The 57,158-nt window shown below is 61.3% G+C and carries 53 protein-coding genes and 2 tRNA genes (2 of these 55 only partly in view); 36 read left to right on the top strand and 19 right to left on the bottom strand.

Translation table 11 applies throughout. The annotated features are described in order from the left end of the window. A protein-coding gene (gene aroA, locus ACR0NT_RS12485; protein ID WP_170672363.1) for a 3-phosphoshikimate 1-carboxyvinyltransferase crosses the window boundary here: on the top strand, positions 1-1,296 show its 3' portion. 51 nt of this gene lie to the left of the window's left edge; only the last 1,296 of its 1,347 coding nucleotides appear in the window; its start codon lies beyond the left edge, outside the window; its stop codon occupies positions 1,294-1,296. Next, on the top strand, positions 1,293-1,910 hold the full coding sequence (gene cmk / locus ACR0NT_RS12480; RefSeq protein WP_170672361.1) for a (d)CMP kinase: 618 nt from the start codon (positions 1,293-1,295) through the stop codon (positions 1,908-1,910). Before aroA ends, cmk begins: the two co-directional genes overlap by 4 nt. 18 nt (positions 1,911-1,928) lie before the next feature. On the opposite strand, the gene ACR0NT_RS12475 is transcribed toward cmk, so the two are convergent. Further along, positions 1,929-2,408: a YHS domain-containing (seleno)protein gene (locus ACR0NT_RS12475; protein ID WP_170672359.1), complete on the bottom strand. Its 480-nt coding sequence runs from the start codon at positions 2,406-2,408 to the stop codon at positions 1,929-1,931. A gap of 218 nt (positions 2,409-2,626) precedes the next feature. On the opposite strand from ACR0NT_RS12475, the gene ACR0NT_RS12470 reads away from it, so the two are divergent. The 10 genes from ACR0NT_RS12470 (at position 2,627) to ACR0NT_RS12425 (ending at position 10,320) form a co-directional block, all read left to right on the top strand. After that, positions 2,627-3,142 (top strand): hypothetical protein, encoded by a 516-nt coding sequence (locus ACR0NT_RS12470; protein WP_170445581.1) that lies wholly within the window; start codon positions 2,627-2,629, stop codon positions 3,140-3,142. Between the two features lie 256 nt (positions 3,143-3,398). Continuing rightward, positions 3,399-5,075: a 30S ribosomal protein S1 gene (gene rpsA / locus ACR0NT_RS12465; protein WP_170445578.1), complete on the top strand. Its 1,677-nt coding sequence runs from the start codon at positions 3,399-3,401 to the stop codon at positions 5,073-5,075. A gap of 271 nt (positions 5,076-5,346) precedes the next feature. Continuing rightward, positions 5,347-5,631 carry an integration host factor subunit beta gene (gene ihfB, locus ACR0NT_RS12460; protein WP_037310872.1) on the top strand — a complete coding sequence of 95 codons (285 nt, stop codon included), beginning with the start codon at positions 5,347-5,349 and terminating at the stop codon, positions 5,629-5,631. A gap of 6 nt (positions 5,632-5,637) precedes the next feature. Next, positions 5,638-5,988, top strand: a complete 351-nt coding sequence (locus ACR0NT_RS12455; protein WP_170327045.1) for a lipopolysaccharide assembly protein LapA domain-containing protein — start codon at positions 5,638-5,640, stop codon at positions 5,986-5,988. A gap of 9 nt (positions 5,989-5,997) precedes the next feature. Continuing rightward, a complete protein-coding gene (locus ACR0NT_RS12450; RefSeq protein WP_170672358.1) occupies positions 5,998-6,642 on the top strand; it encodes a phosphoribosylanthranilate isomerase in 645 nt (214 codons plus the stop codon). Between the two features lie 47 nt (positions 6,643-6,689). After that, the gene (locus ACR0NT_RS12445) at positions 6,690-7,025 is read left to right on the top strand and encodes a hypothetical protein (RefSeq protein ID WP_170445574.1); all 336 of its coding nucleotides are present in this window, start codon (positions 6,690-6,692) and stop codon (positions 7,023-7,025) included. Between the two features lie 67 nt (positions 7,026-7,092). Then, on the top strand, positions 7,093-8,340 hold the full coding sequence (gene trpB / locus ACR0NT_RS12440) for a tryptophan synthase subunit beta (protein ID WP_170445570.1): 1,248 nt from the start codon (positions 7,093-7,095) through the stop codon (positions 8,338-8,340). 293 nt (positions 8,341-8,633) lie between these two features. Beyond that, positions 8,634-8,706, top strand: a tRNA-Gly gene (locus tag ACR0NT_RS12435). Continuing rightward, a tRNA-Arg gene (locus ACR0NT_RS12430) sits at positions 8,706-8,777 on the top strand. Before ACR0NT_RS12435 ends, ACR0NT_RS12430 begins: the two co-directional genes overlap by 1 nt. 397 nt (positions 8,778-9,174) lie before the next feature. Then, positions 9,175-10,320: a slipin family protein gene (locus ACR0NT_RS12425; RefSeq protein WP_170672356.1), complete on the top strand. Its 1,146-nt coding sequence runs from the start codon at positions 9,175-9,177 to the stop codon at positions 10,318-10,320. Positions 10,321-10,362: 42 nt separating this feature from the next. On the opposite strand, the gene ACR0NT_RS12420 is transcribed toward ACR0NT_RS12425, so the two are convergent. The 7 genes from ACR0NT_RS12420 to ACR0NT_RS12390 form a co-directional block, all read right to left on the bottom strand. Further along, positions 10,363-10,737, bottom strand: a complete 375-nt coding sequence (locus tag ACR0NT_RS12420) for a DUF2237 domain-containing protein (protein WP_170445566.1) — start codon at positions 10,735-10,737, stop codon at positions 10,363-10,365. A gap of 9 nt (positions 10,738-10,746) precedes the next feature. Next, the gene (locus tag ACR0NT_RS12415) at positions 10,747-11,910 is read right to left on the bottom strand and encodes a serine hydrolase domain-containing protein (protein ID WP_170672354.1); all 1,164 of its coding nucleotides are present in this window, start codon (positions 11,908-11,910) and stop codon (positions 10,747-10,749) included. Between the two features lie 82 nt (positions 11,911-11,992). Then, complete coding sequence (pth, locus tag ACR0NT_RS12410; RefSeq protein WP_170672352.1) at positions 11,993-12,673, bottom strand: aminoacyl-tRNA hydrolase; 681 nt, start codon at positions 12,671-12,673, stop codon at positions 11,993-11,995. Positions 12,674-12,800: 127 nt separating this feature from the next. Beyond that, entirely contained in the window at positions 12,801-13,457 is a 657-nt protein-coding gene (locus ACR0NT_RS12405) for a 50S ribosomal protein L25/general stress protein Ctc (RefSeq protein ID WP_170445558.1), read from the bottom strand. Between the two features lie 122 nt (positions 13,458-13,579). Beyond that, positions 13,580-14,746, bottom strand: a complete 1,167-nt coding sequence (locus ACR0NT_RS12400) for an alpha-hydroxy acid oxidase (protein WP_170672350.1) — start codon at positions 14,744-14,746, stop codon at positions 13,580-13,582. A 136-nt stretch (positions 14,747-14,882) separates the two neighbouring features. Beyond that, positions 14,883-15,674: a tryptophan synthase subunit alpha gene (trpA, locus tag ACR0NT_RS12395; RefSeq protein ID WP_170445551.1), complete on the bottom strand. Its 792-nt coding sequence runs from the start codon at positions 15,672-15,674 to the stop codon at positions 14,883-14,885. 78 nt (positions 15,675-15,752) lie between these two features. Continuing rightward, positions 15,753-16,238: an acyloxyacyl hydrolase gene (locus ACR0NT_RS12390; protein ID WP_170672348.1), complete on the bottom strand. Its 486-nt coding sequence runs from the start codon at positions 16,236-16,238 to the stop codon at positions 15,753-15,755. A gap of 198 nt (positions 16,239-16,436) precedes the next feature. Here ACR0NT_RS12390 and ychF point away from each other — a divergent pair, with 198 nt between their 5' ends. From ychF to ACR0NT_RS12355, 7 genes are all read left to right on the top strand, one after another. Next, on the top strand, positions 16,437-17,534 hold the full coding sequence (gene ychF, locus ACR0NT_RS12385) for a redox-regulated ATPase YchF (RefSeq protein WP_170445544.1): 1,098 nt from the start codon (positions 16,437-16,439) through the stop codon (positions 17,532-17,534). Positions 17,535-17,541: 7 nt separating this feature from the next. Beyond that, entirely contained in the window at positions 17,542-18,051 is a 510-nt protein-coding gene (locus ACR0NT_RS12380; RefSeq protein ID WP_170672346.1) for a GNAT family N-acetyltransferase, read from the top strand. A 73-nt stretch (positions 18,052-18,124) separates the two neighbouring features. After that, a complete protein-coding gene (locus ACR0NT_RS12375) occupies positions 18,125-19,006 on the top strand; it encodes a LysR family transcriptional regulator (RefSeq protein ID WP_170445538.1) in 882 nt (293 codons plus the stop codon). 85 nt (positions 19,007-19,091) lie between these two features. After that, positions 19,092-20,795, top strand: coding sequence for an NAD(P)H-dependent oxidoreductase subunit E (locus ACR0NT_RS12370; RefSeq protein WP_170672344.1), 1,704 nt, complete (start codon positions 19,092-19,094; stop codon positions 20,793-20,795). Between the two features lie 13 nt (positions 20,796-20,808). Next, positions 20,809-23,592: a formate dehydrogenase subunit alpha gene (fdhF, locus tag ACR0NT_RS12365; protein WP_170672342.1), complete on the top strand. Its 2,784-nt coding sequence runs from the start codon at positions 20,809-20,811 to the stop codon at positions 23,590-23,592. Between the two features lie 112 nt (positions 23,593-23,704). Continuing rightward, positions 23,705-24,493 (top strand): cyclase family protein, encoded by a 789-nt coding sequence (locus ACR0NT_RS12360; protein WP_170672340.1) that lies wholly within the window; start codon positions 23,705-23,707, stop codon positions 24,491-24,493. Further along, complete coding sequence (locus ACR0NT_RS12355) at positions 24,486-24,998, top strand: thioesterase family protein (RefSeq protein WP_480443152.1); 513 nt, start codon at positions 24,486-24,488, stop codon at positions 24,996-24,998. The genes ACR0NT_RS12360 and ACR0NT_RS12355 overlap by 8 nt, the downstream gene beginning before the upstream one ends. Before the next feature lie 5 nt (positions 24,999-25,003). Here ACR0NT_RS12355 and ACR0NT_RS12350 read toward each other — a convergent pair whose 3' ends face one another. The 3 genes from ACR0NT_RS12350 to ACR0NT_RS12340 form a co-directional block, all read right to left on the bottom strand. Next, a complete protein-coding gene (locus ACR0NT_RS12350; RefSeq protein WP_480443151.1) occupies positions 25,004-29,041 on the bottom strand; it encodes a translocation/assembly module TamB domain-containing protein in 4,038 nt (1,345 codons plus the stop codon). 41 nt (positions 29,042-29,082) lie between these two features. Continuing rightward, positions 29,083-30,885 (bottom strand): BamA/TamA family outer membrane protein, encoded by a 1,803-nt coding sequence (locus ACR0NT_RS12345; protein ID WP_170672336.1) that lies wholly within the window; start codon positions 30,883-30,885, stop codon positions 29,083-29,085. Positions 30,886-31,029: 144 nt separating this feature from the next. Further along, positions 31,030-32,253: a urate hydroxylase PuuD gene (locus tag ACR0NT_RS12340; RefSeq protein ID WP_170445520.1), complete on the bottom strand. Its 1,224-nt coding sequence runs from the start codon at positions 32,251-32,253 to the stop codon at positions 31,030-31,032. 96 nt (positions 32,254-32,349) lie between these two features. Between ACR0NT_RS12340 and ACR0NT_RS12335 the strand changes: the two genes are divergently transcribed. Then, entirely contained in the window at positions 32,350-33,270 is a 921-nt protein-coding gene (locus tag ACR0NT_RS12335; protein WP_170445517.1) for a LysR family transcriptional regulator, read from the top strand. A 207-nt stretch (positions 33,271-33,477) separates the two neighbouring features. Here ACR0NT_RS12335 and uraH read toward each other — a convergent pair whose 3' ends face one another. Beyond that, the gene (gene uraH / locus ACR0NT_RS12330; protein ID WP_170672334.1) at positions 33,478-33,834 is read right to left on the bottom strand and encodes a hydroxyisourate hydrolase; all 357 of its coding nucleotides are present in this window, start codon (positions 33,832-33,834) and stop codon (positions 33,478-33,480) included. A gap of 161 nt (positions 33,835-33,995) precedes the next feature. Between uraH and puuE the strand changes: the two genes are divergently transcribed. Then, entirely contained in the window at positions 33,996-35,414 is a 1,419-nt protein-coding gene (gene puuE, locus ACR0NT_RS12325; RefSeq protein ID WP_170672332.1) for an allantoinase PuuE, read from the top strand. Further along, entirely contained in the window at positions 35,411-35,899 is a 489-nt protein-coding gene (locus ACR0NT_RS12320) for an ureidoglycolate lyase (protein ID WP_170672330.1), read from the top strand. Before puuE ends, ACR0NT_RS12320 begins: the two co-directional genes overlap by 4 nt. 101 nt (positions 35,900-36,000) lie before the next feature. Here ACR0NT_RS12320 and ACR0NT_RS12315 read toward each other — a convergent pair whose 3' ends face one another. The 3 genes from ACR0NT_RS12315 to ACR0NT_RS12305 form a co-directional block, all read right to left on the bottom strand. Further along, entirely contained in the window at positions 36,001-36,987 is a 987-nt protein-coding gene (locus ACR0NT_RS12315; protein WP_170672328.1) for a glyceraldehyde 3-phosphate dehydrogenase NAD-binding domain-containing protein, read from the bottom strand. 54 nt (positions 36,988-37,041) lie between these two features. After that, on the bottom strand, positions 37,042-37,365 hold the full coding sequence (locus tag ACR0NT_RS12310; protein WP_170672326.1) for a hypothetical protein: 324 nt from the start codon (positions 37,363-37,365) through the stop codon (positions 37,042-37,044). Positions 37,366-37,454: 89 nt separating this feature from the next. Next, entirely contained in the window at positions 37,455-38,288 is an 834-nt protein-coding gene (locus ACR0NT_RS12305; protein ID WP_170672324.1) for a bifunctional allantoicase/(S)-ureidoglycine aminohydrolase, read from the bottom strand. Between the two features lie 139 nt (positions 38,289-38,427). Between ACR0NT_RS12305 and ACR0NT_RS12300 the strand changes: the two genes are divergently transcribed. Beyond that, entirely contained in the window at positions 38,428-38,820 is a 393-nt protein-coding gene (locus ACR0NT_RS12300) for a hypothetical protein (protein ID WP_480443146.1), read from the top strand. A 7-nt stretch (positions 38,821-38,827) separates the two neighbouring features. Here the strand turns inward: ACR0NT_RS12300 and ACR0NT_RS12295 are convergent, their stop codons facing one another. Then, a complete protein-coding gene (locus ACR0NT_RS12295) occupies positions 38,828-39,763 on the bottom strand; it encodes a 2-hydroxyacid dehydrogenase (RefSeq protein ID WP_170672322.1) in 936 nt (311 codons plus the stop codon). A 136-nt stretch (positions 39,764-39,899) separates the two neighbouring features. Here ACR0NT_RS12295 and ACR0NT_RS12290 point away from each other — a divergent pair, with 136 nt between their 5' ends. The 3 genes from ACR0NT_RS12290 to ACR0NT_RS12280 are packed head-to-tail and all read left to right on the top strand — an operon-like array spanning position 39,900 to position 42,332. Continuing rightward, positions 39,900-40,706, top strand: a complete 807-nt coding sequence (locus ACR0NT_RS12290; protein ID WP_170672320.1) for a thioesterase family protein — start codon at positions 39,900-39,902, stop codon at positions 40,704-40,706. A gap of 28 nt (positions 40,707-40,734) precedes the next feature. Then, positions 40,735-41,427, top strand: coding sequence for a DUF1007 family protein (locus ACR0NT_RS12285; RefSeq protein ID WP_480443144.1), 693 nt, complete (start codon positions 40,735-40,737; stop codon positions 41,425-41,427). Next, on the top strand, positions 41,412-42,332 hold the full coding sequence (locus ACR0NT_RS12280; RefSeq protein ID WP_170672318.1) for a HoxN/HupN/NixA family nickel/cobalt transporter: 921 nt from the start codon (positions 41,412-41,414) through the stop codon (positions 42,330-42,332). Before ACR0NT_RS12285 ends, ACR0NT_RS12280 begins: the two co-directional genes overlap by 16 nt. On the opposite strand, the gene truA is transcribed toward ACR0NT_RS12280, so the two are convergent. Next, on the bottom strand, positions 42,329-43,096 hold the full coding sequence (gene truA, locus ACR0NT_RS12275) for a tRNA pseudouridine(38-40) synthase TruA (RefSeq protein ID WP_170445486.1): 768 nt from the start codon (positions 43,094-43,096) through the stop codon (positions 42,329-42,331). The genes ACR0NT_RS12280 and truA overlap by 4 nt on opposite strands. 107 nt (positions 43,097-43,203) lie before the next feature. Here truA and ACR0NT_RS12270 point away from each other — a divergent pair, with 107 nt between their 5' ends. From ACR0NT_RS12270 to ACR0NT_RS12225, 10 genes are all read left to right on the top strand, one after another. After that, entirely contained in the window at positions 43,204-44,616 is a 1,413-nt protein-coding gene (locus ACR0NT_RS12270) for a YcjX family GTP-binding protein (protein WP_170672316.1), read from the top strand. Beyond that, complete coding sequence (locus ACR0NT_RS12265; protein ID WP_170672314.1) at positions 44,613-45,068, top strand: GNAT family N-acetyltransferase; 456 nt, start codon at positions 44,613-44,615, stop codon at positions 45,066-45,068. Before ACR0NT_RS12270 ends, ACR0NT_RS12265 begins: the two co-directional genes overlap by 4 nt. After that, positions 45,061-46,050, top strand: a complete 990-nt coding sequence (locus tag ACR0NT_RS12260; RefSeq protein ID WP_170672312.1) for a YcjF family protein — start codon at positions 45,061-45,063, stop codon at positions 46,048-46,050. Before ACR0NT_RS12265 ends, ACR0NT_RS12260 begins: the two co-directional genes overlap by 8 nt. 54 nt (positions 46,051-46,104) lie before the next feature. Then, positions 46,105-46,815, top strand: coding sequence for a VIT1/CCC1 transporter family protein (locus ACR0NT_RS12255; RefSeq protein WP_170672310.1), 711 nt, complete (start codon positions 46,105-46,107; stop codon positions 46,813-46,815). A gap of 93 nt (positions 46,816-46,908) precedes the next feature. Further along, a complete protein-coding gene (locus tag ACR0NT_RS12250) occupies positions 46,909-48,216 on the top strand; it encodes an SDR family oxidoreductase (protein ID WP_480443141.1) in 1,308 nt (435 codons plus the stop codon). Further along, on the top strand, positions 48,216-48,695 hold the full coding sequence (locus tag ACR0NT_RS12245) for a DUF2269 domain-containing protein (protein ID WP_170672308.1): 480 nt from the start codon (positions 48,216-48,218) through the stop codon (positions 48,693-48,695). Before ACR0NT_RS12250 ends, ACR0NT_RS12245 begins: the two co-directional genes overlap by 1 nt. 92 nt (positions 48,696-48,787) lie before the next feature. Then, positions 48,788-51,481 carry a DUF2339 domain-containing protein gene (locus ACR0NT_RS12240; RefSeq protein ID WP_170445468.1) on the top strand — a complete coding sequence of 898 codons (2,694 nt, stop codon included), beginning with the start codon at positions 48,788-48,790 and terminating at the stop codon, positions 51,479-51,481. Between the two features lie 165 nt (positions 51,482-51,646). Beyond that, a complete protein-coding gene (gene ileS / locus ACR0NT_RS12235; protein WP_170672306.1) occupies positions 51,647-54,559 on the top strand; it encodes an isoleucine--tRNA ligase in 2,913 nt (970 codons plus the stop codon). A gap of 70 nt (positions 54,560-54,629) precedes the next feature. Beyond that, positions 54,630-55,085, top strand: a complete 456-nt coding sequence (locus ACR0NT_RS12230; RefSeq protein ID WP_170672304.1) for a methylated-DNA--[protein]-cysteine S-methyltransferase — start codon at positions 54,630-54,632, stop codon at positions 55,083-55,085. A 76-nt stretch (positions 55,086-55,161) separates the two neighbouring features. Further along, complete coding sequence (locus ACR0NT_RS12225; RefSeq protein WP_170672302.1) at positions 55,162-55,629, top strand: hypothetical protein; 468 nt, start codon at positions 55,162-55,164, stop codon at positions 55,627-55,629. Here ACR0NT_RS12225 and ACR0NT_RS12220 read toward each other — a convergent pair. Together ACR0NT_RS12220 and ACR0NT_RS12215 are read right to left on the bottom strand one after the other, a co-directional pair. Continuing rightward, on the bottom strand, positions 55,614-56,327 hold the full coding sequence (locus ACR0NT_RS12220) for a CDP-alcohol phosphatidyltransferase family protein (RefSeq protein WP_170672300.1): 714 nt from the start codon (positions 56,325-56,327) through the stop codon (positions 55,614-55,616). The two genes, ACR0NT_RS12225 and ACR0NT_RS12220, sit on opposite strands and share 16 nt — an antisense overlap. 83 nt (positions 56,328-56,410) lie before the next feature. Next, positions 56,411-57,158 carry the 3' portion of a tyrosine recombinase XerC gene (locus tag ACR0NT_RS12215; protein WP_170672298.1) on the bottom strand. Its footprint extends 173 nt past the window's final position, so 748 of the gene's 921 nt are visible here — the last part of the coding sequence; its start codon lies off the right edge, out of view; the stop codon is at positions 56,411-56,413.

Below are 57,158 nucleotides of genomic sequence, written 5' to 3'. Positions count from 1 at the left end.
CTGACCGGCACGGCAGAGGTGCCCGGGGATAAGTCGATCTCGCACCGGTCGCTGATCCTGGGCGCCATGGCGGTGGGTGAGACAAAGATTTCGGGCCTGCTTGAGGGCGAAGACGTTCTGGATACCGCCAAGGCGATGCGCGCTTTTGGGGCCGAGGTGACAGACCACGGTGGCGGTGAATGGTCTGTGCATGGTGTCGGCGTTGGCGGTTTTGCCGAGCCCGATCAAGTGATTGATTGCGGCAACTCGGGTACCGGGGTGCGGCTGATCATGGGCGCGATGGCGACCTCGCCCATTACCGCGACCTTTACTGGCGATGCGAGCCTGAACAAACGCCCGATGGCGCGGGTGACCGATCCGCTGGCGCTGTTTGGTACGCAATCGGTTGGCCGTTCAGGTGGACGGTTGCCGATGACCATCGTCGGCGCGGCGGAACCTGTTCCGGTGCGCTATGAGGTTCCAGTGCCGTCGGCGCAGGTGAAATCCGCTGTATTGCTGGCCGGTCTGAACGCGCCGGGCAAAACCGTCGTGATCGAGAAAGAGGCCACCCGTGACCATTCGGAGCGGATGCTGGCCGGGTTTGGCGCAGAAATCACCGTTGAAGATACCGATGAGGGCCGGGTGATTACCCTGACCGGTCGCCCCGAGCTGAAACCGCAGGTCATCGCCGTGCCGCGCGATCCGTCCAGCGCGGCCTTCCCGGTTTGTGCCGCGTTGATCACCCCCGGTTCGGACGTTCTGGTGCCCGGCATCGGTCTGAACCCGACCCGCGCGGGGCTGTTCACCACGCTACGCGAGATGGGGGCCGATCTGACCTATGAAAACGAACGCGAAGAAGGTGGCGAGCCGGTTGCCGATCTGCGCGCGAAATACTCGCCCAACATGAAGGGCATCAACGTGCCGCCGGAACGTGCGGCCTCGATGATCGACGAATATCCGGTTCTGTCCGTGGTCGCGGCCAATGCCACCGGCACCACGATGATGGGCGGCGTGAAAGAGCTGCGTGTCAAGGAAAGCGACCGGATTGACGCGATGGCCAAGGGTCTGCGCGCCAACGGCGTGACCGTGGAAGAGGGCGAGGAATGGTGGTCGGTCGACGGGCTGGGCATCGGCAACGTCCCCGGCGGCGGCACGTGCGAGAGCTTTCTGGACCACCGCATCGCCATGTCGTTCATGGTGATGGGCATGGGTGCGAAGACCCCGGTTTCAGTGGATGACGGCGGCCCGATCGCGACCTCGTTCCCGATTTTCGAACCGCTGATGGCATCCCTGGGTGCAAAGGTCGAACGCTCGTGAGCTTTACGGTCGCCATTGATGGCCCTGCGGCGGCGGGCAAGGGCACGATCTCGAAAGGTGTTGCCGCACATTTTGGGTTCGCGCATCTGGATACCGGGTTGCTCTACCGTGCGGTTGGGCGTCGGACGCTGGACGGCGCCGACCCGATCGAGGCCGCGCAGGCTTTGACCGCTGAGGAACTGGAACAGGGTGATCTGCGCACGGCCGAAATCGCACAGGCGGCGTCGAAAGTGGCCGTGATCCCCGAGGTCCGCGCGGCCTTGGTGGATTTCCAGCGTGCCTTTGCCCGCCGTGCCGGGGGCGCTGTGCTGGATGGGCGCGATATCGGGACGGTGATCTGCCCCGAGGCCGAAGTGAAATTGTTCGTCACTGCCAGCGCCGAGGTCCGGGCCGAGCGGCGTTTTCTGGAGCTGAGCGCCAAGGGCTCGGACGTTACCCGCGAACAGGTGCTGGCCGATGTGCGCGAACGCGATGCGCGGGATGCCGACCGCAGCACCGCGCCGATGAAACCCGCCGGGGATGCTGTTCTGCTCGATACCTCCGATCTGAGCATCGACGCGGCGCTGACCCAGGCCGTGGCCTTCATCGAACGGAAAAAACCCGCGACACCCTGATGCCGCGGGCTTGCTGGATTACAACTCGCCAACGGCGATGCTTTTGATATTCGCCCACTGATCGTCAGCGGTTTTTGCCGTGGCTGCCACGTCCTTCAGGAAGGCCGCACGGGTTTCGGCGTTCAGGAACAGATACAGCTTGCCATCTGCGACCAGATACTGATCCGGGTCGCCGTCGAACTTCTTGCCCACCGACACGCCGAACGAACAGAACCCGCCATGCTGCGGCAGATAGGCAGCGGGGTTGGCCTCGAACGCTTCGCGGTTTGCGGCGCTGGTGAAGTAGTAGGACGCGCCGTCAAAGGTGGCGGAATGGGTGGCGAAGCCATCGACAGGGTTGCCGTCATTCACCAGCGCAACCAGATCGACGCCATGCGCCGCCAGCGGTGCGCCGGCGGCCGAGATACCGTTTGAGACATTGATCTCATCCGCGGCAAAGGCGGGTGCCGCGACCAAGGGCAGAGCGGCGATGAGGGTGGTCAGAACCAGAGACTTCATTGGAATATCCTTTCCTGTTCAGGTTTGGATCAGCCGGGTGGCCAACCGCTGAAACATAGGTAGAGGGGCGGTTCTGAACGGGCTATCGCAGGAAGCCCGTCAAACCTTGCAGATCGTTCAAACCTGCGGCCGGACGGAAAATCCACTTCACCAAGCTTTGTTTGGTCAGCCTGTCAGTCGGTCCCTATGGTTGGGGCATAGCCTGCAGGAGAGATGCGATGATCCGACTAGCCCTAACCCTGATTTTTCTGGCCGGAAGTCTGGCGGCTCAGGAAGCCGAGCCGCCGATGGACTACGAACGTCTGGGCAAGATCATCTTTGCACTCGACCCCGAGGCGCAGCCGCGCGGGCCGGGGTTCCAACTGACCGTGTCGGACGTTCCGGTTCTGGTCATCACCGACAGCAATGCCGACCGGATGCGCGCGATGGTCCCGATCCGCAGCGCCGAAGGCCTGACCACAGAGGATATGCATCGCATGATGCAGGCCAATTTCGACAGCGCCCTGGATGCGCGCTATGCGATCGCCAACGGGATGCTGTGGGCGGCGTTCATCCATCCGCTGTCACCGCTGGAAAAGGATCAGCTGATCTCGGGGCTGGCGCAGACGGTGAACATCGCCAAGACCTACGGCTCGCTCTATTCCGGCGGAGCGCAGCAATTCGGCGGCGGTGACAGCCGCAACCTTCAGCGAGACCTGATCGATGAACTGCTGAAAAAGGGCGAGGAGATCTGATCCCAAGTCGTTGGCCGCGGCGACTTGCACGTTATTTCGTGATTTGCCCGGTATGACTTGCGGCGACTTGGCGAACCCGCTATAGAGCGCCGGTCGACAAGGCGATTTGAGCCATAAAACAATGAGACGAGCAGGGTCGGAACCAACCGGCCCTCTTTGTTTTGCGGCATATGTCAGGTCGTCTGACCAATCCACTAAGACCGGCGGAGACAACCGCTCGGCCAGAAAAAACGTATGTAAAGGAAAACAACGCCACATGGCTAACGCATCCATGGAGGAATTCGAAGCCCTCCTGAATGAAAGCTTCGAAATGGACACGCCCGAAGAGGGTTCTGTTGTCAAAGGCAAGGTTCTGGCGATCGAAGCCGGCCAGGCCATCATCGACGTCGGCTACAAAATGGAAGGCCGCGTTGATCTGAAAGAATTCGCAAACCCCGGCGAAGCCCCCGAAATCACTGTTGGTGACGAGGTCGAAGTCTACCTGCGCGCCGCAGAAAACGCCCGTGGCGAAGCTGTCATCTCGCGCGAGATGGCCCGCCGTGAAGAGGCATGGGACCGTCTGGAAAAAGCATATGCCGACGACCAGCGCGTCGAAGGTGCTATCTTTGGCCGCGTCAAAGGTGGCTTCACCGTCGATCTGGGTGGCGCAGTTGCGTTCCTGCCCGGCTCGCAGGTTGATGTGCGCCCCGTGCGCGACGCTGGCCCGCTGATGGGTCTGAAGCAGCCGTTCCAGATTCTGAAAATGGACCGCCGCCGTGGCAATATCGTTGTTTCGCGCCGCGCAATCCTGGAAGAATCGCGTGCCGAACAGCGTGCCGAAGTTATCGGCAACCTGTCCGAAGGTCAGACCGTCGAGGGTGTTGTCAAGAACATCACCGAATACGGTGCATTCGTTGACCTGGGCGGCGTTGACGGCCTGCTGCACGTCACCGACATGGCATGGCGCCGTGTGAACCACCCGTCCGAGATCCTGACGATCGGCGAAACCATCAAGGTTCAGGTCATCAAGATCAACAAAGAGACCCACCGCATCAGCCTGGGCATGAAGCAGCTGCAGGAAGATCCGTGGGATCTGGTTGCTGCCAAGTACCCGCTGGGCTCGGTCCATCAGGGTCGCGTCACCAACATCACCGACTACGGCGCGTTCGTCGAGCTGGAAGCCGGTGTCGAAGGTCTGGTGCACGTATCCGAGATGTCCTGGACCAAGAAAAACGTCCACCCCGGCAAGATCGTTTCGACCAGCCAGGAAGTCGACGTCATGGTTCTGGAAATCGACGGCGCCAAGCGTCGCGTGTCTCTGGGCCTGAAGCAGACTCAGCGCAACCCGTGGGAAGTGTTTGCAGAAACCCACCCCGAGGGAACGCAGGTCGAAGGCGAAGTCAAGAACATCACCGAATTCGGTCTGTTCATCGGCCTCGAAGGCGACATCGACGGCATGGTTCACCTGTCGGACCTGTCGTGGGACGAGCGTGGCGAGGATGCCATCCAGAACTACCGCAAAGGCGACATGGTTTCGGCCGTCGTTTCGGAAGTTGACGTTGAGAAAGAGCGTATCTCGCTGTCGATCAAAGCCCTGGGCGGTGACAAGTTCGCCGAAGCCGTGGGCGGCGTGAAGCGTGGCTCGGTCATCACCGTCGAAGTGACCGCGATCGAAGATGGCGGCATCGAAGTGGAATACGAAGGCATGAAGTCCTTCATCCGCCGCTCCGACCTGTCGCGTGACCGTGCCGAACAGCGCCCCGAGCGTTTCTCGGTCGGTGACAAGGTCGACGTCCGCGTCACCAATGTCGACAGCAAGACTCGCCGTCTGGGCCTGTCGATCAAGGCACGCGAAATCGCCGAAGAGAAAGAGGCCGTGGAACAGTACGGTTCCTCCGACTCGGGCGCATCGCTGGGCGATATCCTGGGTGCAGCGCTGAAATCGGGCGACTAAGCCAGGGCCTCAGCCTTAGCCGAATTTACGGCCCCGCGTATCCGCGCGGGGCCGTTTTTGTTGCGAATCAATATGTTCCGATTTCCGGGCTTATTCCGGGTGTCGTCCGCGCTTTAGAAGTGGAATTTGTGCGAACAAGCGAAAAATCGCGCGGTTTAGCAGCAAAATGAAGGCTTTGCACACAGAGTTTACATTCCCCCGATCCGACTTTTTTCCTATACTGTTCAGAACAATAGAGATGGTTAACCGGTCGCCTGGGAGGGTAGCGCTCATGATCCGTTCAGAACTGATTCAGAAAATAGCCGACGAGAACCCGCATCTGTATCAACGCGACGTCGAGCGGATCGTGAATACTGTGTTCGAAGAGGTGACGGATGCCATGGCGCGCGGTGACCGCGTGGAACTGCGTGGTTTCGGCGCTTTTTCGGTCAAACAGCGCGACGCGCGGGTCGGTCGCAACCCCCGCACCGGCGAGACCGTTCAGGTCGAAGAAAAATGTGTGCCGTTTTTCAAAACTGGCAAGTTGCTTAGGGACCGGTTGAACGGTAAAGCCTAAGCCATGATGCGTTACCTTCGATATGCTTTTCTGGCGATCCTCGGGATCGTGCTTATTTCCGTTTCGCTGGCCAATCGGGAATCGGTTCAACTGTCGCTGATGCCGGAACCCTTCGCCGAACTTGTAGGCTTTAACTTCAGCACGTCGCTGCCGCTGTTCGTGGTGGTGCTGGGCGGTGTGGTTGCGGGCCTGATCATCGGTTTCCTGTGGGAATGGCTGCGCGAACACAAGCACCGCCGGGATGCGTCGGTGAAGAAGAACGAAGTGCGCAAGCTTGAGCGTGAGGTCAAAAAGCTCAAGAAAAAGCAGAACGAAGGTCAGGACGAAGTTCTGGCCCTGCTGGACGAAGCCAGCTGAGGCAAGCCAATGCCCCAAGATGCAAGTGTCAAAATCTGCGGTCTGACCGCCCCTGATCACGTGCGCGCGGCTGCCGAGGCTGGCGCGCGCTATGTTGGTTTCGTGTTCTTTCCCAAGTCGCCGCGGCATCTGGACATTGAGGCTGCCGCCGAACTGGCCCATCTGGTACCCGCCGGCGTCGCCAAGGTCGCCCTAACCGTGAACGCCTCGGATGAGGAACTGGACCGGATCGTGGCCAGCGTGCCGCTGGACATGTTGCAGCTGCACGGCAAGGAAAGCCCGGATCGCGTGGCCGAGGTCCAGCAGCGGTTTGGCCTGCCGGTGATGAAAGCCATTGGTGTAGCCGAAGCCGAGGATCTTGCGGCGATCGACCTCTATTCGGAAGTGGCGGACCAGCTGCTGATCGACGCCAAGCCACCGCGCAACGCCGAACTGCCGGGTGGCAATGGGCTGGCCTTTGACTGGCGTCTGCTGGCCGGGCGTAAATACTGGCGGCGTCCGTGGATGCTGGCCGGTGGGCTGACGCCGGAAAACGTTGCCGAGGCCATGCGCATGACCGGCGCGCGGCAGGTCGATGTCTCTTCGGGCGTGGAAAGCGCGCCCGGCGTAAAAGATGCGACTCTGATCCGCGCCTTTATCGACGCCTGCCGGTGATCTGATCGCCCGATGCCTGCGTATCTCCGTTAGAGGAGGGCGCGGCAATGCTGGCAGCCATTGGCGGAGTTTCATTGAAACGGTGGTATTACGGGCCAGAGTTTTTCTGGCGCGCCCGTCAGGCAATTCTGCAAGCGCGCGGTGATCCGCTGTGCCTGAAAGTAGACGTGTTTCCGCACCAAGGGCTCTATTTTTCGCTGAGTGTCTGGCACGACGCCGAGGCGATGCTGACCTTCGCCCATTCCGGTCCGCACCGCCGCGTGGTGCGGGCGGCGGCGTATCTGGCCGAGGTGAATGAGTTCCACCACTTCACTTGCATCGCCGTGCCAAGCAGGGATCAGGCGTTGCAGGTATGGGCACAGCGCGTCCAGGCGGCGAAATGATACGTTTTGCCATGGCAAATCCGCGCGCCACCTCCTATGAACGACGGGTACGACGATGGAGACACCCATGGCCAACGATCTTTTCAATTCCTTCATGTCCGGCCCCGACGAGCAGGGCCGTTTCGGCATCTTCGGCGGGCGGTTTGTCAGCGAAACGCTGATGCCTCTGATCCTGTCGCTGGAAGAGGAATACGAGAAGGCCAAGGATGATCCCACCTTCTGGGCCGAGATGGACGATCTGTGGGCGAACTACGTGGGCCGCCCCTCGCCGCTGTATTACGCGGAGCGCCTGACCGAGCATCTGGGCGGTGCCAAAATCTACCTGAAACGCGATGAGTTGAACCACACCGGTGCGCACAAGATCAACAACGTGCTGGGCCAGATCATTCTGGCACGCCGCATGGGCAAGACCCGGATCATTGCCGAAACCGGAGCGGGCCAGCACGGCGTCGCCACCGCCACGGTCTGCGCCAAGTTCGGCCTGAAATGCGTGGTCTATATGGGCGCGCATGACGTGCAGCGCCAGGCGCCCAACGTGTTCCGTATGCGGTTGCTGGGGGCCGAAGTGATCCCGGTGACCTCGGGCCGTGGTACCCTGAAAGACGCGATGAACGATGCGCTTCGCGATTGGGTCACCAACGTGCGCGACACCTTCTACTGCATCGGTACTGTAGCTGGTCCGCACCCGTACCCGGCAATGGTGCGCGACTTCCAGTCGATCATTGGCAAGGAAGCCAAGGAACAGATGATGAAGGCCGAGGGCCGTCTGCCCGACACCATCATTGCCGCCATCGGTGGTGGTTCGAACGCGATGGGCCTGTTCTACCCATTCCTCGACGACAAATCCGTCAACATCATCGGCGTTGAAGCCGGTGGCAAAGGCGTCAACGAAAAGATGGAGCACTGCGCCTCGCTGACCGGCGGGCGTCCGGGTGTGCTGCATGGCAATCGCACGTATTTGCTGCAGGATGACGACGGTCAGATTCTCGAAGGCTATTCGATTTCGGCTGGCCTGGATTATCCGGGCATCGGGCCTGAACACTCTTGGCTGAACGATATTGGCCGCGCGAACTATGTCTCGATCACCGATAAAGAGGCGCTGGAGGCGTTCCAGCTGTGCTGCGCAACCGAAGGCATCATCCCGGCGCTCGAGCCCTGCCATGCGCTGGCCCATGTGATGAAGATCGCGCCTGAGTTGCCCAAGGATCACCTGATCTGCATGAACATGTGCGGACGCGGCGACAAGGACGTGCAGACCGTGGCCAAATATCTGAACTTCGACATGTCGGATACCGAAGGCCGCACCGCCGATTGACCAAGCGGTAAAATATGAAATTTTTGACAAGAGCGGCGCGCCTGTGACGGGTGCGTCGCTTTGTTTTTGACGCGCGGCCTTTTCGAATATTGCGCGGCTGGGTAATTTTGTTGCGTGCCCGCCACAGGTGCATTTTAGGGCCGCAAAAAATTATTGAGCGAATCCAGACCCTTCGCCTAAACCCGCCGTTACCGGTCACAACGGGCCGGACCCTAGCGGGCAGAGGTGATCACTCTCCCGGTGCGGACGGCGCTGCCGAAACCGTATGCCAGGGCCGAAACCGGGGATTGGTATGCTTTGTAGCTCAGTTGGATAGAGCGGCAGGTTTCCCATCTGTAGGCGAAGGTTCGACCCCTTCCAAGGCACCAAATGTAGCTCAATGGTAGAGTAATCGACTGCGAATCGATGTGTTGCGGGTTCGAATCCCGCCATTTGACAAAGCTGTTCAGTCAGCACCGGCCTTCCACGCCGGCCCGTGAAAACGGTCCAAAACATATGGGTCCGGGTGTCCCCCAGCAGGGGCGGCACCGCGCAACGTCAGGCTTTGGCCCGGCGGGGCAGGGGCTTTCGCTGCTCTGGCCTTGGGCCGGAGGGCGGATGACGGTGCCGCCGGATCGGCGCCCCGCGTGGCCTTTGGGTCAGGCGGCGCATCGGTCCCGCGCCCCTCTCTCTGACCCTCCCGCGCAGGGGCATGGCGCGGGGGATGTCCGGATCTTTCCCGCCCTCATCCGAGGGCTTCACACCTGTCACCCGTTCGGGGTGCAACCCACTGAAAACATGAAAAGGAGTTCGCGTTTGCGACGACGATAGAGCGATACGAAAAGGAGAAATGATATGACACTGTTCCAAGATCTGATTGACCGGCTGACCGGCCACCGGCGGCTGACCCTGACCGAGACCCAGCGGATGCTGGTCCTGCGCAACGGGGTATTTGACGCAATCCTGGGTGCCGGGAAACACCGGCTGCCGCGCAAGGATGTGCTGACCGAGCTGCACGATCTGGAGAAGCTCTTTTTCGTGTCGCCCTATGAGCGGGCGCTGATGCAGAACCGGCCCGAACTGGCTGCCAGGCATCTGACCGAGTTTCGGGCCGAGCCTGATGAAGTTCTGGTTCTGCTGCGGGATGGGGTGCCCGTTCGGGTTCTGAACCCCGAAGCGCGGGCGCTGGTCTGGAAAGCTGCGGGGCCTTGGAAGGTCGAACACCACGCGCTGACCGAAACCATGGCTGTGCCCAAAGTGACGGCACAGCGGTTGGTTCGGGCCGGGCTGCGGCTGAACCTGACGCAGGTCGAGGTTGCCGAAGGGCATACCGGGCTGCTGACGGTTGAAGGGGTACTGGTGGATCAGCTGGCCCCCGGTGCGCACGCCTTCTGGAAAGTCGGCCGGAACGTCGAGGTCAAGCAGATCGACCTGCGGCAACGGACCCATGAGGTGACAGGGCAGGAGATCCTGACCAAGGACCGGGTAACCATCCGGGTCAACCTCAGCGCCGACTACCGGGTCGTTGATCCGGTCACGGCGGTGGGGGCGGTCAAGGACTTTGACCAGGCCCTGCACCGGGCGCTGCAACTGGCGTTCCGGAAGACCTTGGGCGCGATGACGCTGGACCGGCTTCTGGCCGAGAAGGTCAATGTCGACACCGAGGCTGCGGATCGGGTGCGGACACAGATGGCCGGGATCGGTATCGAAGTGGGTGAGATCGCGTTGAAAGACGTCATCCTGCCCGGGGAGATGCGGGAGATCCTGACCGCCGTGGTCGCCGCCGAGAAACAGGCCGAGGCCAACGTCATCCGGCGGCGGGAAGAAACCAACGCCACGCGGTCCCTGCTGAACACCGCGAAGGTGATGGCGGAAAACCCGGTGATGCTGCGGCTGAAAGAGCTGGAGGCGCTGGAAACCATCGCCGGGAAGGTCGAACGGCTGACGGTCCACAACGGGACCGAAGGGCTGATGTCCGACCTTGTCAAACTGCGGGAGTGATCCCGAATAAGGGCCGGTCCGGGGTATTCCGGGCCGGTCTGCCTATTCCACAATCGCGTGTTCGGTCAGCAGGCGCAGTGGCACCACGTCCAGCGCACGCTGATGGGTTGCTTCAAGATGCACCTTGGGGGCGCAGCCCTCGTCATGGGCCTGCAGAAAGCGCCCGGCGCACAGGCACCAGCGGTCACCGGGGTTCAGGCCGGGAAAGTTGAACTCGGGGCGTGGGGTGCTCAGATCGTTTCCGACATACTTGGAAAAGGCCAGAAACTCGGCTGTCATCACCGCGCAAACCGTATGACTGCCCTGATCTTCTGGGCATGTGTTACAGGCGCCATCGCGAAAGAACCCGGTCAGCGGATCACGGGAACACGGTGCAAGCACACCGCCCAAAACGTTGATACTGTCCTGTTTTTGCATGACCCCACCTTACAGGCTTTGGGCGATGCTGCGGAACATTTCTATGTTTTCTTCGTTCACGCCGTCATCGCGGAATTTTCGATCCGCCCCGGTTGTCACGATCAACACCCCGCGCGGCTGGTCGAAATATATGTACTGACCATAGACGCCACGTGCGAGGAATTCACCTTCATGCGCGCCGACGGGAATCCACCACTGATAGCCGTACCCGATCTCGCCTGCCTTGGTCGGTGCGCTGGGCAGGACGGATTCTGCAATCCAGTCTGCGGGCACCAATTGATGGCCGTCATGTTCTCCGTTCTGCAGGATCATCTGGCCAAACCGGGCAAAATCGCGGGTGGTAAAATTCAAGCCACCCAGCACAAAGGCAACCCCGGCACCGTCAGTCACATAGTAGCCGTCATGTTCAAGCCCCAGCGGCTGAATGATTTTTTCGGTCAGCAGCTCGGTCACGCTGCGCCCGGTGGCCCCACGGATCACCATGCCGATGACATGGGTGTCGATAGAGACGTATTGCCAGGTCTCGCCCGGGGTGGCGAAGGTGTCCTGTAGCGAGGCCGCGAAGTCGTCCAACTCTCCGCCCAAGGCCACGACGCGGCCCATCCGGTTGATGTCCGAGTTGGGGTCGAAATAATCCTCGTTGAACGTGACGCCGCTGGCCATGTTCAGCACATTGCGGATCGTTGCACCGTCATAGGCGGTGCCCGTCAGCTTGGGCGCGTATTTCACCACCGGGTCGTCCAACGAGTTGATGGCCCCTTCGGCCAGAAGAACGCCGAACAGAGCCGAAAGGTAGCTCTTGGCAACCGACCATGAAATTCGCCGATCTTCGGGGGTCGTGCCCAGATAGTATTCTTCGAACCGGATTTGCCCGTCCTGCATCACCAGCAGAGAGGTCACCGCCCGGTCCTCGATCCATTGGTCGGTGCCGTCGGGCAGATCAAAGCCGGGGCCGTAGGGTAGGTCCCATGTCGGACCATCGCCGCGCGGCAGGTCTACCGTCAGGAATGCTTCATCCATATGAGAGAAATTGTGGACGATCTTATCCTCGGAAAACAAAGAGTTCACGGCCATCAACCGCTGAAGCTCTTCGCGTTTCCAGACCCCTACAACAACTGCAGCCAGCACCAGCATCAGCAGGATGCGCAGCACCCACTTGAACAGAGCTTTCATCTAACGCCTCCCGTATCCCTGCCACATTGGTACCCGCCCGATGCGGTTCCGCAATTGGGACGTTACGGCAAGGTCAACAGGCCTATTTGAACTTGTCCAGCAGCTTTTGCATGGCCGAGCGTTCGTCGACCTTGGGTCCCGGCGCGGGTGTCGTGTCGGGCTTCGGCGCTTTGGCCGGAGATTTCGAAGACCGCGGCGGTGCGGTGCGCAGTGCGACCGCGTTCATGAACTTGCCGCCATCGCCGTCGGCCAGGTATCCTGCACCGTCCGACACACCGCGCAGCACATCGTCCAGCCAATCGGCATCGGCCTTGGCAAAATCGCTCAGGACATACGGCGAGACCATCTCCTTGCGCCCCGGATGTCCGATCCCCAGACGCACGCGGTCATAGGCGGGGCTGATATGTTCATGGATCGAGCGCAACCCGTTGTGCCCGGCATGTCCGCCGCCCGCCTTGACGCGCACTTTGCTGGGGGCGAGGTCCAACTCGTCATGAAAGACGGTCACATCGGTCGACTCCAACTTGTAGAAGCGCATCGCTTCGCCCACCGATTGACCCGAGCGGTTCATGAAAGTTTGCGGCTTGATCAACAGCACCTTTTCGCTGCCCAGACGCCCTTCGGCGATCTCGGCCTGAAATTTGGATTTCCATGGTCCGAAACCGTGGTCCTCGGCAATCCGGTCCACGGCCATAAAGCCGATATTATGCCGGTTGCGGGAGTATTTCGACCCCGGGTTCCCCAATCCGACAAACAGTTTCATAGTCTCGTCCTTGTGCGATGCCCGCGGTTGATGGCACAGAATACCATCCGTTTTCCAGCCCACTTACCAAAAGAAAACGGGGCCTGCTGGAGGCCCCGTCTCAAAATCCGGATCGTTGGGTCCGGGTTTATTCTTCGGCTTCTTCTTGACCGACGACTTCAACCTCGTCTGCGGCCACTTCTTCGCCTTCTTCTTCGTCGTCGCTGGACGACAGGCCGGTCGGTGCCGAGACGTTTGCGATCACGAAGTCACGGTCGATGGTCGGCTTGGTGCCTGCGGGCAGATCAACGGACGAGATGGTCACAACGTCGTTGATGTTCAGACCGGTCAGATCAACGGTGATCTTCTCGGGAATCTCACCCGCGGTGCACATCAGTTCGACTTCCGGACGGACAACGGTCAGAACGCCGCCCTTCTTGATGCCGGGCGCTTCTTCTTCGTTGATGAACTCAACGGGGATGTACAGCGCAATCTTGGTGGTCCGACGCAGACGCATCAGGTCCAGGTGGGTCGGCAGGTCCTTGACGACGTCACGCTGAACGTCGCGGCAGATGACGCGGACGTCTTCGTGGCCTTCAACCTTCAGGTTCCACAGGGTCGACTTGAACCGGCCCGCTTTCAGGCGCTTGAACAGGACGTTGAACGGGATCTGGATCGGCAGCGGCTCTTTGTCACCACCAAAAACAATGCCCGGAACCATGCCGTCGCGGCGTGCTTGACGAGCGGCGCCCTTGCCTGTCCCCGTCCGTTCCAGAGCTACGAGATCAGGAATCTCACCAGCCATGATATATCTCCAAATGTTAGGGCGGGCATCCTCCAAGGCTGTATGCCCGCGTGAAGCCGCGTCCTTAGCTTGATTCATTGGATTTGGAAAGGGCTTTTTGACCTTTTGTTTTTGAGGCCAAGTCAGTCCTGCCAGCGGCCACCGAAGTCTTCGGGGATCAGCAGGTTATGCCGCCCCAGATCGCCCACGTTGCGTTCTCCGCACAGCGCCATTGTGGTGTCCAGTTCCTTTTGGATGACGTCCAGCGCCGTTGTCACACCTTTCTGCCCCATTGCGCCCAGTCCGTATACAAAAGCGCGGCCGATAAAGGTGCCTTTGGCGCCCACGGCGACGGCTTTCAGTACGTCCTGACCAGAGCGGATGCCGCTGTCCAGATGGACCTCGATATCATTGCCGACCGCGTCCATGATCTGCGGCAGCATACGGATGGAGCTGAGCGCGCCGTCCAACTGCCGCCCGCCGTGGTTCGACACGACGATAGCGTCGGCCCCAAGCTTGGCGGCCATCTTGGCGTCGTCTGCATCCAGAATGCCCTTAAGGATTACCTTCCCGTCCCATTGCTCCATCAGCTTTTCGACCTTGCTCCAATCAAGGCTGGGGTCGAATTGCTCGGCCGTCCATGCGCCAAGTGAGGAGGCATCCGAGATACCCTCGACGTGACCGACGATATTGCCGAACTCGCGCCGTTTTGCGCCCAGCATTTCGATGCCCCATGACCATTTAGTCATCAGGTTGGCGATGGTTTTTGCGGTCAGCTTAGGCGGGGCGGACAAGCCGTTCTTCAGGTCCTTATGGCGTTGACCCAGGATTTGCAGATCCAGCGTAATCACCAAAGCCGAACATTTCGCATCCTTGGCGCGCTGGATCAGGCGGCTGACATAGTCCTGATCCTTCATCGTATATAGCTGAAACCAGAACGGTTTCGTCGTGTGCTCGGCCACATCCTCGATCGAGTTGATCGACATGGTGGACAGGGTAAAGGGCACACCAAACTCTTCGGCGGCTTTGGCGGCCTTCATCTCACCATCCGCGTGCTGCATGCCCGTCAGCCCGACCGGGGCCAGTGCGACGGGCATCGCGACGTCCTCTCCGATCATCTGCGAGGCGGTCGAGCGTCCGGCCATGTCCACCGCAACCCGCTGGCGCAGGCGGATATCCGAGAAATCCGAGCTGTTGTCGCGGAAGGTCTGCTCGGTCCAGCTGCCGCTTTCGGCGTAATCGTAAAACATCCTGGGCACGCGGCGTTCGTAGATGCGGCGGAGGTCTTCGATTGTCGTGATAACAGCCATGATTGAGCGCCTTCGATATTTTGGTCAGATTTTCACGCCAATTTCTAACATGACAGGGCCTCACGTCCAGAGACCAAAAAACCGCAGCAGGCCATTGCCGTGCTGCGGTTCAAAAAAACACTCTGATGCCCGGTGATCAGGCGGAATGCGCGCCGTCGGCCAGAGATTTCACAAAGTCCAGAACCTCGGCCACCGGCTTGCCTGCGCCGATCTGGCTGACAATGGCCGAACCGACGACGGCACCGTCGGCGACGGTGGCGATGGCCCTGGATTTTTCGGGCGTGTTGATACCAAAACCCACGATCACGGGCAGGTCGGTTGCGGATTTGATCCGGGCCACTTCGGGGCCGACATTCGTGGCCTGAGCTTCGGCCGCGCCAGTGATGCCGGTGATCGAGACGTAATACACAAAGCCCGAGGTGTTCTGCAGCACGCGGGGCAGGCGCTTGTCGTCGGTGGTTGGGGTCGCAAGACGAATGAAGTTCAGACCGGCTGCCTGCGCGGGCAGGCACAGTTCTTCGTCCTCTTCCGGCGGCAGGTCCACCACGATCAGGCCGTCGATGCCCGCAGCTTGGGCATCCGCCAGAAACTTGTCCACGCCACGGCTGTAGATCGGGTTGTAGTAGCCCATCAGAACGATGGGCGTCGTGTCGTCTGTTTCGCGGAACGCGCGCGCAAGGTCCAAAGTGCGCTGCAGTGTCATGCCGCCATCCAGCGCCCGTTGACCTGCGGCCTGAATGGTCGGGCCGTCCGCCATGGGATCGGTAAAGGGCAGCCCCAGCTCGATCACGTCGACTCCGGCACCGGGCAGACCTTTCACAATCTCAAGCGAGGTGTCGAAATCGGGGTCACCTGCCATGATATATGCGACAAAGGCCTTCTTCCCCTCGGCCTTCAGGGCGGCGAACTTAGCGTCAATACGGGTCATCTGCGGTCCTTGCATTCAGAGTTGAACCTGATGTGCAGAAACTTTGCCCGGAAATCAATCCCGCCGGGTCAGATTGCTTCAGAACTGGTAGTGGTATCGCAGCAAGGCCGAGTTGACGCCGGGGTTTTCGTTATTTGTGCTGGCATTGGATTTGTGGGTGATGGCAAACGAGATCTTGTTGCCGCTGTCCAGTGTGTAGCCAAGGCCCAACAGGCTGCGGATCTGGAACTCTCCGCCAAGATCATTCTGGTCGTCGTCCTCGGAAAAGTACCCCGGCATGACGCTGCCTTCGACAAACCAGCGATCCGCGAAGGTATAAAAGCCGATCAGTCCGATGCCGATATGGATATTGCTTGCCGTATCTACGGACAGCGCGCCGCCCCAGGTGGCGGAAAAGCGTGTGGCCTCGTGAAACGGGCGATGCTGGTATTCAAGCGCGAATACGGCTTCGTCCTCAGCTGCGCTATCGGAAAAATCCGAGTAGCCAGCGCCAAAGACAAGGGATTGAGCCTGCGCTGTCTGGGCCGCCAGCAGCATCGCAAGGGTTATGACAGTTTTCTTCATTCCGACTATTCACTTTTTGTTTGTTCTTAACGTTCTATACGTCGATCTTAGAGCGCAGATTCAGATCCGGGCAAGCCGGTAAGGGGTGAACATTTCGTGATGTTGCAGATTGGACTTGGCCGGGTTGCCTGCAGTCCGGCTTGCGCATCGACCCGGACCTGCATAGAAGCACCCCTCGAATGGCATCAGGAGACCGTCATGGGCTTTAAAATGGGAATCGTGGGTTTGCCGAATGTAGGCAAGTCGACCCTCTTCAACGCGCTGACCAAAACCGCGGCCGCACAGGCGGCGAATTTCCCGTTCTGCACGATCGAGCCCAACGTGGGTGACGTAGCCGTGCCTGATGATCGCCTGGATAAACTGGCGGCGATTGCCAGTTCGAAACAGATTATCCCAACACGGATGACCTTTGTGGATATCGCCGGTCTGGTGAAGGGGGCCTCGAAGGGCGAAGGCTTGGGCAACCAATTTCTGGCCAACATTCGCGAGACCGATGCCATCGCCCATGTGCTGCGCTGTTTCGAAGACGGTGACGTGACCCATGTGGATGGCCGCGTTGATCCGGTGGCCGATGCCGACACCATTGAGACCGAGTTGATGCTGGCTGATCTGGAAAGCATCGAAAAGCGCCGCGCCAATCTGGTGCGCAAGCTCAAGGGCAACGACAAGGAAGCGCAACAGCAGGACCGTCTTCTGGCCGAAGCGCAAGCGATGCTGGAAAACGGCAAACCCGCACGTCTGGTTGAGGTGTCGGGCGAGGACGCCAAAGCGTGGAAGATGCTGCAACTGCTGACCACCAAGCCGGTGCTCTATGTCTGCAACGTGTCCGAGGAAGAAGCCGCTGAGGGCAACGAGTATTCAGCCAAGGTTGCCGAGATGGCGGCAGCTCAGGGCAATGCCCATGTCATCATCAGCGCCAAGATCGAAGAAGAGATCAGCCTGCTGGAAGACGAAGAAGCCCAGATGTTCCTGGAAGAGATGGGGCTGGAAGAGCCCGGCCTCGACCGTCTGATCCGCGCCGGCTATGACCTGCTGAAACTGGAAACCTATTTCACCGTCGGCCCAAAAGAGGCCCGCGCGTGGACCATCCGCACCGGCACCGCCGCGCCTCAGGCCGCCGGTGTGATCCACGGTGACTTTGAGAAAGGCTTCATCCGGGCTGAGACCATCGCCTATGACGACTATGTCTCGGCCAATGGCGAGCAGGGCGCCAAAGAAGCAGGCAAGATGCGGGCCGAGGGCAAGGGCTACATCGTCAAGGACGGCGATGTAATGCACTTTTTGTTCAACACTTGAAGGCCCATTGACCCTGCGTGCGGCAGAGCTGTCGGATGCCTCCAGCATCGCGGCGATCTCGATTGAGGTGTGGGTGGGTACATACCTCAAACGTGGCGTCAGCGGTTTTTTTGCGGATTACGCTCTTTCAGAATTCACGCCGTCCAAAATCAGCGACCAGATATCCGACCCCAAAGAGTTCCTTTTGGTATCGGAAAATCATGAAGGGATAGACGGATTCATTCGCGTCTCCTCGTCATGCGATGCCCCGGTTGATGACTGGGCTGGCATGGAAATCTCCACTTTCTACGTTCAGCCGCGCCACCACGGCAAGGGTATCGGCAAGCGCCTGTTGACGGCTGCGCTGCAGCATTGCCGGGATCAACAAGAGGATGTGGTCTGGTTGACGACCAACGCCGAAAACGCGCCAGCCATTGCGTTCTACCTTGCGCAAGGGTTCAAGCAGATCGGTGAGGCCCAGTTCCGGATCGGGGATCAGGGGTATCTGAACAATGTCTACGCGTTTCGCCTGACCTGATATTTGCAAGGGGATTTTCCCTTGACCCAATAGCGGTTACAGTGATTTCCGGTGCGACCCAGAGATACCCAAAATGATCGAAATCCGCGACCTGCAACTGCTCAGCGCTTTGGCGCGGCACCGGCATTTTGCCAAGGCAGCTGAAGAGTGCGGGATTTCTCAGCCTGCGTTTTCCATGCGCATCCGTAACCTTGAGGAACGGCTGGGCGTCTCAATCGTGCGGCGCGCCAATCGGTTTCAGGGTTTGACCGAGGAAGGCGAGATGATCGTGCTGCGGGCGCGGCGCATTCTGGATGACACCAAAGCGCTGGAGCAGCAGGTGCTGGCCTCGAAGGGCGAGATCACCGGAACCCTGATTCTTGGCGTGATCCCTACGGCGATCGCCTTCACCGGGCGGTTGATCAAACGCTTGCAGCTGGCGCACCCACGCATCCTGTCGCGGATCGAGACCATGTCCGCGACGGCCATCCAGCACCGGTTGGACGAAGGCAGTCTGGATGCAGGCATCACCTATGGTGACAGTATCGGCACCGATCTGCGGCAGGTGCAGCCGTTGTATGAAGAAACCTATGTGCTGCTGGTCCCGTCGCACATGACCAGCGAGACTGGCCCGATCCCCTGGGTGCGGTTGGCCGAATTCCCGCTCAGCCTGTTGGAGCCACAGATGCAAAACCGGCGCATTCTGGACCGCATTTTTGTCGAACAGGGGCTGCACCCGCAGGTTGTTGCTGAGACCAGCGGCTTTACCGCCTCGATGGTCATGGCACGCGAGGGGTTGGCGGCCACCGTTGTCCCGCGCGTGCTGGTCCGCGCGCTGGGCGATCTGAAGGGTACGAAGGTGTTACCCCTGGTCGATCCCGTTGTCAGCAAACCGATTTGTCTGGCGACTTTGTCTCGTGACCCTGAATTGCCCACGGTCGAGGCGTTGCGGGCAGTGGTGACGTCTTTGCGGTGATAAGGTGTCGTTATCGTGCGATTGCGATAAGCGATTTGACGATATGTTATTCTGATGAGACACGGAGCCTCAATCGGAGGGCATCATGGCACCATTAGACACCAAGCCATCAGGCGCACCCAAGGGCGTCTGGAAGTCAGGTAAAGGCAAGGGGCGGCACACGCCCAAAGGCCGTCAATTCTCGGACGAGGCGCAGGCTGAAATTCATCGCCTGCTGGGCGACCGCCCGCGCCGCCGCGATCTGCTGATCGAATTTCTGCATTTGATTCAGGACGAACACGGCCATCTCAGCGCCGACCACATCGCTGCTCTGGCGGTCGAGATGCGGATCGGTCAGGCTGAGATTTATGAGACAGCGACCTTCTATGCCCATTTCGATGTGGTGAAAGAAGGCGAGACGCCTCCGCCCGCGCTGACCATCCGGGTCTGTGATTCCCTGTCCTGCGAAATGGCTGGTGCCGAGCAGCTGCAGAAGGCGCTGGAAGATGGTCTGGACCCGGCTGAGGTTCGCGTTGTCCGCGCGCCGTGCATGGGCCGTTGTGACACCGCCCCGGTGCTTGAGATCGGTCACAACCACATTGACCACGCGACCCCCGAAAAGGTGCAGGCTGCGATTGCTGCCGGTGACACCCACGCCCATCTGCCCGATTACGAAGCCTTTGCGGCCTATGAAGCAAACGGCGGCTACGCCAAGCTGAAAGAGCTGCGCGACAGCGGCGTTTGGGAGAAGGTGCAGGAAGACATCCTGTCCTCGGGCCTGCGCGGTCTGGGCGGCGCTGGCTTCCCCTCGGGCAAGAAATGGGGCTTTGTTCGCATGAACGAAGGCACCCGTTATCTGGCCGTAAACGGCGATGAGGGCGAGCCGGGTACGTTCAAGGACCGCTATTATCTGGAACGCACGCCGCATGTCTTTCTTGAGGGCATGTTGATTGCCGCCTGGGCCGTCGAGGCCGAGACCTGCTTTATCTACATGCGCGACGAGTATCCGGCGGTGCTGGAGATTTTGCGCCGTGAGATTTCGGCGCTGGAACAGGCGGGGATCGTTGAGCCCGGCTATATCGACCTGCGCCGCGGTGCCGGTGCGTATATCTGCGGAGAAGAATCCGCGATGATTGAGTCGATCGAAGGCAAAAAGGGTCTGCCGCGTCACCGTCCTCCGTTCGTGGCGCAGGTTGGGGTCTTTAACCGCCCGACCTTGGTGCACAACGTCGAGACGCTCTATTGGGTCTCGAAGATTTGCCGTGAGGGGCCTGAGTGCCTCAACAGCACCGAAAAGAATGGCCGCAAGGGTCTGCGCAGCTATTCGGTCTCGGGCCGTGTGGCGAAGCCGGGTGTTTACCTACTGCCCGCTGGTTCGACCATTCTGGATGTGATCGAAGCCGCTGGTGGCATGGCCGAGGGCCAGACTTTCAAGGCGTATCAGCCGGGTGGTCCTTCGTCGGGTTTGCTGCCCGCGTCGATGGATGACATTCCGTTGGACTTTGACACGCTGCAACCGCATGGCACTTTCATCGGGTCGGCCGCCGTGGTGGTTCTGTCCGATCAGGACACAGCCCGCGATGCGGCGCTGAACATGCTGCGCTTCTTCGAAGACGAAAGCTGCGGCCAGTGTACGCCTTGCCGGGCGGGCTGCGAAAAGGCGGTGAAGCTGATGCAGGCCGACAAGTGGGACACCGATCTGCTGGAAGATCTGTGCCAGGTCATGGGAGACGCATCGATTTGTGGTCTGGGGCAGGCGGCCCCGAACCCGATCCGCCTTGTCATGAAACATTTCGCTGACGAAATCTGAGGGAGACAGAGCCATGCTTGATGCAAGCCCGAACAAAACCGTCACCTTCAACCTGAACGGCGAAGATGTCACCGTGCCTGAAGGCTGGACCATCTGGGAAGCCGCCAAAGGGCAGGGGTTCACCATCCCGCACCTTTGCCACAAGCCGCAGCCGGGCTATCGCCCCGACGGCAACTGCCGCGCCTGTATGGTTGAGGTGGAAGGCGAGCGCACACTGGTCGCCTCGTGCATCCGCCCCGCTGCGGACGGTATGGTGGTCAAGACCGACAGCGAGCGTGCCGAGAAATCGCGCGCCATGGTTATGGAGCTGCTGGTCGCCGACCAGCCTGAGGAAGCCCACGACACCTCCAGCCACTTCTGGGACATGGCCAAGCTGAACGATGTCAGCGACAGCCGTTTTCCGGCGAAAGAGGCCGAGAAGATTCCTCTGCTGGATGACAGCCACGTTGCGATGCGCGTCAATCTGGACGCCTGCATCAATTGCAACCTCTGCGTCCGCGCCTGCCGCGAAGTGCAGGTGAACGACGTGATCGGCATGGCCGGTCGTGGCCACACTGCGCAGGTGGTGTTCGACCAGAACGACCCGATGGGTGATTCAACCTGTGTGGCCTGTGGTGAATGTGTTCAGGCCTGCCCAACCGGCGCGCTGATGCCCGCCACCGTGCTGGACCACAAACAGCAGGGCGACAGCAAAGACTACGATTCTGAGACCGAAAGCGTCTGCCCGTTCTGCGGTGTGGGCTGTAAGGTTTCGCTGAAGGTCAAGGACGGCAAGGTCAAATATGTCGAGGGTATCAACGGCCCCGCAAACGAAGGGCGCCTGTGCGTCAAAGGTCGGTTCGGCTTTGACTACATCCACCACCCACACCGTCTGACCAAGCCGCTGATCCGCCGTGAAGACGCACCTGCCAAAGGTCTGAACGTCGATCCGGGCAACCTGTCGACCCATTTCCGCGAAGCAACGTGGGAAGAGGCGATGGATCTGGCCGCGACCAAGCTGAAAACCCTGCGCGAAGAAGACCCGCGTAGCGTTGCGGGCTTTGGCTCGGCCAAGTGCACCAACGAAGAAGCGTACCTGTTCCAGAAGTTCATCCGTCAGGGCTTCAAGCATAACAACGTCGACCACTGCACCCGTCTGTGCCACGCGTCGTCCGTTGCGGCGCTGATTGAGAACGTCGGGTCCGGCGCTGTGACCGCGACCTTCAACGAGATCGAAAACGCGGATGTGGCGATCATCATCGGCTCGAACCCGATCGAGAACCACCCCGTCGCGGCGACCTACTTCAAGCAGTTCGCCAAGCGTGGCGGCAAGCTGATCGTGATGGACCCGCGCGGTGTTGGGATGCGCAAGTTTGCCGATGAGATGCTGCAGTTCCGTCCGGGTGCGGATGTCTCGATGCTCAACGCGATCATGAACGTGATCGTCGAGGAAGAGCTCTATGACAGCCAGTACATCCACCGCTGGACCGAGAACTGGGAAGCCGAGAAAGAGCATCTGCGCCAGTTCACGCCCGAGGCGATGGCGCCGATCTGCGGCATCGAACCGGATCAGCTGCGCCGTGTCGCGCGCACCTTCGCGCAGGCCAAGGCCGGTCTGATCTTCTGGGGGATGGGCGTCAGCCAGCACATCCACGGCACGGATAACTCGCGCTGTCTGATCAGCCTTGCGTTGATGACCGGCAACGTTGGTAAGCCCGGCGCGGGTCTGCACCCGCTGCGTGGTCAGAACAACGTGCAGGGTGCATCCGACGCGGGTCTGATCCCGATGTTCCTGCCGGACTACCAGACCGTGACTGACGATGGCATTCGCGCCAAGTTCAACAACGTCTGGAATTCAGACGACTTCTCGAACGAGAAAGGTCTGACCGTTACTGAGATCATCGATCAGGCCTATGCGGGCAACATCAAGGGTATGTATATCATGGGTGAAAACCCGGCCATGTCCGACCCGGATGTCAACCATGCTCGTGACGCGCTTGCCAAGCTGGATCTGATGATCGTGCAGGACATCTTCCTGACCGAAACGGCGAACTATGCCGACATCATCCTGCCCGCCTCGGCGCTTTATGAGAAGAACGGCACCGTGTCGAACACCAACCGTCAGGTCCAGCGTGTGCGCCCGGCGGTGACCCCTCCGGGTGAGGCGCGCGAGGATTGGAAAATCACCGTCGAACTGGCGCAGAGGATCGGCCTGAAATGGGATTACACCGATGTGTCTCAGGTCTTTGCCGAGATGAAGTTGACGATGAACTCGCTCAACAACATCACATGGGAGCGTCTGGAGACCGAGACCATCACCTATCCCTCGCTGTCCGAGACCGATCCGGGGCAGGCGATTGTGTTCGGTGACGGCTTCCCGCGTGCGGATGGTCGGGCGCGGTTCACCCCGGCCAGCGTCATCCCGCCGGATGAGGCCCCGGATGACGAATACCCGATGATCGCCACCACCGGCCGTCAGCTGGAACACTGGCACACCGGATCGATGACCCGCCGATCCAATGTTCTGGACGCGGTGGAACCCGAGGCGAACTGTTCGCTGAACCCCCGTACGCTCAAGGTGATGGGGATCGAACCGGGCGAGATGATCCGTTTGACCACCCGTCGCGGCTCGATCGAGATCATGGCACGGGCCGACCGGGCGATTGCCGAAGACATGGTGTTCATCCCATTCGCCTATGTCGAGGCAGCGGCGAACATCCTGACTAACTCGGCCATCGACCCTTATGGCAAAATCCCCGAGTTCAAGTTCTCGGCGATCCGGGTCGAAAAGATCGAAGACGCTGTCGCGGCGGAATAACACCACCACTCACAAATCTAGAAAAGGCGGCCCTTTGGGTCGCCTTTTTTCTTTCCTTGACAGAGTGTTGCTTGCGGCCAAACCTGTCGTCACTTTGGTGATGGAGGAGCATATGGCCCGCCGTTTCGTTGATCTGTCCGTTCCCCTGGAGACCGGGATCGTATCCGATCCGCCGATCATGTTGCCCGAGATCGAGTATCTGACGCATGACCAGACCGCCGAGCAGGTGATGGCGTTCTTTCCGGGTCTTCAGAAAGACGATCTGCCGGGCGGCGAGGGATGGGCCATCGAACGGCTTCAGATCGCAACCCATAACGGCACCCATCTGGACGCGCCGTATCACCACCACTCGACCATGAATAACGGCGAACGGGCGATCACCATCGATGAGGTTCCGCTGGAATGGTGCATGAACCCCGGCGTGAAACTGGATTTCCGCCATTTCGATGACGGCTATGTGGCCACGGCGGCCGATGTCCAGGCCGAACTGAAACGGATCGGCCACGACTTGCAGCCGCTGGACATCGTGATCGTGAATACGTCGGCGGGCACGCGATACGGCCAGCCGGACTATCTGATGAAAGGCTGTGGTATGGGGCGCGAGGCGACCTTGTACCTGACCGAACGCGGTGTGCGCGTGACCGGCACAGACGCCTGGAGCTGGGACGCGCCCTTTCCCCTGACCGCACAGGAATATGCCGAGACCAAGGATGCCTCAATCATCTGGGAGGGCCACCGCGCCTCGATGGAGATCGGCTATTGTCATATCGAAAAGCTGACCAACCTCGAAAACCTGCCGCCGACCGGATTCGAAATCTCGTGCTTTCCGTTCAAGATCAAAGGGGCGTCGGCGGGCTTTGTGCGGGCTGTCGCGATCTTTGAGGAGGATGGTGATGACTAGACCGCTCAGTGGTCATGACGGCCCTTATGATGCACCGGTCGAAATCCGGGGATTCTCGGTTCTGCCGGAATGGATCGACTATAATGGCCACATGAACGTGGGCTTTTATGGCGTGGCCTTCGACATGGCGCTGGAAAAGGTGATGGTCGATCACCTCGGGTTGGGTGAGGTGCAGGTCAAGGCGCTGGGGCAGGGGCCGTATGTCCTGCAATCCCACATGAATTTCCTGCGCGAGGTTCAGCCGGATGAGACGTTCTTTTTCCGCTTTCGGATGTTGGATTCAGACCGGAAACGCGGCCATTACTTTGCGCAGATGCTGTCAGAAAAAGACAACGCCATCTGCGCCACGCAGGAAGCGCTGTTCATGAATGTCAGCCATACTACCGGGCGGTCAGAGTCCTATCCGGATTGGGCGGCCGCACGGCTGGCCCGCATGGTCCGCGATCACGCCGGGCTGGAGGCCGCACCGCAGGTCGGGCAGGCGATTGGTATCCGGCGGAAATAGCGCCCTTAGTAGTCCCGTTCAAAAAACAGGCCCAGCCCGGTTTCGCCGCGCCCGTCGACGGTGCCGCGCACGGTGAAACTGTCGGTGACGTCCAGGTTCAGGTTCACCTCGGTGTCGCCCTCGGTGTTGACGGTGAAATCGGTATAGAGGTTGTCGCTCAGATAAGCTCCGGCCCCCAGACGACCGGCGCCGCCCTCGGTTGCCCCGATATCCACCGTGTCAACGCCGGTCGAGTCGCGCAGCCCTTTGGTCGTATCGCCCCCCGCGCCGCTGAGCTGCGCCAGAGACGCGGCCATCTGGGCAATGATAAAGGGTGAAAGCTCCGAGAAACGGTTGCCGAACAGCAGCATCGCCAGCGCCTCTTCCGCCGGGCGTTCGGGGTCGGAATAGACGTCAACCTCGGGCGCATCCAGCGGACCGGCGATTTCGATCGTGGCTGTACCCTCCGAGGTACTGGTGGACGAGGCGAACTCGATATACGGCGTCAGATCCCCCTGCAGGGTCACGATGCCTTTGGTCAGGGCCAGCCTGCGGCCCAGAATATCGAAATTGCCCCGGATCAGCTCAATCTGGCCGGAGGGGATGACCGACGCCGTCGTGCCGCCGATGAACAGGTTTCCACCCAGTTCGGCATTGACACCACGACCGCGCACGAAAACCGCTTTGGGTGCCCGCAGGCTGACATCCAGCGCAATGCGGGAGTCGCTCTTGGAGGCCCCTTCCTCGACGATCAGCCGCGCCCGTTCGCGGGTGATGTAACTGGCCCGGCTTTCGTTGAAATGTTCGATCTCGGGGATCGGTGCGGCCCCTACGGCCCCCGCTGCGGCGGCGAGGTTGATGTTTGTCTCTTCAAACGTGATCTGCCCGGAAATGGCGCTGTTGCCGGCCAACGCTCCGGTCATGGCGATCTCACCGTTCAGCGTGGTTTCATAAAGCAGCTTGTCGGTCAGCACGAGTTGGTTGAGCTTGGCGACAATGTTGGCGTTCAGCGGCGGCGTCAGGTCCAGCGGGCCCGAGATAGTGAAGTTTCCTCCGGCCCGCATCCCGCCATTCAACGAGATATTGGCCCGGCTCTGCGCCAATTCGACCGAGCCGTTGATGCCGGTGACCGTCTGCCCGATTTCAGGGATCGCCAGTGACGTCCCCGAGGTGGTGATCGTACCGCTGAGCGAACTGAGCGCGGGTTTGCCTTTCAGGCGCAGATTGTGCCGGGCGGTTCCGTCGATCTTGTTGGGCGAGATAAACAGGTTGATAACGCCCAGATTGACACCGCCCTGTGCTCTCAGATCGGCCTCGCCGCTGGTTTCATCGAAAGTGCCTGCGATCGTGCTGTTGATTTCGGCGGGACCATTGGCCGAGCCATCGATGGTCCAGACGCCGTTATTGCGTTTCGCATTGCCGGTTGCCGCGACGGTGCCGGGAAACTCGGGTGCGAAACGTTCGATCTTGTTGAGCTTGGCGTCGAAGTCCAAATCGGCTGTGCCATCCATGTCCACGGTTCCGGTCAGTGCGGCGTAAGAACTGTCCGGCCCGCTTAACCGCATGGTGCCTTCAAGCCCGGATCTGATCGGGGCGACGTTGCCGTCCAGCGTTAGCGGCCCGGACATTGTGGTCAGGATACGGGACAGATCGTCAAGCCGCGCGGTAAAGCTCAACCCGCCGGCGTCGCGGTCCAGCTGGCCCGATGCGGTGGCAGACAAAGCGGTGCCCTGCAGGCGGAAGGTGCGGATATCGACTCCTTCCTCGCCCTTTTCGGCATCGACATTCAGGGTCGTGCGGCCCTGGATCAGCTTGTCGACCAGTTCGATGCCGGTTTGTAGGTCGTCCGCATTCACATTGCCCTGAATGTTGAAAACCTTGCTGGCCAGGGTTGCGTTGCCCTCCAGATTGGCCGAGATCGACCCGGCCAGATCGCGTTGGGCCAGCCCCGAAAACAGGGATAGATCGGGGGCCTTCACCTGCGCCGTGCCGTCCACCGACAGATCGCCGGTGGGGTCGTCGACCGTTGCGGCGACCTGCGCGGCCAGGGCAGCGCCATTCACTGTCGCCTCTCGGATTTCGATCCGGTCTGTTGTCCGAGCTCCGTCCCAGGTGATAGCGGTTTTGCCGGTTAGCAAGGGATCAAGGTCGGACATGCCGGTCTTGATATCCTGTCCGGTCACGCTGGCCGTGCCATCGAATTCCAGCGTCTGCACCGTGCCCTTGCCCTCGAATTCGGCCTGCAAGGTTCCGCCCAATTCGCGCTTGGCCAGACCTGAGAAGACCGACAAGTCAGATGCGTTCACGCTGGCTTGTCCGTCGATGGTCAGGTTGCCGTCGGGTGTCGTGACCTCACCGCTGGCCTGCGCCTGCGCGGCCTCGCTGTTCAGGTCAAACTCGCGGATGGTGATGCCGTCGCTGCCACGGCTGGCATCCAGCGTGATCGTGGTCTCGCCCTTGATGACCGGGTCGATATCGTCGCGTCCGGTGACCAGATCGCGGCCCTCGACCACCACCTTGCCGTCAAAGCTGCGTTCCAGCGGCGAGCCCTTGCCTTCGACGCGCACCGAAGCCTCGCCGCCCAGATCAAGCTGTGCGAGATCCGAAAACCGCGACAGGTCCGATGCGTCGAGCGTGGCTGATCCATCTACGGTCAACCCGCTGGTCAGCCCGTCGATCAGCGCATCCAGCGCCAGCGTATAGTCGGTTCCGACCAGTTCGAACCCCGAAAGGTTCAGGGACTGATCGCTGCCATAGTCGAACTGGCCGTCCAGCGTGATGCGCTTGCCCAGAGCGGTGTTCAGCGCCTGATCGTTCAGGTCGATCCCGTCGACGATGGCCTGCAGATCACCGGTGACGGTAAACGCTTCGCCCTGTTCCAAAACGCCTTGCGCGGTGATCCGGGCGTTGTCCAGTTTCGCCTGCGGTGACTGAAACGCGTCTGCGGTCAGGCTCAGGTCCCATAGATTACCGTTCTTCTGATCGAACAGGACGGAAATCTGTGCCGCCTCGATCGATGTATCCCCGCCCGCAACCGGCAGCACCACGGAATTGCCGTCCGGCGGCGTGATCCGGCCCTGCAAGGCCGCAAGCTGCAGGGTACCGCCTTCGGCCAGCTGCAACTCACCCTTCAGGTTCAGCGCCTGGGTTGTGAGTTCCAGATCAGAGATATCCAGCGCGCCCTGGGGTTTGGTCTGGCCGTCCACGAAAAGCCGAGTCCTGGGGCCAAAGAAGGGGTCCAGATCCTCGGCCATGAAGGGGGTCAGGTCGCCGCCCAGATCGGCGGTAAAGGCGATCCCGTCTGCCGCGCCGGTTTCCGCAGCGCGCAGTTCGACCTGTCCTGTGACCTGCGGCTGCTTGTCACTGCTCAGGGCGATGTCGGCGGTGAAATCGGTCAGGGGGCCCGCGCCTTTGGCGGTAAAGCCGATCGGCGGGCTGTCGGGGATGTTCAGGGCGGTCGAGATCAGGCCACCCTCAGCCTCGTTCACGTCCAGATCCAGATTGATTTCGCGCGAGGAATTCTGGAACCCGGCGGTCAGCTTGATCCTGTCTCCGGCACGGTCCAGCCGGGTGATGTCCAGGTTGGTGTCCAGCGCGCCATCGGCAAGGGACAGGTTGCCGGTGACGGACAATGCGGCAGAGACCCCGATCAGAGGTTTGCCCAGCAACAACTCATCTACCCGGATCTCGCCAATTTCAATGGAAACCGGCAGTTCAGGCAGTTGAAAGGGTTTGGTCTCGGCCGAGGGGGGCGGGGTGTCCTTGGTGGTCGTGCCGGGTGCGCGGGCGATGTCAATCTCTTGCGCCGTCAGGGCATTGACGGAAAACCGCCCCCGGATCAGGGCCAGCCGGTTCCAGTCCAGCTCGGCATCCTTGATGGTCAGCCAGACGCCTTCATCGTCCGAGACGGTGATCTCTCGAATCGTGGCCCGCGCGCTCAGCGCGCCCTGCAGGCCCTTGACGGTGACGTTTTGATCGTCGCCCGACAGCGTGTCCTGCAGGAACCGTTCCAGCATACTGCCGCCGCCCTCATCCTCCTGCGCGATCACAGGCGGGGCGGTCACGATCAGCACCGAGGTGACAACAGGATATGCGTAGCGCCGTATCAAAATGCCTGTCCGATCCCGATATAGAATTGCAGACCGCTGCCGGTATCGCCCTGCATGGGCAAGGCCAGATCCAGACGCAGTGGGCCGAACCCGCCCAGATCATACCGGACGCCCAGCCCGGCGCCCGAATGGTACTCGGCGCCGCTGCCGATAAAGGATGACGTGTCCACGGTACCGAAATCGTAAAACCCGACAAGCGATATCGCGTCGGTGATCTTTCCGCGAACCTCTCCGGACAGCCCGACGAAGGATTTGCCCCCGGCAACGCCACCGTTTACCGGGATACCCAGGCTTTCAAAGGGTTGCCCGCGCACGGTTCCCGCACCGCCCGAGAAGAACAGGAAATCCGGTGTCACATTGCTGGGCGAAGGCCCGATCACCGAGCCGATCTGAGCGCGACCGGCCAGAACGATCCGTCCGCCCGTTCTCAGGCTGGTATAGGCGCGTGCGTCGGCGAAAAGCCGAATGCCTGTGTCCGTACCCGAAAACCCGACGAACGGCATGGCTTGCGCGTCCAGATAGAATCCACGGGTCGCGCTGACCTTGCTGTCACGCTCATCCCATTCCGATCGGAGCGGGATGATAAAATATCGGAACTTGCGGCCACTGCCATAGGCATCATCCGCATCCGACCACTGGAAACCGGCCGAGGCTTCGGCATAGAGCCGGTCGGAAAAGGTGCGCCGGGCACCATAGGCCAGCGACGCGACAGAGACGTTGTAATTCTCGGTGTTGCGCCGCTCCAGCAGGGCGCTCCAGAAGGTGTTGTCATCCGGGCCCAGCCGGTCGGGCTGATCCAGACGCAGGCCGATCCGGCCGTCTAGGTCCTCGGACCCGCCGATGTTGCGCAGCGCGGCTTCGAACCGCAGCCGTTCGGCGCGGCGGAATACGTTGCGGTGGGTCCAGGTCGCGGTTACGTCCAGCCCGGCGTTCGAGGCCAACTCGACCCCAAAGGTCAGGCGGCGCTTGGGCATGTCTTCGAACGTGGCGTCGAAATCCAGCGTACCGTCGGGGTTGGGGGTTTTGTGCTCTTCGATCGACACGACGCTAAATGTACCGGTTCGGCGCAACCGCGTGCCGACCCTCTGGATTTTCGCCGGTGAATACACTTCGCCCGAGGGGAACCCGGCGATTTTTTCAATCGACCGGTAACGCACATCCGTGTCGCCCTTGATGATCATTTTGCCAAAGACCAGACGCGGGCCGGGTTCAAGATCGATCTCGGCGTCCAGCCGTTTCTGCGCATGGCGGGCGATGACCTTTTGGCCTTCGACCTCGGCCTTGGCGTGTCCGGTGTCGCGCCAGCCCTGTACCCCGGCCGAGGCCGCCTGCTGAATGGCTCCGGTCGTGGCCAGCTTGCCGGGGGCGAACTCTTCGGGCAGGACAGTGCCCGGCGCAACCGGTTCAACGATGGCGGTGCCGAACTTGAAGGTCGGGCCGGTATTCACCGTGATGACGGCGCGGTTGATCGTATTGGGCACGGTGAGCGAGCTCATGTCCGCTGCTTCCTGCCCGTCCAGCTTGATGCTGACGACCGGGCTGAAATAGCCCTCGTCATACAGGATCTGAACGATGGTGCGGTAATCGGATAACGCGGCGGACAGGATTTCCAGCGGTGTGTCCAGCCCCCTGTCTTCGGCGGTCGCGACCGAGGACGTTTCCTCGATGCGTTCGACCAGAGCTTTCGGAGCACCGGGTGCGGACAGCGTCGTTTCAAGCGCGGCCAGAGACGAAGGCAGGGCGGTGATCACGCCAAGAAGGCAATATTTCACAAAGGCCTTTGGCCTGCTTCCCTGCATCGAATGGCTCCAACTGCCCCAAGTCGAAATCAATTTCGCCGTTTTATGCAATGCGACGGCTCATTGCATTCATGTTAGAGCATCAGTTTCCACGCAGGGAAAGAACTTATCGAAAACAACGCCGAATTTCCGGCCCTGTTGTGGTCAGGACCCGGCGTTGCGGAACCAGCGAATGATCGCTTCGCGGTCTTCGGGTTCCATATAAGTCACGTTGGCGGGCGGCATGGCGTGGCTGACGCCCGCCTGCAGGTAGATTTGTTTGGCATTACGGGCAATATCGCCTTCGGTTTCCAGCAGGACCCCTTTGGGGGCCCACTGAATACCCTCCCACACTGGTTCGCGGGCATGGCACATGGAACAGCGGCCCAGCACGACGTCATGCGTGTCTTCAAACCCGTCCGCGGCGGCAAATTTTTGTTCATAGGGCGTCAGCGGTTGCGTTTCGGCCTCTTCCAACGGTTTGTACATCGGTGCGGTGGACAGCCACATGATGGCGATGAACAGGATGGCGGTGACGGCCCAGGTCCAAGTTGGATTGCCGGCGCGGGCGTGACGGGTGTTGAAGTAGTGCCGGATGGTGACGCCCATCAGGAACACCAGCGCGGCGATGATCCAGTTGTATTCGGTTGCGAATGCCAGCGGGTAATGGTTCGACAGCATCAGGAACACGACCGGCAGCGTCAGGTAATTGTTATGGGTTGATCGCAGCTTGGCGATCTTGCCGTATTTCGGGTCCGGCGTGCGGCCGTTCTTCAGGTCATCTACCACGATCCGCTGGTTCGGCATGATGATGAAGAAAACGTTGGCGGTCATGATCGTGGCGGTGAAAGCCCCCAGATGCAGCATCATCGCACGGCCGGTGAAGATCTGGTTATAGCCCCAGCCCATCGCGACCAGCAGGATGAACAGCAGCACCATCAGCAGGGTCGGGCGTTCTCCCAGACCGGATTTGCACAGGAAATCATAGATCAGCCAGCCCACGGTCAGCGAGGCGGCTGAGATCAGAATCCCCTGCCAAAGCGCCAGATCGGCCTTTTCCGCGTCGATCAGATACAGCTCTCCTCCGACCCAATAGACGATCATCAGCAGCGCGGCACCGCTGAGCCAGGTGGCATAGCTTTCCCATTTGAACCAGGTCAGGTGGTCCGGCATCCGTTCGGGGGCGACCAGATATTTCTGGATGTGATAGAAGCCGCCGCCATGGACCTGCCATTCCTCGCCATCCGCCGGGCCGGGGATGTTGCGGTTCAGGCCAAGGTCCAGCGCGATAAAGTAAAAAGACGATCCGATCCAGGCGATCGCGGTGATGACGTGCAGCCAGCGCACGGCAAAACCCATCCAATCCCAGAACACGGCGAATTCGAACATGAGAGGTCTCTCCGGTAAGTTACCGCCACACTAGGCAAACGGGCTTTTCTTCGGTATTCCCGTATATTGTCAAACTGTATCAAAAAAAACGATAAGATGTCCTATCTCGACAATATCCGTACTTTTGTTCGTGTCTACGATCTGGGCAGCATGTCCGCTGCTGGCCGCGATTTGAGGATTTCGCCTGCTGTGACTTCGGCACGGATTTCTCAGTTGGAAGATCACCTGGGCGTGCGCCTGTTCCAGCGCACCACGCGCAACCTCAGCCCGACCGAGCAGGGCCGGGCGTTCTATCCCGGTGCGGTCGCCGTTTTGGACGCCGTGGATGATGCCGAGGCACAGGTGGTTCACCTGACCGAAGCGCCGCGTGGATCTCTGTTTGTTGCAGTGCCATTGGGTGTGGGGCGCAGGTTGTTGGCGCCGCATGTGCCTGATTTTCTGGAGGAATACCCCGAGATTGATGTGCGTTTGCGCCTGACGGATCGGTCGGTAGACTTGACGACCGAAGGGCTGGATCTCGCGTTTTTCATTGGTCAGCCGGAAGACAGCACCCTGCGCATCCGCAAGATCGCTGATTGCCAAAGAGTGCTTTGTGCGGCGCCTGACTATGTGCAGCGACGGGGAATGCCGCAAACAGGGGCAGACCTGGTCTCGGGGAAACATGAATGCCTGAACCTGCGCTTTCCGGGCGCGACAGAGTTCCAATGGCAGTTGGAGACACCCGAGGGACCCAAACGCTTTGCAGTGTCGGGTCGGTTCGAATGCGATGATGGGGACGTACTGACCGATTGGGCGTTGTCGGGGCAGGGGATCGCAATGAAGCCGGTATTCGAAGTGTCCGAACATCTAAAGGCCGGGCGACTGGTGCCTGTGGCGACGGACACACCTCCGGTTCCGGTGCAAATGGCGTGCCTATACACCCATCGTCGCCATCAGGATCCCAAGTCGCGTCTTTTCATGGATTTCATGATTGCGCGTATTGGCAAGGTCGTGCGGAGTTCTGAAACTTCGGGGTAGCAAAGGCTCCCGCCCCTGTTTGCGCCCTGCTGGCGCTACACAGCGTTGGGCCGGGCACCGCGGCAAAGCCGCGGTGCGGTCGCGCTGGAGGACGCGAAAAAGGAAATGGAACTCGGGACTGCGACACGCCTGAAAGGCGTGGCGCCCGGCCCAACGGGAGGCGCCACGGCAGGGGCAGCCGACGGGCGGGAGCCTTGCGGGTTTTCTTCAGCTGCCTCGATAGGTTGAGTAGCCGTAGGGAGACAATAACAAGGGCACGTGGTAGTGCGCATCCGCGTCAGACATGCCGAACCGGATCGGTACCTGATCCAGAAACAGAGGGTCTTCGGCGACCTGGCCTGTGGAGCGCAGGTAGTCTCCGGCAAAGAAAACCAATTCGTAGCTGCCCGTTTTGAAATCGCCTTGCGGCAGGATCGGGCTATCGGTGCGACCGTCGGAATTGGTCTCGGTTTCGGCCAGTTTGCGGCGGGTTTCCCCGGTGGTTTCATACAGGGCGATCCGCAGTCCTTGGGCCGGGCAGCCGCGTGCCGTGTCCAGAACGTGGGTTGTCAGGTAACCTGCCACGGGGGTCTCCTTTGATTTTCCTTTAGCTTTGTCGCAGTCTGGCGCAAAGTTCTAAATAGTGGAAATGCCGAAAGAACCGGAAACAGCGTTCGGATTAGTTTGATAATCAACCGCGCGTTTCTGGTCTAAGGCTGATGAAACGCACTAGAACGGAAGATGCCATGCAGCCGCCTCGATACCCTCGTGACATGATCGGTTACGGAGCCACCCCACCCGACGCCAAATGGCCCGGCGGGGCCAAGCTGGCGGTGCAGATCGTGTTGAACTACGAAGAAGGTGGCGAGAACAACATCCTGCATGGTGATGCCGCGTCCGAGGCGTTTCTGTCCGAGGTTGTCGGTGTGGCGCCTTGGCCCGGACAGCGCCACTGGAATATGGAATCGATCTATGAATACGGATCGCGGGCGGGGTTCTGGCGTCTGCATCGGTTGATGCAGGACGTGCCGATCACGGTCTATGGCGTGGCGACGGCGCTGGCTCGGTCGCCGGATCAGGTGGCCGCGATGAAGGCGGCGGGTTGGGAGGTTGCCAGCCACGGCCTGAAATGGATCGAACACAAGGACATGTCCGAGGATGAAGAGCGCGCGCAGATCGCCGAGGCCATCCGCCTGCATGCCGAGGTCGTGGGTGAGCGCCCGCGCGGTTGGTATACCGGCCGTTGTTCCGGAAACACCGTCCGGCTGGTGGCTGAAGAGGGCGGCTTTGCATATGTGGCCGACACGTATGCCGATGATCTGCCCTATTGGATGCAGACCGGCGGGCGGGATCAGTTGATCGTGCCGTATACGCTGGACTGCAATGACATGCGTTTTGCCACGGCGCAGGGGTTCAACTCGGGGGATCAGTTCTACACGTATCTCAAGGACAGCTTCGATGCGCTTTATGCCGAGGGGGAGGCGGGCGCACCCAAGATGCTGTCGATTGGATTGCATTGCCGCCTGATCGGGCGGCCCGGACGCGTGATGGCATTGAAGCGGTTCCTGGACTATGCGCGCGGGTTTTCGGATGTCTGGTTCGCAACGCGGCTCCAGATTGCGGAACACTGGGCGGCGCAACATCCCCCGATGGCGCATCCGAAACCATCGCAGATGCAGCGGGATGAGTTTGTCACGGCTTATGGGGGCATCTTCGAACACTCTGCCTGGATTGCGGAGCGTGCCTTTGATCTGGAACTTGGCCTCGCCCATGACACGGCGGGAGGGTTGCACAACGCACTGTCCCGCATGTTTCGCGCAGCCTCTGAGCAGGAGCGGCTGGGCGTGTTGACCGCGCACCCGGATCTGGCGGGCAAGCTGGCACAGGCCAAGCGGTTGACGCAGGAAAGCACATCCGAGCAGGCCTCGGCGGGGTTGGATGCTTTGACGGATGAGGAGCGCGCCGCTTTCACCGATCTGAACCAACGTTACACTGAGAAGTTTGGTTTCCCCTTCATCATTGCGGTGCGTGACCATGACAAGGCGTCGATCCTGCAGGCGTTTCAGCGGCGGATCGAACAGGACCGGGATACGGAATTCGCCGAGGCCTGCCGTCAGGCCGAACGCATCGCCGAGTTCCGTTTGCGGGACGTGTTGCCCTCATGAGCCGCCGGATCGTCGCCGCGCCGCTGACCGCCGAGGCCTTTGCGCCCTTTGGCGATGTGCTGGAAGTTGCGGGTGAGCCGGACAGGATCATCAATCAGGGGCAGTGCGGCCGATACCATGACCGCGCTGGGCTGGATTTTTCCGATGGTCGCGCAGGGATCAGCCTGTTCAATGCCAATCCGCGAAGTTTGCCGTATCGGCTGGATATGGTCGAACGGCACCCTGACGGAAGTCAGGCCTTCATCCCGATGACGCAGCACCCGTTTCTGGTCATCGTCGCGCCGGATGTGGGCGGGCGGCCGGGTGAGCCCTTGGCATTTGTCACGGCACCCGGACAGACAGTGAATTATCATCGGGGGACGTGGCACGGCGTTCTGACACCGCTGCACGCTCCGGGCCTGTTCACCGTTGTCGACCGGATTGGAGAGGGGGCCAATCTGGAAGAGGTCTGGTTCGACGAACCTTATGAGGTTGTGGCAGGTTAGAGGCGGACCCTCCCGCCCGGTCCCTGGCGCATCAAAGATGCTTGGGACCCGTTGGGCCGGGCAGCGCGCGGGCAAGCCCGCCCGCTGCGGTATCGCCCTTGTCAAGGTTGTGCCATCAGGCGCGCGACGTCGAGCATTCGCGCTGAAAAGCCCCATTCGTTGTCATACCAGCCAAAGACGCGGACCTGATTTTCGCCGACCATGCGCGTTTCCGGGCCTGCGATGACCAGTGATTCCGGTCGTGTTCGCAGGTCTGACGATACCAGCGGGTGATCGGTCCAACCCAGAACGGGCGATTGCGCAACGGCAGTTCGCAATTCGGCCTCAAAAGCAGACGCGGACATGCCGCGGTCAAGCGTCGCGACCAGGTCGACGGCTGACACACTGGCGGTTGGAACGCGCACTGCTGCGCCGGAAATGCGGCCTGCGAGGTGGGGCATGACCTCGTCAATCAGTTCCGTTGCACTGGTGGTCGTGGGGACCATGGACAGTGCCCCGGCGCGCGACCGGGCCAGATCGCCGCGCGGGGCATCCACCATGGGCTGGCTGTTGGTGTAGCAGTGGATCGTCGTCATATGGGCTGAGGCGATGCCTCCGATCCCGTCCAGTACCTTGACCAGCGGGGCCAGCCCGTTGGTGGTGCAGGACGCGTTCGATACGATCCGGGCGTTGCCCAACTGGTCTTCGTTGGCACCCAGAACGATGGTCACCTCGGTGGCGGGTGAGGGGCCGGAGATCAGCACTTTGCCCGCCCCTGCGGTCAGCCCCTGACCGGCCACGTCTGAAGTGCGCGCAACGCCGGTGCAATCCATCAGAACGTCGACCCCGGTCAGATCGACACGCGACAGGTCCGGGCTGTGGGCGACCGGGATGGATTGACCGTCAACCAGCAAGGCCTCTCCACCGGCCTCGACCGATCCGGGGTAGGGTCCAAAAGTGCTGTCGTATTTGAACAGGTAAGCACAGGTTTCGAGCGGTGCGATGTCGTTGATCAGCATCAGCTCGACATCACTATCCGGCGGCAAAGCCAGCAGCTGCCGCAGGATCGTGCGGCCAATCCGGCCGAATCCGTTGATCGCGAGTTTCATGCGCAAGCTATGGCAGCGGGTTGCGTCGACCTCAATGCCCGTTTCGACCTGAGGTCAGTTGCAGCTGACCTGCGAAAAGAACTGACCCGAGATGTTCTGATACATGCTGGCCCGGAGCGGCTTACAGCCGGTCGCCGCCTGGATGGCCGCCATGGCCTGAATGGTGCGCAGGCGCGGCGGTGGGCCAAACGGGTTCAGATTGTTGTTGTCACGGGTTGCGCGATAGACGACCGGAGCGTCCGAGACCTGTGTAACCGCCCATGTACGGCTCATGACGAATACCGATTTGGTTTCTTCTTTGGCGGCAACGGGGGTTGCCTCCAGGGCCGTCAGGCCAATTACAGCTGCCAGTGCCAGCATCAATCCGCGCAGTACCATTGAACAATCTCCAGTGCTAAAAACCGGTGTTATTTCACCAGATTAAGGCGCTTCTGTGAACCCCCGCGCCGGAAAAAGCCGGTTTGGCGTCAGCGTTTGGGCAATGACAGCGGCATGTGCCGGTTCACATCCTTGTAGAGCAGATAACGGAATCGCCCCGGACCGCCCGCGTAACAGGCCTGCGGGCAGAAGGCGCGCAGCCACATGTAGTCGCCGGCCTCGACCTCGACCCAATCCTGGTTGAGCCGGTAGACGGCTTTGCCTTCAAGCACATAGAGGCCATGCTCCATCACATGCGTTTCAGCAAAGGGGATCACGCCGCCGGGTTCGAAATTGACGATGTTCACATGCATGTCGTGGCGTAGATCCTGCGGGTCGGCGAAGCGGGTGGTGGACCAGCGGCCCTCGGTTCCCGGCATCTCAACAGGGGTGACGTCGCGTTCATTGGTGATGATCGGATCGGGGGCGGTCAGGCCGGGGATCGCCTCATAGGCCTTGCGGACCCAATGGAAGCGGGTGATCTCATTGGTGTTGTTGTGCAAGATCCATTCGCAACCGGCTGGAATATAAGCATATCCGCCTGTGTCCAGCTGGTGAACCTCACCGCCCAGCGTTAGCGTCACAGTGCCTTCGACTACGAACAGCACGCCCTGCGCCTGCGGGTCGGTCTCGGGGCGGTCGCTGCCGCCGCCGGGCTGCACCTCCATGATGTATTGCGAAAAGGTCTCGGCAAATCCGCTGAGAGGGCGGGACAGCACCCAGAGCCGGGTCTTTTCCCAAAACGGCAGCGCGCTGGTGACGATGTCGCGCATCGTACCTTTGGGGATCACCGCATAGGCCTCGGTGAACATGGCGCGGTCGGTCAAAAGCTGGTCCTGACCGGGGTGGCCGCCTGTGGGCGCGTAGTAGGTGGGGTGTGCCATCGGGTGCCTCTGCTTGGTGATTGGGGCACTATGCGGGGATTGCCCCGCCGGTCCAAGCGGCAGAGTTGCGATAGGTTTGTTCGGGATAATTTGAAGGTCGCCCAACAGGGCTTGGCCCCGGTTCACGGGCGGTATAGTCTTGAATGCAAATCTTTTTCAGCAAGGCGAGGCGATCATGAAAGCCTGGATTTCTTCTACTTTGACGGCGGCTGTTATTCTTGGCGCGGCGACGGTCGTCCAAGCCAAGCCGATTTCCCGAATTATCTCGGAAATGGGCCTTACTCCTGCGGATTTCGAAGTGGTGAGTGCGACCGCGGACGCGATGTTGACCGGATCGACACCCCGCGTCGGCGAAGAAAGCACCTGGGTAAACGACGCAACCAGGTCGAAAGGCACGATCCTTGTCCGTGATGTGCGGGATAACTGCGTTCACCTGCAGCACTTTATTCAGTCCGAAGGCGCGGAGCAGACCCGAGAGGTCAGGACACGCCGCTGCCGCGATGCGGGCGGCAACTGGATCCTGACGCCCTGATCCGCGATCAGTAGCCGCGCGCCCTGTCGACCTCGTGCAGCAAGGCTTGCCCGGTGGTCAGCCGCTGAAAGTTCTCGCCCACATCCGTCAGAGCCTCGCCCAGATGCCAGCCGGAAACGTGTGGCGTGATGGTGACGCCCGGATGCGCCCAGAGCGGGTTGTCCGAGGGTAAGGGTTCCGTTGATGTCACATCCAGTACCGCATGGCCGGGTGCGCCATTGTCCAGCGCAGAAATCAGCGCGATTTCGTCGATCAAATCGCCCCTGCCGGCGTTCAGTAGCTGACTGCCAGGTTTCATCGCAGCCAGAATCCGGGCATCGAACAGCCCGACGGTCTGAGGGGTTGAGGGCAGGATCGCGCAGACATGATCGCATTGCCCCAGCAATTCCGGCAGGGCAGCATCGCCATGCAGGCAGGTCACGCCGTCGATCTGCTTGGGGGACCGGCTCCAGCCCATGACCTGAAACCCGACTGCCCGCAGCATCCTGGCGCTGCGCGCACCGATATGGCCCAGCCCAAGAACTCCAACCACCGTTTCGGGTGCATAGAGGGGGGCTTTGGGCAGCCATTCCGCGCGGTGCTGGGCGGCTTCGTGAAAGACCATATGGCGTTGGCGGCGCAGGACATAGGCCACGAACCATTCGGCGATTTCCTGTGCGGGCGCATCTGGTTTCAAACGCGCCACCCGCACATGATCCGGCAGGTTGGGGTTGCTGACGATGGTCTCGACTCCGGCGCCCAGTTTTTGCACCAGTTGCAGGTTGGGCAGGCGTTTGGGGTGGTCGTCGCTTAACCTGACCACCGCAACCACGGTGATGTCGGCAGGATCGCCCAAAGTGTCCGGTGTCCTTACATCCGCGCCGGGGTAAAGCCGCTGGATATCGCGGGCAATATCGCGATCGCTGATCCAGTCAGACACCCCGGTTTCGATCAGCAACGCCATGATGCTCCTCCCACTGCTTCAATTTTCGCTATGCCCGGTTAGCGAACTGGACATTTTCCCCGCAGCTAAGTCATTCTCGGGCCGAAGGTAAAGCCCGGTCTTGGCACCGGGTGAGCAGAAAACGTTGAGGCAGTTCATGAGCGGGACATCAGAGCAGAGCCGTCCGGCCTATTTCCATTTGCGCGACGACGGGGCCTTTGTTGGCAACGATCCGGCGCGTGGGCCTTGGTCTGCCGATCATTGCCATGCGGGGCCGGTCAGCGGCCTGATCGTGCGGGCAGCGGAAACAGAGGTTGGCCCCGAGAAGATGCTGACCCGCCTGACGGTCGATCTGCTGCGGCCGCAACCGTTGGCGGGGCTGCGGGTGGCGGCAGAGACCACGCGCCACACCAAGACGCTGGCAACCACGCGGGTTACGGTGCACGATCTGGACGACAGGCTCTGTGCCACCGCCACGACCATGCATCTGGCGCGGCGCGATCTGGGGCCGGTTCCGAATGTGACAATGGCTCCGCCCCGGTTGCATGACGCGGTGACCGGCCCGTTTCCGATCGGTGAGGTGCGCCATTATCTGCCCGGCTTCGCCAATCACTCGGATGTGTTGTATCCGAAAGGCGGCAATCAGGGGCCGGGCCCCAAGACGGTATGGATGCGGGTCCCGGCCCTGTTGCAGGGCGAGGCTCCGTCACCGATCCAGGCGCTATGCCCGCTGGCCGATTGCGGCAATGGCATTTCGTGGAATGCACCTACGACCGAGATGGGATTCATGAACACTGATCTGACTGTCCAGATTCATCGTGAGCCGGTGTCGGACTGGCTGGCCTCGGAGTCGATCAGCCATTGGCAGCCCTCGGGGATCGGAATGTCGCAATCGGTGCTGTATGACACCGAAGGGCCGGTGGGCACCGCCCTGCAAACGATTATTCTGTTTCCACCAACCTGATCCCTTGGCCGGTTTCTGCATGCCTTCCGTGAAACGCATTGCCGGGCGTGGGCCGAACCCCTATCTTTCGCCCATGCGCTGGATCGTACCCTTTTTGACCTGCTGCCTGCCGTTTTCGGCAATGGCGCATCCGCATGTCTTCATCGACACCGGGTTGGAATTCATCGTGGACGACTCCGGCCAGCTGACCCATGTGCGCGTGACCTGGGCCTATGATGAGTTCTACTCGTTGCTGGTCCTTGAAGACATGAAGCTGGATCAGGATGCGGACGGTGTTCTGACGGACAGCGAACAGGGCTTTCTGGCCGGTTTCGATGCGCAATGGATGGAGGGGTATAACGGCGATCTGGTCCTGCTCGCGGACGGTGCTCCGGTGACCCTGTCCGGCCCGATGGAGCCGCAGGCCACCACCGAGGACGGGCGCATCGTCTCGTCCCATCTGCGCGCGGTCGAAGGCGGTGCCGTGCCGGCTTCGGCGCTGACGGCAAAAGCCTATGACGAATCCTATTATACCGCCTACGAGGTGACCCGTCCGGTGACGGTGACCGGCCCCGCGTCTTGCCAGATCAGCCGGATTGATCCCGACATCGACGGTCAGCTGGCGCAGATGCAGGCGTTTTTGTTGACGCTCGACGCGGATTACGATCTTGAGGAAAACGATATCCCGCTGGTCGGGGAGAGCTTTGCGACCGAGATTTTCGTTTCATGTCCAAATACCTGATTGTTCCGGTTGCCATCTCCATTGCCTTGCTGCTGTGGTTCTGGGGCAGCGGCGGCTTTGACAGTCTTGCGGCTTGGGCCGCAGGTGAGCAGCGCGAGTTTCAGAACCAGATTGCCCGCGCCTTGCGTGCCGCCCGCGCTGAACAGCCCGAGGCGGTCGTGACCCTGCTGACGGTCTGTTTCGCCTATGGCTTCTTTCACGCTATCGGTCCCGGCCACGGCAAGGTGCTGATCGGAGGCTACGGGCTGGGTCGCCGCGTTGCCTTCTGGCGCCTGTCTGCGATCAGTGTGCTGTCCAGTCTGGGGCAGGCGGTGACGGCTGTTGTGCTGGTTTACGCAGGGGTCCTGATCTTTCAGATGTCGCGCGAAAGCCTGGTGGGCACGACCGAACAGGTCATGGCCCCGATCAGCTATGCCGCCATTGCCGCAATTGGTCTTTGGCTGGTGTTCCGGTCTGTTCGCAGCTTTGCACGGCGACATCGGACCGAAAGCGCGCATCAGCATGAGCATCACCACCATCATGACCACGATGATGGCGTTTGTTCCGATTGCGGCCACCGCCACGGGCCAACGGCCGAGGAAGTTGCACAGGTCGGCAGCCTGCGCGAAGCCATGATGCTGATCGCGGGCATTGCCGCACGGCCCTGCACGGGTGCCCTGTTCGTGCTAATCCTGACGTGGCAGATGGGCATCGCATTGGTCGGCATCGCGGGCGCCTTTGCGATGGCTTTGGGCACGGCGACGGTAACGACTCTGGTCGGCTGGACCTCGTTCGGACTGCGCGGAGGGTTGCTGGCCTCTGCCTCGGCCACGCGGTTTGCCTCGGTGCTGGCCCCGACCATCGAACTGGTGGCGGGGCTGATCATCGTTGTGATCGCCAGCGGGTTGCTGATGCGCGCGATCTAGTCGAACACCGGTTCCGGATATCCGACCCGCGCCAGGTACAGGCCCTGCGGCGGGCATACCGGCCCGCAGGCGGCCCGATCCGCAGCTTCCAATGCGTCGCGCACATCTTCGGGCGTCCATGCCCCTGCGCCGACACGCTCCAGCGTTCCGACGAAACTGCGCACCTGGTTGTGCAGGAACGACCGCGCGCGGACGTGGAAATGAACCTCTGGACCGGAAAACCCCTGAACCTGTTCGACCCGCAGCTCGTCCAGCGTTTTGACGGGGCTTGCGGCCTGACAGATCGAAGACCGGAAGGTGGTGAAATCATGCCGCCCGATCAGCATATCTGCCCCGGCCTGCATCGCATCGATGTCCAGCCGGTGATTAATCTGCCAGACCTGTCCGGCGTCGTGGGTTGCAGGTGCACGGCGCATCAGGATACGGAACAGATACTGACGCTCCAGCGCCGAGAACCTTGCGTGCCAGTCGTCATCCACCCGCGCGGCCTTTACGATTGCCACAGGCTGCGGCTTGAGATGATAATTCAGCGCCTCGGACAGACGGAACGGGTCCCAGTCCTTGATCAAATCGCAATGGGCCACCTGACCCAGCGCATGCACCCCCGCATCGGTGCGACCAGCGGCGGCGATGGTGTGATCGCCGGGCTGAATGCGCGACAGCGCCTGTTCGATTGCCCCCTGCACGGACGGCAATTCCTTTTGCCGCTGCCACCCGGCAAACGGTTCCCCGTGGTATTCGACTTTCAGCGCGTATCTGGGCATGGGCCGCTGGTAACGTGCTGCGCGAAAAGGGGCAAGAGCGGGAAAGCTCTGGCAAGTGCCGCGTGCTCTACCTATCTTGGGCGAAACGAAAAAAGCGGGGCGACAGTTTGGTCATCTCATCCCTGGCAGACAGTCTTGTGCGCGGCGTTGAATCCGTGGGCGACCGCGTGTCCGAGACATTGTTCGAGCCGGTCATCCGTCTGGGCGTCACCGGATTGGCGCGGTCGGGCAAGACGGTTTTCATCACCTCTCTGGTTGCGAATCTGCTGGACCGGGGGCGCATGCCCGGACTGGTCGCGCAGCAAGAGGGGCGGATCAACACCGCTTATCTGCAGCCGCAACCCGACGATACCGTGCCCCGGTTCGACTTTGAAAATCATCTGGCCGCGCTGACCGGCCCGCAGCCGCATTGGCCCGACAGTACCCGCGCCGTGTCCGAGCTGCGCTTGTCGTTCAAGGCCCGCCCTTCGGGTTTGCTGTCCGGGTTACAGGGGCCGCGCACCGTCCACCTGGATATCGTGGATTACCCCGGAGAGTGGCTGCTGGATCTGGCCTTGCTGGACAAGTCCTATGAGGTCTGGTCGGCCGAGACGCTGGACCGCATCGCTGGCCGGGCTGAGGCCGCGCCGTATATCGCACAGGCCAAGGCGGCTGAACCAGCAGAAAAACATGACGAACCCACGGCGCAGACGCTGGCGAAAACCTTCGCCGCGTATCTGAGCACCGCGCGCGAGGCCGGTTTCTATGATTGCACGCCGGGACGGTTCCTGTTGCCGGGTGATCTGGCGGGGTCTCCGGTGCTGACATTTGCACCTCTGCCGGTGGACGGCCATGGGCCGCGGCGCAGTCTGCACCGGGAAATGGCGCGTCGATACGAGGCCTATAAAGCGCAGGTGGTGAAACCGTTCTTTCGCGACCATTTCTCGCGGATCGACCGGCAGGCGGTTCTGGTCGATGCGCTGGGCGCGATCCACAAAGGCCCGCAAGCGGTCGAGGATATGCGCCGCGCGATGGCCGATATCCTTGCGGCCTTCCGACCCGGTCGCAACGCGTGGCTGACGCAACTGCTGCTGGGCAAACGGGTCGAGCGTATCCTCTTTGCCGCCACCAAGGCCGATCACCTGCACCATACGCAACATCCCCGCCTGACCCATATCATGGAGGCGCTGACTCGCGACGCCCGCGACCGGGCCAGCTTTGCCGGGGCGGAAACGGCGGCGCTGTCTCTGGCCGCGATGCGGGCGACGACCGAGGAAATTCGCACGCATGACGGGGCCGATCTGCCTTGTGTGCGTGGCACCTTGTTGGACGGTAAACAGGCGGCGTTTTATCCCGGCGACCTGCCCGAAGACCCCGCCCATCTGTTGGGACCCGCCCGCAACGGGGCCGACAGTTGGCTGGGTGAGGATTTTGGTTTTATGGCCTTTGCGCCCGCGCATCTGACCCTGCGACCGGGCGACGGCCCGCCGCATATCCGGCTGGATCGCGCCGCGCAGTTCCTGATCGGAGACCGCCTGTGATCGTCACCCTCCGCCCCGCCCGTACCACCGATGCCGGCAGTATCGGAGAAATCCTGCACGCGTTCTCTCGTGATAACGACTGGATGCCGGTGCTGCATTCGCGCGCCGAAACTATCGCTTTCTGCGGGTGGATGATCGATCAGGGTTGGGTCACCGTGGCCGAGGATGACGGCGCGGTTACAGGCTTTCTTGCGCTCAACGGAACGCAGGTCCATTCCCTGTATTTGACGCCCGCCGAGTGTGGGCGTGGGATCGGGCAGCGTCTGCTGGATCACGCAAAAAACGGGCGGCCTGAGCTTTCGCTATTTGCGTTTCAGGCCAATCCCGGCGCCTGCCGGTTCTATGAACGCAACGGGTTTGCCGAGGTTGCCCGCAGCGACGGAACGGACAATGATGAAAACCTGCCGGACATCAAATATGTCTGGCGCGGGGAAAGGGTGGCGGATGGCTAAAGGTCCGGTACTGATTGATCTGGATGCGGAAGAGCCTGCAGCTGACGTGGCGCAGGCCCCGCCGGTGCCCGATTTTGCTCCACCGCAGGGGCAGGCGATGCAGACGGCGGCGCGGCTGGCGGCGCGGAAACCCTCGGCCCTGTCGCGGTGGTTCTGGGGCTTGGCGCTGGCCGTAATTGGCGCGGTGATCTCGGTTGCCGCCTGGGACTTCGTCAATTCGCTGCTCCTGCGCGCGCCTGTTTTGGGCTGGGTCGTGACCGGTTTGATCGGGGCGCTTGTTCTGGTTGCCCTGATTATCGCCCTGCGAGAGCTGGCCGCCATAGGGCGGCTGTCCCGCGTGGACGGGATGCGGCACGCTGCCGATGTCGCTCTGGCCGAGGGTGATCTGGCGCGGGCCCGTGCGGTCACCAACCGTCTGATTGCATTCTACAAGGGGCGTGACGAAACCCAATGGGGCCGCGACCGTCTCGCCGAACGGATGGGCGAGCAGTTTGATGCCTCGACTCTGCTGACCCTGGCCGAAGACGAACTGCTGGCCCCGCTGGACACCGCCGCCAGCCGAGAGGTCGAGGCCGCCGCCCGGCAGGTCGCCACGGTGACTGCGCTGGTGCCTCTGGCGCTGGCGGATGTGGTGACGGCGTTGGCCGCCTCTCTGCGGATGATCCGCCGGGTCGCCGAGATTTACGGTGGCCGCGCAGGGTTTCTGGGCAGTTGGCGCCTGACACGCGCGGTCTTTGTGCATCTGGTGGCGACCGGGGCCGTGGCTGTGGGCGATGACCTGCTTGAGCCGGTTCTGGGCGGCTCGGTTCTCAGCAAACTGTCGCGCAGGTTTGGTGAGGGGCTGGTGAACGGCGCGCTCAGCGCGCGGGTCGGCGTGGCCGCGATGGAGGTCTGCCGTCCGCTGCCGTTTTCCGATCGGCACCAACCCTCGACGCGCGGGATGATCAAGCGGGCGCTCAGCGGGTTGTTTTCGAAAACTTGACCTGACGCAAGGTCCCTTGGCTCGCTGGCGTGCATAACAATGTCGGAGCCAGCCATGACCGATCACGGACACAGCCAGCAGGAAATCGTCGCGCGGATCAACGCGCCGCCCGGCCGGGGTGTGCTGCGCGATGTGGTCTATGGCGGCATCGATGGCTCGGTGACCACTTTTGCCATCGTGGCCGGGGTCGCCGGTGCGGGGCTGTCGCCCTTCATCATCGTGGCGCTGGGTCTGGCCAATATACTGGCGGACGGGTTTTCCATGGCCGCAGGGAATTACTCGGGCACAAAGGCCGAGTTGGACAACATCCGTCGCATCCGCGCTATCGAAGAGCGCCATATCGACCTCTATCCCGACGGTGAGCGCCGTGAAGTGCGCGAGATTCTGGCGCAGAAGGGCCTGTCAGGCCGCGTGTTGGACGAGGCAACGGATGCGATCACCGCCAACCACGAAAACTGGATCAACCTAATGGTCGAGGGCGAATACGGGCTGGGCAGTGTCGATCCCCATCCGTTCAAGGCCGCGATGGCCACCTTCATCGCGTTCCTCGTTGCCGGTATGGTGCCGCTGCTGCCGTTCCTTCTGTCGCTTGATCAGGCCTTTGCCGTCTCGGCCTGCATGACCATGGGTGTTTTCTTTGCCATCGGCGCGTTCAAGAGCCGCTGGTCTCTGGCCCCTTGGTGGCGATCCGGGTTCGAGACCTTTTTGATCGGCGGGGCCGCCGCGTTGATCGCCTACCTTGTCGGGTCTCTGTTTCACCCGTGACGGCCAAGATTGTCGCAGGGTGGCGCATATGGCTGGTCAATCCCCGACCAGCGGTTAGGCTGCTGCAAACGGGTTCAAGTGATCGAGTGCCAATTGCAGCTTGCGCATAAAAACGTTCTGGTTTTAGGGGCTTATGGCTTTATCGGTGCCGCTGTCACGCGGTCGCTGCGGGCTGAGGGCGCGCGTGTTTCGGCCTTTGTGCGCAGTGGGAAATCAGCGGCTCAGGTTCTTGGGGGCATTCCGCAGATACAAGGTGATTTGCGGACCTGTATACAGCCCGAGGATTGGGACAGCCACCTGCAGGGCATTGATTGCGTCGTGAACTGCGCGGGCGCATTGCAGGATGGCCCAGCCGATGATCTTGAGGCCGTTCACCACACCGCCATTGCAGCTTTGGGCGAGGCTTGCGCGCAAAGGAATATTGCAATGGTCCAGATATCGGCCATCGGGGCCGAACCCGATGCAGACACCGATTTCATGCGTACCAAGGCCGCCGGGGATGCGGCGTTGCGGGCCAGCGGCGTTCCGTTGTGTATACTCAAACCGGGTCTGGTGATCGGGCAATCGGATTATGGCGGCACCGCGTTGTTGCGGATGCTGGCGGCGGTGCCTTTGGTGCAGCCCATTGCGTATCCCGAAACCCCTGTTCAATGCGTCGGAATGCAGGACCTGTGCCGAGCCGTTGTGCTGGCCGTGGCGCAAGACTTGCCGCAGGGGGCTTATGATCTGGTCGAAGACACTCCGGCCCCATTGTCTCATGTGTTGGCGGAGACCCGCAAATGGATGGGATTCCCCGACGCGCGGGTTACGGTGGCGGTGCCGGGCATGGTGATCGGCCTGATCTCGGCCTGTGCAGATGGGCTGGGGCATTTGGGGTGGCGCTCGCCCCTGCGCAGCAATGCGATGACGGTGATGGCCGACGGTGTGGTGGGTAACCCAGAGCCCTACCGCGTGGCCACGGGCCGGACGCTGGCCGGATTACCGCAGGTCTATGCGGGTCTGACCTGTTCACGTGAGCATCGGCTGACCGCGCGGATGTCGCTGTTGATGCCTGTGGTTGTCGCGGTGCTTAGCCTGTTCTGGCTGGTATCCGGCCTGATCGGATTGATCAGCCTGCCCCGGGCCGCGGCCCTTCTGACCGATGCCGGGTGGAGCATGGCCATGGCCGTGGCCAGCGTCCTGTTCTGGTCCCTAGTGGATATCGCGCTGGGGCTCGCCATCCTGTGGCGTCCCTGGGCTGCGCGGGTCTGTCTGGCGCAGGTTGCGGTTGCTCTGATTTACCTGCTGGCCGCTAGTTTCACTATTCCCGGCCTGTGGCTCGACCCGCTCGGCCCGTTGATCAAGATACTGCCAGCGATGACGTTGTCGTTGATCGCCTGGCCCCTGTTGCAGAGCCGCTGATGGACCCGGACCTGATCCTGCGCTGGCTGCACGTCATCGGAGCTTGCGTCCTGTTGGGCACCGGCGCGGGGATCGCGTTTTTCATGTTGATCGCGCACCGTTCGGGCGATGCCCGGTTTATCGCGCAGACCGCTGGAGTGGTGGTTTTGGCCGATCTGGTGTTCACGGCCACGGCTGTTGTTGCCCAGCCAATCACCGGCGGCCTGCTGGCATGGCGGCTGGGCTGGCCCCTGACCGAGGGCTGGGTATTGGCCTCGCTGGCGCTTTACGCAGTGGCCGGGGTGTTCTGGCTTCCGGTCGTGTGGATACAGGTCCGTATGCGTGAACTGGCGCAGGCGGCGGCTGACCGGGCCGCGCCATTGCCACAGGCTTATCATCGCCTGTTCTGCATCTGGTTCGCCTGCGGGTTTCCCGCTTTCGCGGCGGTGCTGATCATCCTCTGGCTGATGATTGCGCGCCCATCGATCGGGTGGGTTTAGCCCGTGGGCTTGCGGGCAAGCCAGCGGGATTTCTGACTGTTGCCCGCTGCGTGCCTCGGGTAGCTTGGCGTTGAAACCACTCGGAGAGCCCATTGGAATCCCTGCTTGTTCTTGTCGGATTGATCGTGCTGGCCATACCGGTGGCCATCATTGTTCTGCTTGTCGGCCACACCCGCCTGCGCCGCCGGGTCGAACAGCTTGAGCAGCAGCTTCGCGCGCTGGGCGGGGACGTTCCCGAAGCGCGCCCTGCGCCAACCCGACCCGAGCCGCGCAAACCGACGGAAAAGCCGGACAAGACGCCAAAGCCTGCCCCGTGGTCCAAGGCTCAAACTTCCAAGCCTGCTGTCGAACCGTCCCCACCCGCAGCCGTTGTGTTTCGCGAGGATCGGTTTGCCGCCCTCTCGACCTGGCTGCGCGAGAACTGGTTTTACGCGGTGTCGGCCCTGTCGCTGGCATTGGCGGGGATTTTTCTGGTGCAATATGGCGTCGAAAACGGGCTGCTGCCTCCGTTTGCGCGCGTGACAGCGGCCTTGCTGTTTGGTGCCGCGCTGATCGTTGCAGGGGAAGTGATCCGCCGCCGGTTCGGCGATGACGAAACCTCGGCCACCGCCTATCTGCCCTCTGTCTTCTCCGGCGCCGGTCTTGTTACCCTGTTCGGAGGTATTCTGGCCGCGCGCCAGCTCTATGACCTGATCGGCCCAGAGGTCGCGCTGGCCGCGATGGTTGTGGTCGCGGTGCTGGGGCTGGTCCTGGGCTGGTTCCACGGCCCCTTGCTGGCCGCCGTCGGTTTAATCGGAGCGTTTTCGGCCCCCTTCGTCGTTGGCGGTACGTCCGAGGACCCAAGCTGGCTGTACGCCTATTTCTTTGTGATCGCCGTGTTGGGTCTGGGAATCGATACGGTGCGGCGCTGGGCGTGGATATCGGTTCTGACCCTGTTTGGGGCGTATACTGCCTGCCTGTTGCTGGTGCTGTCCTCGCCGCTGACTGAACCGGATTACCTGATCTGCGTCACGGCGCTGGCGGTGATAGCCATTGCCATCCCTGTCCGGCGCGTTTGGCCCGATCATGGCAGCGCGATGATCAGCCAGATCATCGGTCGTAAAAAGGGAGATGCATGGCCTGAATTCCCGACACGGCTGGGTTTTGGCGCAGTTGCCGTTAGTTCTGCCATTCTGTCAGTGCACTGGGCCGACAGTCCGGCAGAGTTTTGGCTGGGCGTTGTTCTGCTAGCGGGGCTGACGCTTGGATTGATGCTGTGGGGCAGGCGGGCAGAGGCCTTGCAGGATGCGACCGTGTTACCTGCGCTTGGCCTTGTCTGGTTCGTCCTGATGCACGGTTGGGACAATGGCGTTATGCTGCGCCAGTTTGCCGATACCTATACCGAGACCGCCGAAGCAGATTACCCGTGGGTGGTCACGATTTTGACAGCTCTGGGCGCTGTGATTTCCGTCACCGCAACGTGGCGCTCGATGCAGGCGCGCAGGTTTGCGGCCATCTGGGCCGGTGCGGCCGCTGTCTTTGCACCCGCCCTGGCCATCGCGCTTGAGGTCGGCTGGCACCCGGCGGCGGTCATCGGAGCCTACCCGTGGGCGCTGCATGGCATCGCCTTGGGCGTGCTGATGGTCGTCTTTGCCGAACGCTTTGCGCGTGTTGACGGCGACAACCGGATGCGCCCGTCATTGGCGACACTTTCGGCGCTGTCCTGTTTGACCTTCGCCTGTGTCATCGTCCTCAGTTCAGCTGCGCTGACCATTGCTGTGGTCGTTATGGTTGTCGTCGCCGCCGCGCTGGATCGCAAATTCACCCTGCCGCCGATGAGCTGGTTCATCTGGGCCGGAGTGTTCACGGTCACGGTGCGGCTGGTCCTGAATCCGGGTCTTGTCTGGGCCAGTACAGCTCCGGTGGCCGAGATGACATTGGTTTACAGCGCGGCCACCGTTGGGTTCCTGGCTGGCTGGCTGCTGATCCGACCGTTGAACCGCCCCCTGGCGACGTTGCTGCTGGAGAGTGCGGCTTGGGCAACCGGGGGAATCCTGCTGTCGCTTCTGCTGGAACGCTGGCTGCAGAGCTTTGGCGAAGGCAATGCCACCAACAGTCATTGGGGGCTGGGCCTGCTGGCGATCATCTGGTTGCTGCTGGCCTTTGCACAGGTGCAGCGGTTCGAACTGGGCGGCAAGCTGAACTATGCGCGCTACCTGCTGGCCGCGTTCTTTGCCGGGCATGGCCTGTTCCGGTTGACCCAGGCGCTGACCGAGGCGAACCCGCTGCTCAGTACGCTCGTGCCGCCGGTTCTGGGCCCGCCGGTGCTGAACACATTGGCGGTGGCTTACCTGCTGCCTGCGCTGGCCATCGGGTTCTCGGTCTGGCGCATCCAGGCCACACCTCTTTGGCTGAAGCGTACCAGCTATGGCCTGAGCGGAGTGCTGTCGGCCGTCTGGCTGGGATTGGCAATCCGTCACGTCTGGCAGGGCGCAAGCGGCATGTTTGAGGGCAACGGCGTGACCCAGCCCGAGCTATATACCTACACCATGGCCTTGCTGTTGATCGGCGCGGCGCTGTTTTACCAGTCTCTGGCCTGCCGGTCCGACCTGATGCGCAAGGCCGGGCTGGCTGTGATCGGGCTGGCCGTGGCCAAGGTGTTCCTGATCGACATCGCCGGGCTTGGCGGGTTGATCCGGGTATTCTCGTTGCTGGCGCTGGGGCTTGCGCTGGCGGGCCTTGCGTGGCTCAACCGTTGGGCCAAGCTGCGCCATTCGCCGCATGGGGCGGACCCTCTGGACCATTAGGCGCGGGCGTCCTATAAGCGCGGCCATGCATGACCCGACGGCCATCATTATTCGAATTATATCCCCGGCGCTCTGACCCTCTGAGACGCCGGGCAAAGGTGTTTGAGACTTCGCACCGACCGCTTCGATCCATACGACGACCAGATCATCCAAAGGACGCCCCCAATGTGCGCCGACACGATCCAGACACCTGATTACAAAGACACGCTGAACCTGCCCAAAACCGAGTTCCCCATGCGCGCCGGCCTGCCCAAGCGCGAACCCGCATGGCTGGAGCGTTGGGAGACCATCGGCGTCTATGACCGCCTGCGCGAAAAAGAGGGCCGCGCGCCCTTTACCCTGCACGACGGCCCCCCCTATGCGAACGGCCACCTGCATATCGGCCACGCGCTGAACAAGACCATCAAGGACATGATCGTGCGGTCGCATCAGATGATGGGATTCGACGCACGCTATGTGCCCGGTTGGGACTGTCACGGCCTGCCGATCGAATGGAAGATCGAGGAGCAATACCGCAAGAAGGGCAAGAACAAGGACGAGGTGAACGTCGTCGACTTCCGTCAGGAATGCCGCAAGTTTGCCGAGGGCTGGATCGACATCCAGCGTGAAGAGTTCAAGCGTCTGGGCATCACCGGCAACTGGGCCGATCCCTACATCACCATGGACTATCACGCCGAGGCGGTGATCGCCGACGAATTCATGAAGTTCCTGATGAACGGCACGCTCTATCAGGGCTCGAAACCCGTGATGTGGTCGCCCATCGAAAAAACCGCTCTGGCCGAGGCCGAGGTCGAGTATCACGACAAAGAAAGCTTCACCATCTGGGTGAAGTTCAAGGTCGTGAATGCGGGCGATTTGGATGACGCGTTTGTGGTGATCTGGACGACCACCCCTTGGACGATGCCGTCGAACAAGGCGGTCGTTTTTGGCAAGGACATCTCCTACGGCTTGTACGAAGTCACTGGCGCGCCCGACGAATGCTGGGCCAATGTTGGCGACAAGTTCCTGCTGGCCGACAATCTGGCCGCCGACGTGCTGGGCCGCGCCCGCTTGAACGACGATCAGTGGACCCGCGTCCGTGATGTGTCCACGGATGAGCTTGCAGGCGTGCAACTAACCCACCCGCTGGCCGGGGCCGAGGGCGCCAATGGCGAATGGGACGACATCCGCGACTTCCGCGCCGCCGAGTTCGTGACCGATACCGAGGGCACCGGCTTTGTTCACTGTGCGCCCTCACACGGTATGGAAGAATTCGAGCTGTACCGCGATCTGGGCATGTTGGAGCAGGTCATCACCTACAACGTGATGGACGATGGCTCGTTCCGCGCCGATCTGCCGTTCTTTGGTGGCAAGTACATCCTGTCCCGCAAGGGCGGTGAGGGTGATGCAAACAAGGCGGTCATCGACAAGCTGGTCGAGGTTGGCGGCTTGTTGGCGCGTGGAAAGATTAAGCACAGCTATCCGCATTCGTGGCGCTCGAAGGCGCCGATCATCTATCGCAACACGCCGCAATGGTTTGCCTCGGTCGACCGCAAGCTGAATGACGGGATGGGTGAGATGGGGGATACCATCCGCGAACGTGCCCTGCGCTCGATCGATGAACTGGTGAAATGGACCCCGCAGACCGGTCGCAATCGTCTGTATTCCATGATCGAGGCGCGTCCGGATTGGGTTCTGTCGCGCCAGCGCGCCTGGGGCGTGCCGCTGACCTGCTTCACCAAGAAGGGGGCTCTGCCCACCGACGCCGATTACCTGCTGCGCAACGAAGACCTGAACGCCCGCATCAAGGCGGCGTTCGAGAAGGACGGAGCGGATATCTGGTACACTGACGGGTTCAAAGAGCAGGTTCTGGACGGCATCGCCAACCCCGAGGACTACGATCAGGTGTTTGACGTGCTGGACGTGTGGTTCGACTCCGGTTCGACCCACGCCTTCGTTCTGCGTGACCGTGAGGACGGCACCGAAGACGGTATCGCCGATGTCTATATGGAGGGCACCGACCAGCACCGCGGTTGGTTCCATTCGTCGATGCTGCAGGCCTGCGGCACCAAGGGCCGTGCGCCGTACCGCAACGTGGTGACCCATGGCTTTACGCTGGATGCCAAGGGCAACAAAATGTCCAAGTCGCTAGGCAACACCATCGTGCCGGAAGAGGTCGTCAAGCAATACGGCGCCGATATCCTGCGCCTGTGGGTGGCTCAGACCGACTACACCGCCGACCAGCGGATCGGGCCGGAGATTCTGAAAGGCACCGCCGACAGCTATCGCCGTTTGCGCAACACCATGCGGTTTATGCTGGGATCATTGGCCGATTTCACCGAGGCCGACCGTGTCGCGCCCGAAGAGATGCCGCGTCTGGAACGCTGGGTTCTCAGCCGTCTGGCCGATCTGGATGAGCAGGTCCGCAAGGGTTATGCCGCGTTCGACTTCCAGGGCGTGTTCAGTGCCGTGTTCACCTTTGCCACGGTCGATCTGTCGTCCTTCTATTTCGACGTTCGCAAAGATGCGCTCTATTGCGACGGCGACAGCCTGCGCCGCCGCGCGGCCCGAACCGTGCTGGATATCCTGTTCCACCGCCTGACCACCTGGCTGGCACCGGTTCTGGTGTTCACCATGGAAGAGGTCTGGCTGGAGCGGTTCCCGGGCGACGACAGCTCGGTCCATCTGGTGGATTTCCCGGACACGCCTGCCGACTGGCGCAACGAGGTGATGGAAACCTACATGGCCAAAGTGCGCCGCGTGCGCCGCGCCGTGACCGCCGCGTTGGAGGTTCAGCGTCAGGACAAGGTGATCGGTTCCAGCCTTGAGGCCGCGCCGATCGTGCATGTCGAGGATCAGGAAACCCGCGATCTGCTGGCGACCTTCGACGTGGATGACATGTGCATCACCTCCGGTTTGACGGTCACCGGCGATCCGGCCCCGGCCGAGGCCTTCCGGGTACCGGAAATCGAAGGCGTCGCGGTGGTGTTCGAAAAGGCCGAGGGCGAAAAGTGCCAGCGTTGCTGGAAAATCCTGCCCGATGTGGGCCGCCACGCCCACGAAGGTGTCTGCGGACGCTGCGACGAAGCACTGAGCTAAGATCAACCCCCGGCCCAACCGCCGGGGGTTTTTCGTTGCGTAGGGAGCGGCGATCTGAAACGTTGCCCTCATGCCGATGATCGCCGTTGAAACCCAGTTTGGCCGCCTTGGTGTCGAAGAAACCGCCGGAGCCATCACGCGTCTTGTGTGGAATGGCCGGGACGAAGGGCCTGAGACGCCTCTGCTGCAAGAGGCCGCCGCGCAATTGACAGCTTATGATCAGGGTCGCCTGGATCGATTTGACCTGCCGTATCACGTTTCCGGGTCCGCGTTTCAACAACAGGTCTGTGATCTGATGTATGCCATTCCCTTGGGTGAAACCCGCACCTATGGGGATATCGCCAAAGAGCTTGGGCAACCCGCTCAGCCCGTGGGCCAAGCCTGCGGCGCCAACCCGATTCCGGTCATCATCCCCTGTCACCGGGTGCTGGCGGCCAACGGTCTGGGCGGTTTTTCCGGGGACGGCGGGATCGAGACCAAGGTTGCCCTGCTGCGCCATGAACGGGCGGCGGGTCTGCTGATCTGAGGCGCGGAATTCTATTGCAATCCGGTTGCTTGAAGCCCAACTTGTATCAGACAGAGAATTCAAAGGACCGCATTGCATGACCGCCCAAACAGACCCGGCCGCCCGCAAGAAGGCCATCATTGACCGACTGATGTCGCTGGAGGAGCAGGAACTGGCAACTGCCCAGGCGCATTACGACGCCTTCCTGAAGGATTCCCAGCTGGATGACCGTGAAGGGCATGACAAGGATGACATCGCCGCCTCGCGCGAGAACGCGGATCTGGCGGCGGCCTTTGATGCGCCGGTCCACGCCCATCACGCCAAGATCGACGTGATCGAAAACACCGATTTCGGTTTGACCGACACGGTGCAGCCCGGTGCGGTGGTCAAGTTCAACAATCGTCGCTTTGTGGTCTGCGTCTCGACCACGCGGTTTGATGTGGACGGCAAGACCTATATGGGGATCTCAACCCAAAGCCCGATCTATCTGGCCATGGTCGGCCTGCAAGAGGGTGACATCTTCACCCATAACGGCACCGAGTTCGAGGTTCAGGAAGTCCTGTAATCCGCGCTTTTGCGCTGCGGTATGATCTGCTGCGCAATTCCCGCCGACACCAGATAGAGGCTGGTGATCACCAGACCCCAATGCGCCCAGCTTTCGGGGTGGAAATCGACCCAAGCGGCCCACCCGGCAAAGAAAGTCCAGGCAAAGGCTATGGGCAGCGATACGGCGCGCCAGCGCTCGGTTCGGACGGGGTGGATGAATTTCAGCGGCAGGAACATCGCCAGAGACAGCAGCGACACCAGCAGCAGGATGATCCAGAAATTGGGCTCCAGAGCGAAAATCACGATCACGAACATGTTCCAGCAGCCGGGGAAACCGGAAAAAGAGTTATCCTTTGTTTTCATGCGCGTATCGGCAAAATACATCGCACTTGCAAAGGTGATGACAATGATCGCGAACCAGCCGGTCCAGCCGTCCATAAGCCCGGATTTGAACAATGCAAAAGCCGGGATGAACACATAGGTCAGATAGTCGATGATCAGATCCAGCAGCACGCCATCAAACTCGGGCGCGTTTTTCTTGACGTGGTAGTGCCGGGCCAGAGGGCCGTCGATACCATCCACGATGAACGAGACCACCAGCCACAGATACATCAGGCTCCATTTTTCTTCGACGGCGGCCAGCATGGCCAGCATTGCGAAAACGGCGCCGGTGGCGGTGAACAGATGGACGAAAAGCGCTTTGAATCTGAGGGTCATGCTGGTGTCATGACCGATGCGTTCGCCAGATGCAAACCAAAAGCCGGGTTAATGGGATTGCCCGCCGTCGCGATGCGAAGACATCACGCTTTGGGGTGGGTGCGGTTGTAGATTTCCATCAACCGCGCCGTATCGACCGCCGTATAGGTTTGAGTGGTCGAGAGCGATGCGTGGCCCAACAACTCCTGAATAGCGCGCAGGTCGCCCCCGGCGGACAGAAGATGGGTGGCAAAGCTGTGTCGCAAAGCGTGCGGCGTGGCCGTCGCGGGCAGGCCGAGTTGCATCCGTGCCTTGGCCATCACCTCCTGAATGGCCCGCGGGTTCAGCGGGCCGCCGCGTACGCCGCGGAACAGGGCCTTGTCGTTGTCTTGCGGGTGCGGGCACAGCTGCAGATAACGATCCACGGCCGCGCGGGCGACGGGCAGGACGGGAACGATCCGCTCTTTGTTGCCTTTGCCGACGATTCGCAGGGTTTCGGGCAGGGGGGCGTCGGCACCGGTCAGGGACAGGGCCTCGGAAATGCGCAGCCCGCAGCCGTAAAGCAGTGTGACCACGGCCACATCACGGGCCGAGACCCAATCGTTGGTCGATTGCAGCTCGACCGTTTCGATCATGGCGCGAGCGGCGTCTTCGGCCAGCGGGCGGGGCAGTTTCTTGGTGAACTTGGGCGCGCGGGTGGACAAAACGGCTGTGGGTTCGAACCCCTCACGCTCGGAAAGCCAGCGGTAGAAGCTTTTGACCGCCGAGAGTTTGCGCGCCAGCGACCGCGCGCCCACGCCCGAGGCGCGCTGATCCGCCATCCACGCGCGCATGTCGGATACGGTGATCCGG

It is taken from the genome of Ruegeria sp. AB10 (genome assembly GCF_056542745.1).
The sequence above is the reverse complement of the archived record's forward strand: the minus strand, read 5'-3'. Positions and strand labels throughout refer to the sequence as shown.

Coding starts and splice junctions, on each gene's coding strand:
- ACR0NT_RS12475 (WP_170672359.1), bottom strand. CDS start 2,408: ATGAAGTCTCTGGTTCTGACCACCCTCATCGCCGCTCTGCCCTTGGTC.
- ACR0NT_RS12470 (WP_170445581.1), top strand. CDS start 2,627: ATGATCCGACTAGCCCTAACCCTGATTTTTCTGGCCGGAAGTCTGGCG.
- rpsA (WP_170445578.1), top strand. CDS start 3,399: ATGGCTAACGCATCCATGGAGGAATTCGAAGCCCTCCTGAATGAAAGC.
- ihfB (WP_037310872.1), top strand. CDS start 5,347: ATGATCCGTTCAGAACTGATTCAGAAAATAGCCGACGAGAACCCGCAT.
- ACR0NT_RS12455 (WP_170327045.1), top strand. CDS start 5,638: ATGCGTTACCTTCGATATGCTTTTCTGGCGATCCTCGGGATCGTGCTT.
- ACR0NT_RS12450 (WP_170672358.1), top strand. CDS start 5,998: ATGCCCCAAGATGCAAGTGTCAAAATCTGCGGTCTGACCGCCCCTGAT.
- ACR0NT_RS12445 (WP_170445574.1), top strand. CDS start 6,690: ATGCTGGCAGCCATTGGCGGAGTTTCATTGAAACGGTGGTATTACGGG.
- trpB (WP_170445570.1), top strand. CDS start 7,093: ATGGCCAACGATCTTTTCAATTCCTTCATGTCCGGCCCCGACGAGCAG.
- ACR0NT_RS12425 (WP_170672356.1), top strand. CDS start 9,175: ATGACACTGTTCCAAGATCTGATTGACCGGCTGACCGGCCACCGGCGG.
- ACR0NT_RS12420 (WP_170445566.1), bottom strand. CDS start 10,737: ATGCAAAAACAGGACAGTATCAACGTTTTGGGCGGTGTGCTTGCACCG.
- ACR0NT_RS12415 (WP_170672354.1), bottom strand. CDS start 11,910: ATGAAAGCTCTGTTCAAGTGGGTGCTGCGCATCCTGCTGATGCTGGTG.
- pth (WP_170672352.1), bottom strand. CDS start 12,673: ATGAAACTGTTTGTCGGATTGGGGAACCCGGGGTCGAAATACTCCCGC.
- ACR0NT_RS12405 (WP_170445558.1), bottom strand. CDS start 13,457: ATGGCTGGTGAGATTCCTGATCTCGTAGCTCTGGAACGGACGGGGACA.
- ACR0NT_RS12400 (WP_170672350.1), bottom strand. CDS start 14,746: ATGGCTGTTATCACGACAATCGAAGACCTCCGCCGCATCTACGAACGC.
- trpA (WP_170445551.1), bottom strand. CDS start 15,674: ATGACCCGTATTGACGCTAAGTTCGCCGCCCTGAAGGCCGAGGGGAAG.
- ACR0NT_RS12390 (WP_170672348.1), bottom strand. CDS start 16,238: ATGAAGAAAACTGTCATAACCCTTGCGATGCTGCTGGCGGCCCAGACA.
- ychF (WP_170445544.1), top strand. CDS start 16,437: ATGGGCTTTAAAATGGGAATCGTGGGTTTGCCGAATGTAGGCAAGTCG.
- ACR0NT_RS12375 (WP_170445538.1), top strand. CDS start 18,125: ATGATCGAAATCCGCGACCTGCAACTGCTCAGCGCTTTGGCGCGGCAC.
- ACR0NT_RS12370 (WP_170672344.1), top strand. CDS start 19,092: ATGGCACCATTAGACACCAAGCCATCAGGCGCACCCAAGGGCGTCTGG.
- fdhF (WP_170672342.1), top strand. CDS start 20,809: ATGCTTGATGCAAGCCCGAACAAAACCGTCACCTTCAACCTGAACGGC.
- ACR0NT_RS12360 (WP_170672340.1), top strand. CDS start 23,705: ATGGCCCGCCGTTTCGTTGATCTGTCCGTTCCCCTGGAGACCGGGATC.
- ACR0NT_RS12355 (WP_480443152.1), top strand. CDS start 24,486: ATGACTAGACCGCTCAGTGGTCATGACGGCCCTTATGATGCACCGGTC.
- ACR0NT_RS12345 (WP_170672336.1), bottom strand. CDS start 30,885: ATGCAGGGAAGCAGGCCAAAGGCCTTTGTGAAATATTGCCTTCTTGGC.
- ACR0NT_RS12340 (WP_170445520.1), bottom strand. CDS start 32,253: ATGTTCGAATTCGCCGTGTTCTGGGATTGGATGGGTTTTGCCGTGCGC.
- ACR0NT_RS12335 (WP_170445517.1), top strand. CDS start 32,350: ATGTCCTATCTCGACAATATCCGTACTTTTGTTCGTGTCTACGATCTG.
- puuE (WP_170672332.1), top strand. CDS start 33,996: ATGCAGCCGCCTCGATACCCTCGTGACATGATCGGTTACGGAGCCACC.
- ACR0NT_RS12320 (WP_170672330.1), top strand. CDS start 35,411: ATGAGCCGCCGGATCGTCGCCGCGCCGCTGACCGCCGAGGCCTTTGCG.
- ACR0NT_RS12315 (WP_170672328.1), bottom strand. CDS start 36,987: ATGAAACTCGCGATCAACGGATTCGGCCGGATTGGCCGCACGATCCTG.
- ACR0NT_RS12310 (WP_170672326.1), bottom strand. CDS start 37,365: ATGGTACTGCGCGGATTGATGCTGGCACTGGCAGCTGTAATTGGCCTG.
- ACR0NT_RS12305 (WP_170672324.1), bottom strand. CDS start 38,288: ATGGCACACCCCACCTACTACGCGCCCACAGGCGGCCACCCCGGTCAG.
- ACR0NT_RS12295 (WP_170672322.1), bottom strand. CDS start 39,763: ATGGCGTTGCTGATCGAAACCGGGGTGTCTGACTGGATCAGCGATCGC.
- ACR0NT_RS12290 (WP_170672320.1), top strand. CDS start 39,900: ATGAGCGGGACATCAGAGCAGAGCCGTCCGGCCTATTTCCATTTGCGC.
- ACR0NT_RS12280 (WP_170672318.1), top strand. CDS start 41,412: ATGTCCAAATACCTGATTGTTCCGGTTGCCATCTCCATTGCCTTGCTG.
- truA (WP_170445486.1), bottom strand. CDS start 43,096: ATGCCCAGATACGCGCTGAAAGTCGAATACCACGGGGAACCGTTTGCC.
- ACR0NT_RS12260 (WP_170672312.1), top strand. CDS start 45,061: ATGGCTAAAGGTCCGGTACTGATTGATCTGGATGCGGAAGAGCCTGCA.
- ACR0NT_RS12255 (WP_170672310.1), top strand. CDS start 46,105: ATGACCGATCACGGACACAGCCAGCAGGAAATCGTCGCGCGGATCAAC.
- ACR0NT_RS12245 (WP_170672308.1), top strand. CDS start 48,216: ATGGACCCGGACCTGATCCTGCGCTGGCTGCACGTCATCGGAGCTTGC.
- ileS (WP_170672306.1), top strand. CDS start 51,647: ATGTGCGCCGACACGATCCAGACACCTGATTACAAAGACACGCTGAAC.
- ACR0NT_RS12230 (WP_170672304.1), top strand. CDS start 54,630: ATGCCGATGATCGCCGTTGAAACCCAGTTTGGCCGCCTTGGTGTCGAA.
- ACR0NT_RS12225 (WP_170672302.1), top strand. CDS start 55,162: ATGACCGCCCAAACAGACCCGGCCGCCCGCAAGAAGGCCATCATTGAC.
- ACR0NT_RS12220 (WP_170672300.1), bottom strand. CDS start 56,327: ATGACCCTCAGATTCAAAGCGCTTTTCGTCCATCTGTTCACCGCCACC.